General features: G+C 64.1%; 33 protein-coding genes, 1 tRNA gene, 2 rRNA genes, 1 pseudogene and 1 riboswitch (2 of these 38 cut by a window edge). Of the genes and pseudogenes, 10 read left to right on the forward strand and 27 right to left on the reverse strand.

All coding sequences use genetic code 11. The features are described from left to right. From C2U37_RS03830 to C2U37_RS03840, 3 genes are all read left to right on the forward strand, one after another. Window positions 1–83, forward strand: partial view of a peptide ABC transporter substrate-binding protein gene (locus C2U37_RS03830; RefSeq protein ID WP_104451850.1) — the 3' end only. It extends 1522 nt beyond the left edge of the window; only the last 83 of its 1605 coding nucleotides appear in the window; its start codon lies beyond the left edge, outside the window; it ends in the stop codon at window positions 81–83. Between the two features lie 110 nt (window positions 84–193). Then, complete coding sequence (locus C2U37_RS03835) at window positions 194–493, forward strand: hypothetical protein (RefSeq protein ID WP_010672856.1); 300 nt, start codon at window positions 194–196, stop codon at window positions 491–493. A 152-nt stretch (window positions 494–645) separates the two neighbouring features. Next, complete coding sequence (locus C2U37_RS03840; protein WP_104451851.1) at window positions 646–2205, forward strand: methyl-accepting chemotaxis protein; 1560 nt, start codon at window positions 646–648, stop codon at window positions 2203–2205. A 96-nt stretch (window positions 2206–2301) separates the two neighbouring features. Here the strand turns inward: C2U37_RS03840 and C2U37_RS03845 are convergent, their stop codons facing one another. Together C2U37_RS03845 and tpx are read right to left on the reverse strand one after the other, a co-directional pair. Beyond that, window positions 2302–3522, reverse strand: a complete 1221-nt coding sequence (locus C2U37_RS03845; RefSeq protein ID WP_104451852.1) for a DEAD/DEAH box helicase — start codon at window positions 3520–3522, stop codon at window positions 2302–2304. Window positions 3523–3668: 146 nt separating this feature from the next. Continuing rightward, window positions 3669–4169, reverse strand: a complete 501-nt coding sequence (tpx, locus tag C2U37_RS03850) for a thiol peroxidase (RefSeq protein ID WP_010672853.1) — start codon at window positions 4167–4169, stop codon at window positions 3669–3671. A 254-nt stretch (window positions 4170–4423) separates the two neighbouring features. On the opposite strand from tpx, the gene C2U37_RS03855 reads away from it, so the two are divergent. Next, window positions 4424–6841 carry a zinc/cadmium/mercury/lead-transporting ATPase gene (locus C2U37_RS03855; RefSeq protein WP_104451853.1) on the forward strand — a complete coding sequence of 806 codons (2418 nt, stop codon included), beginning with the start codon at window positions 4424–4426 and terminating at the stop codon, window positions 6839–6841. 193 nt (window positions 6842–7034) lie between these two features. Here C2U37_RS03855 and pulA read toward each other — a convergent pair whose 3' ends face one another. Next, the gene (gene pulA, locus C2U37_RS03860) at window positions 7035–11087 is read right to left on the reverse strand and encodes a pullulanase-type alpha-1,6-glucosidase (RefSeq protein ID WP_104451854.1); all 4053 of its coding nucleotides are present in this window, start codon (window positions 11085–11087) and stop codon (window positions 7035–7037) included. Window positions 11088–11348: 261 nt separating this feature from the next. Between pulA and C2U37_RS03865 the strand changes: the two genes are divergently transcribed. Beyond that, window positions 11349–11750: a hypothetical protein gene (locus C2U37_RS03865; RefSeq protein ID WP_041211001.1), complete on the forward strand. Its 402-nt coding sequence runs from the start codon at window positions 11349–11351 to the stop codon at window positions 11748–11750. A 15-nt stretch (window positions 11751–11765) separates the two neighbouring features. Here the strand turns inward: C2U37_RS03865 and dmeF are convergent, their stop codons facing one another. Then, window positions 11766–12707 carry a CDF family Co(II)/Ni(II) efflux transporter DmeF gene (gene dmeF, locus C2U37_RS03870; RefSeq protein ID WP_104451855.1) on the reverse strand — a complete coding sequence of 314 codons (942 nt, stop codon included), beginning with the start codon at window positions 12705–12707 and terminating at the stop codon, window positions 11766–11768. A 71-nt stretch (window positions 12708–12778) separates the two neighbouring features. On the opposite strand from dmeF, the gene C2U37_RS03875 reads away from it, so the two are divergent. Then, entirely contained in the window at window positions 12779–13054 is a 276-nt protein-coding gene (locus C2U37_RS03875; RefSeq protein ID WP_104451856.1) for a metal/formaldehyde-sensitive transcriptional repressor, read from the forward strand. 28 nt (window positions 13055–13082) lie between these two features. Here the strand turns inward: C2U37_RS03875 and bcsC are convergent, their stop codons facing one another. From bcsC to bcsG, 7 genes are read right to left on the reverse strand one after another with little or no spacing between them, the layout of a single operon-like run. Then, window positions 13083–16523 (reverse strand): cellulose synthase complex outer membrane protein BcsC, encoded by a 3441-nt coding sequence (gene bcsC / locus C2U37_RS03880; protein WP_104451857.1) that lies wholly within the window; start codon window positions 16521–16523, stop codon window positions 13083–13085. After that, window positions 16508–17617: a cellulose synthase complex periplasmic endoglucanase BcsZ gene (gene bcsZ / locus C2U37_RS03885; RefSeq protein WP_043155839.1), complete on the reverse strand. Its 1110-nt coding sequence runs from the start codon at window positions 17615–17617 to the stop codon at window positions 16508–16510. Before bcsZ ends, bcsC begins: the two co-directional genes overlap by 16 nt. A gap of 3 nt (window positions 17618–17620) precedes the next feature. Further along, window positions 17621–19846 carry a cellulose biosynthesis cyclic di-GMP-binding regulatory protein BcsB gene (gene bcsB / locus C2U37_RS03890; RefSeq protein WP_104451858.1) on the reverse strand — a complete coding sequence of 742 codons (2226 nt, stop codon included), beginning with the start codon at window positions 19844–19846 and terminating at the stop codon, window positions 17621–17623. After that, window positions 19843–22407: a UDP-forming cellulose synthase catalytic subunit gene (bcsA, locus tag C2U37_RS03895; protein WP_104451859.1), complete on the reverse strand. Its 2565-nt coding sequence runs from the start codon at window positions 22405–22407 to the stop codon at window positions 19843–19845. Before bcsA ends, bcsB begins: the two co-directional genes overlap by 4 nt. Next, on the reverse strand, window positions 22404–23066 hold the full coding sequence (gene bcsQ / locus C2U37_RS03900) for a cellulose biosynthesis protein BcsQ (RefSeq protein WP_104451860.1): 663 nt from the start codon (window positions 23064–23066) through the stop codon (window positions 22404–22406). The genes bcsA and bcsQ overlap by 4 nt, the downstream gene beginning before the upstream one ends. Then, the gene (bcsR, locus tag C2U37_RS03905) at window positions 23063–23287 is read right to left on the reverse strand and encodes a cellulose biosynthesis protein BcsR (protein ID WP_010672842.1); all 225 of its coding nucleotides are present in this window, start codon (window positions 23285–23287) and stop codon (window positions 23063–23065) included. The genes bcsQ and bcsR overlap by 4 nt, the downstream gene beginning before the upstream one ends. Before the next feature lie 14 nt (window positions 23288–23301). Next, complete coding sequence (bcsG, locus tag C2U37_RS03910; RefSeq protein ID WP_104451861.1) at window positions 23302–24912, reverse strand: cellulose biosynthesis protein BcsG; 1611 nt, start codon at window positions 24910–24912, stop codon at window positions 23302–23304. A 428-nt stretch (window positions 24913–25340) separates the two neighbouring features. On the opposite strand from bcsG, the gene C2U37_RS03915 reads away from it, so the two are divergent. Together C2U37_RS03915 and C2U37_RS03920 are read left to right on the forward strand one after the other, a co-directional pair. Continuing rightward, the gene (locus C2U37_RS03915) at window positions 25341–26537 is read left to right on the forward strand and encodes an amino acid aminotransferase (protein WP_104451862.1); all 1197 of its coding nucleotides are present in this window, start codon (window positions 25341–25343) and stop codon (window positions 26535–26537) included. Between the two features lie 58 nt (window positions 26538–26595). After that, window positions 26596–27528: a LysR family transcriptional regulator gene (locus tag C2U37_RS03920; RefSeq protein WP_104451863.1), complete on the forward strand. Its 933-nt coding sequence runs from the start codon at window positions 26596–26598 to the stop codon at window positions 27526–27528. A 16-nt stretch (window positions 27529–27544) separates the two neighbouring features. Here C2U37_RS03920 and C2U37_RS03925 read toward each other — a convergent pair whose 3' ends face one another. From C2U37_RS03925 to C2U37_RS03955, 7 genes and pseudogenes are all read right to left on the reverse strand, one after another. Next, the gene (locus tag C2U37_RS03925; protein WP_010672837.1) at window positions 27545–27868 is read right to left on the reverse strand and encodes a DUF1820 family protein; all 324 of its coding nucleotides are present in this window, start codon (window positions 27866–27868) and stop codon (window positions 27545–27547) included. 117 nt (window positions 27869–27985) lie between these two features. After that, a pseudogene (locus C2U37_RS03930) lies at window positions 27986–28834 on the reverse strand (YjjW family glycine radical enzyme activase). Window positions 28835–28871: 37 nt separating this feature from the next. Further along, on the reverse strand, window positions 28872–30398 hold the full coding sequence (locus tag C2U37_RS03935) for a YjjI family glycine radical enzyme (RefSeq protein WP_104451864.1): 1527 nt from the start codon (window positions 30396–30398) through the stop codon (window positions 28872–28874). Window positions 30399–30520: 122 nt separating this feature from the next. Beyond that, entirely contained in the window at window positions 30521–30856 is a 336-nt protein-coding gene (locus tag C2U37_RS03940; RefSeq protein WP_049635961.1) for an AzlD domain-containing protein, read from the reverse strand. A 2-nt stretch (window positions 30857–30858) separates the two neighbouring features. Next, on the reverse strand, window positions 30859–31572 hold the full coding sequence (locus C2U37_RS03945; RefSeq protein WP_103244220.1) for an AzlC family ABC transporter permease: 714 nt from the start codon (window positions 31570–31572) through the stop codon (window positions 30859–30861). 121 nt (window positions 31573–31693) lie between these two features. Further along, entirely contained in the window at window positions 31694–32170 is a 477-nt protein-coding gene (locus C2U37_RS03950) for a L,D-transpeptidase family protein (protein ID WP_029313677.1), read from the reverse strand. Window positions 32171–32571: 401 nt separating this feature from the next. Next, a complete protein-coding gene (locus C2U37_RS03955) occupies window positions 32572–34422 on the reverse strand; it encodes a M3 family metallopeptidase (protein ID WP_104451865.1) in 1851 nt (616 codons plus the stop codon). Window positions 34423–34716: 294 nt separating this feature from the next. Here C2U37_RS03955 and C2U37_RS03960 point away from each other — a divergent pair, with 294 nt between their 5' ends. Further along, window positions 34717–36396, forward strand: a complete 1680-nt coding sequence (locus C2U37_RS03960; RefSeq protein ID WP_045523328.1) for a methyl-accepting chemotaxis protein — start codon at window positions 34717–34719, stop codon at window positions 36394–36396. Between the two features lie 229 nt (window positions 36397–36625). Beyond that, a riboswitch (cyclic di-GMP riboswitch) is annotated at window positions 36626–36711 on the forward strand. A 60-nt stretch (window positions 36712–36771) separates the two neighbouring features. After that, window positions 36772–38196: an N-acetylglucosamine-binding protein GbpA gene (gene gbpA, locus C2U37_RS03965; RefSeq protein ID WP_104451866.1), complete on the forward strand. Its 1425-nt coding sequence runs from the start codon at window positions 36772–36774 to the stop codon at window positions 38194–38196. Window positions 38197–38269: 73 nt separating this feature from the next. Here gbpA and cbl read toward each other — a convergent pair whose 3' ends face one another. From cbl to C2U37_RS04010, 9 genes are all read right to left on the reverse strand, one after another. Continuing rightward, window positions 38270–39217, reverse strand: coding sequence for an HTH-type transcriptional regulator Cbl (gene cbl, locus C2U37_RS03970; protein WP_010672828.1), 948 nt, complete (start codon window positions 39215–39217; stop codon window positions 38270–38272). Between the two features lie 116 nt (window positions 39218–39333). Next, entirely contained in the window at window positions 39334–40401 is a 1068-nt protein-coding gene (locus tag C2U37_RS03975; protein ID WP_104451867.1) for a sulfate/molybdate ABC transporter ATP-binding protein, read from the reverse strand. A gap of 31 nt (window positions 40402–40432) precedes the next feature. Further along, the gene (gene cysW, locus C2U37_RS03980; protein ID WP_041214502.1) at window positions 40433–41326 is read right to left on the reverse strand and encodes a sulfate ABC transporter permease subunit CysW; all 894 of its coding nucleotides are present in this window, start codon (window positions 41324–41326) and stop codon (window positions 40433–40435) included. Continuing rightward, window positions 41323–42162 carry a sulfate ABC transporter permease subunit CysT gene (gene cysT / locus C2U37_RS03985; protein ID WP_104451868.1) on the reverse strand — a complete coding sequence of 280 codons (840 nt, stop codon included), beginning with the start codon at window positions 42160–42162 and terminating at the stop codon, window positions 41323–41325. Before cysT ends, cysW begins: the two co-directional genes overlap by 4 nt. Window positions 42163–42431: 269 nt before the next feature. Next, on the reverse strand, window positions 42432–43007 hold the full coding sequence (locus tag C2U37_RS03990; RefSeq protein WP_104451869.1) for an RBBP9/YdeN family alpha/beta hydrolase: 576 nt from the start codon (window positions 43005–43007) through the stop codon (window positions 42432–42434). Window positions 43008–43046: 39 nt separating this feature from the next. Beyond that, the gene (locus C2U37_RS03995; protein ID WP_104451870.1) at window positions 43047–44048 is read right to left on the reverse strand and encodes a sulfate ABC transporter substrate-binding protein; all 1002 of its coding nucleotides are present in this window, start codon (window positions 44046–44048) and stop codon (window positions 43047–43049) included. A gap of 405 nt (window positions 44049–44453) precedes the next feature. Beyond that, window positions 44454–44530, reverse strand: a tRNA-Asp gene (locus C2U37_RS04000). 98 nt (window positions 44531–44628) lie between these two features. Beyond that, window positions 44629–44743 (reverse strand): 5S ribosomal RNA (gene rrf, locus C2U37_RS04005). Between the two features lie 124 nt (window positions 44744–44867). Further along, window positions 44868–45750 (reverse strand): 23S ribosomal RNA (locus tag C2U37_RS04010) (it continues 2006 nt past the right edge of the window).

Below are 45750 nucleotides of genomic sequence, written 5' to 3' on the forward strand. Positions count from 1 at the left end.
TCAAGCCCTGGCTCAAGGGGTATCCCATCAACAACCCGGAAGACGTGGCCTACAGCCGTCAGCTCTACCTCGTCAAACACTGAGTCCGGGGAGGGGTCGGGACATCTGACCCCTCCTGGCACTGTTCCTGTTCAAGTTCCCGGCATAAAATGCCGCCTCTTTTCATTCATCAACCCCGTGATCCGATCCTGCCATGCGTGCTCTGCTCCTGATTGCCCTGTTTGTTGCCCTTCCCGCCAAGGCCGCCGATGAAACCGAATGCCGCCAGGCCTTCCTCGAATGGATGTTGAGCCAGCAGAAGCAGTTCAGCGACCGCAAGGCCAGCAAGATGGAGCGGCGCAATGCCGAACGAGCCATCGATCAGGCCCGGGATGCCTTCGCCAAGCAGGAGAGTTTCTGCCAGGCCATGGCCTGGGTCGCCAGCGCAGAAGACAATGACCCCCGCTTCAAGCCGAGGACGGGGGAGATCCACGACTTCACTCCCCGCGGCTGAGCCCGCCATCTACGACTTTTTTCAGCCTTTCCCGTGTTGATTTATTGACCCAAGCCAAGGTGGTGTAACAGTCCGCATCTACAATGACGCCGTAACAATCACAAAAATAAAAAATAATTTTATCAGTTACTTGGCTCATTCAGGATGCGCACATGACCACAACCCGGCACGAAGGGGAGATCCGTTTCCCCGATCACATCTCACTGATCTCGACCACGGATCCCGCCAGTCACATCACTTATGCCAACCAGCACTTTTGCGATGTGGCGGGCTATAGCGCGACCGAAATGGAAGGGGAGCCCCACAATCTGGTCCGCCACCCCGACATGCCCAAGGCCGCGTTCGCCGACATGTGGCGCCGCCTGCAACAAGGCAAGAGCTGGATGGGGCTGGTAAAGAACCGCGCCAAGAGTGGTCAGTTCTACTGGGTCAACGCCTACGTCACGCCGATCCTCAACGATCAGCAGCAGATCATCGAATACCAGTCTGTCCGCACCCGTCCCCAGGATCACGACATCGCCTGGGCAGAGCAGCTCTATGCCCGGATCCGTGACGGCAAGGCACTGCCCTGGCTGACCCGGCTGACCCTGGAGCCGGGGCAGCTGTGTCTGCTGCTCTCTGGCACCGCCCTGCTCGGCATGGGGGCCAGTCTGGTCACCGGCCAGCCGGGTTGGGGAGTCATCACTCTGCTCTGCTTGCTGGCCCAGATGAGACATGGCTGGCATCTGCAACGGCGGCTAGCCAGGCTGCTGGCCATGGCGGGCGAGGAGCAGGGCAGCGCCCTTTGCCAGGTACTCTATGCCAGGCGTCAGGACAGCCTGGCCGCCCTTGAACTGCTGCTGCGCATGAAGAAGGCGGAGCTGCGCGCCGTGGTAGGTCGCAGCGCGGACACCAACCAGCAGATCCTGCAGGCGGCGGAGGATGACAGGGGGCATATCCAGACCATAGACACTCACCTGCAACAGCAGCGGGCCCAGAGCGAGCAACTGGCGGCGGCCATCACCCAGATGAGCCAGTCCATCCGCGATGTGGCTGACAATGCCCACCAGGCCAATGCGCTGGTGGGCGAGGTCCAGCAGGTGTCCGCCAGTGGCCAGCAGGCGCTGGCCACCACCCGGGATTCGGTCGACAGGCTTCATCAGGAGCTGGACGCCAGCCAGGGCGTGCTGGCGCGCCTGACCCAGGACAGCCAGAAGATCAACGGCATTCTGGAGGTGATCGGGCAGATTGCGGATCAGACCAACCTGCTCTCCCTCAATGCGGCCATCGAGGCGGCACGGGCCGGTGAACAGGGGCGCGGCTTTGCGGTGGTGGCCGACGAGATACGGGCCCTGGCCCAGAAGACCCGCAGCTCCACCGGCGAGATAAGCGACATGATAGGGGCGCTGCAACAGAGCACCCGGCAACTGTCCGATGGCATGGAGCAGGGGGCCCAGACATCAGTGCTCTGCCAGCAGCACATGGGGGCCACCGCCGAGGTGCTCGACCAGATCAACCGGATGCTGGCCCGGGTGACCCACACCAGCGACGAGATAGCCCAGGCGGTGAGCCAGCAGGCGGATGTCACCAGCACCCTGGATCAGGGGATCCACCAGATCCACCAACTGGCGAGCCACACCGCGGACAACAGCCGTCAGGCCCTCGATGGCATCACCCTGCTGGTGGAGCGGTTGCAAAACCTCTCCCGCCTGATCAACCAGTTCCACGACTGACCCCCTTGCCGTGTAGTTTGGCGCGCCCCCGGGCGCGCTGCCGATCTCTCCTCTCCTTCACGACGACAGGCTCCCGCCGGGGCCAAGAAGTCCGTCTCAGGATTTGCCCTTGAACTGCTTGATGCTGCGCTTGCCCTGGGTGCGACGGTTCGCCTGCTTGTCTCTTGGCGCCCGTTTGCTCTGCCCGCTGGCGGGTTTGTCGGTCACCGGGAAACCTGCCAGCGCCGCCAGGGGCAGGGGCCGACCGGTCAGGGCCCGGATCCCCTCGAGCGCCTCCCCATCCCCGTGGCAGGTAAGGGAGATGGCCAGACCGCTCTGCCCGGCACGGGCGGTACGACCGATACGATGCACGTAGACGGGCGCATGCTCCGGCAGATCCAGATTGATCACCACCGGCAATGCCTCCACGTGGATGCCGCGCGCCATCAGATCCGTGGCCACCAGCACCCGCACCCTGCCCTCCTTGAAATCCGCCAGCGCCTGCTCCCGCACGGCCTGATCCTTGTTTCCATGCAGGGCTGCCACCGTCATGCCAGTTCTGGCGAGTTTCTTAGCCACCCCGTCCGCGTCGTCCCTGGCACTGATGAAGACCAGCACCTGGGGCCACTCTCCAGCCTCCAGCAGGGCGATCAGCGCAGGCACCTTGCTGCTCCTGTTGACCAGATAGAGCCGCTCCTTGATGTCGCTCACCAGGCTGTTGAGCGGCTCGGCCTCGATACGCACCGGATCCTGCAGCAGGCCCGAGGCCAGGCTCTCCAGTTCGACCGGCAAGGTGGCGGAGAAGAGCATCTGCTGCCGCGCCTCCGGCATTGCCTTCATCAGCCACTGGATATCGGGCCAGAACCCCATCTCCAGCAGGCGATCCGCCTCATCCAGCACCAGCATGCGCAGGGCACCCAGTCCCAGCGTCTGCTGGGCCAGCAAGTCCCGCAACCGTCCGGGGGTCGCCACCAGCAGTTGGGGGCCGAGAGCCAGTTCCCGCTCCTGCCACTCCTGGGCCACCCCGCCACACAGGGTCAGAAGGCGCACCCCCAACCCGTCGGCAATCTCCTGCAGGGCGGCGCTCACCTGGCTTGCCAGCTCCCGGGTGGGGACCAGTACCAATCCCTGTACCCGGTCACTGGCTGCGTCCAGCTTCTGCAGCAGCGGCAGGCCGAATGCCAGGGTCTTGCCACTGCCGGTCCTGGCCAGGGCAAGCAGATCCCGTCCTGACAAGGCTGCAGGAATGGCTAGCTGCTGAATGGAGGTCGGTTTTTCCAGCGCGGCGGGCAGCAGGCGCAACAGGGCGGGGGCAAGGGCGAGTTCGTCAAACGTCATGGGGATCGCAGATACAGGCTGAACGAGGATGTGGAGGCGAAGTCTAGCCAAACCCACCCCATAAGTAAAAGGTTCGGAAGCGCAATAAAAACGGCCTGCCCCGTGTGAACGGGGCAGGCCGTCAGGCAATCAGCCTGTGGCGCGACTTACAGAACGGCCAGGGCGGCGGCGTAGTTCGGCTCGTCGGCGACTTCGGCCACCAGCTCGCTGTGCAGCACCTTGTCGTGCTCATCCAGTACCACGATGGCACGGGCAGCCAGACCCACCAGCGGGCCGGAGGAGAAGGCCACGCCGTAGTCCTGCAGGAAGGAGACACCGCGCAGGGTGGAGAGGTTCACCACCTTGTCCAGACCCTCGGCGCCGCAGAAACGGGCCTGGGCGAACGGCAGGTCGGCAGAGATGCACAGCACGACGGTGTTGTTCAGGGCGCTTGCCTGCTCGTTGAACTTGCGCACGGAAGTGGCGCAGGTCGGGGTGTCGACGCTCGGGAAGATGTTCAGGATCTTGCGCTTGCCGGCGAAGGTCGCCAGGGTCGCATCGGACAGATCGCCAGCAACCAGGGAGAAGGGCTTGGCCTGCTCACCGGCAACGGGGAAGTGGCCGGAGACGGAGACGGGGTTGCCTTGCAGGGTGACGGTATTGCTCATGTTAGGTCCTTGATGATTGATGTGGGATCCAGGGTCCCCAGTATAGGCCCGCCACGGGATGACAAACACCCGCTAATGAAAGGGATTTGGCATCCCTTTGCGTCCCCCCTACTCCAGGGGCAGATCAGCGGTCACTGTCATGGCCCCGGACAAAGAGAAGAAGAGGACTTGACCTTGGACTTTACACCAAGGTTTACACTCGGCTCAGTCATCCAGGATCCCGCAGGGGCGGGATCCCTCAAGAGGAACGCATCATGAGCAAATCCTGCTGCAGCCATCAACACGCCGCCGCCTCCATCAAGGCCGTCAGCAAGGCCGCCACCCCACAGGCCGGGCACAGCCACACCAGCCACTGCTGCGACAACGGGGCACAGGCCAGTGGTGTCGCCAACCCGACCCGCCACGATCATCAGGGGCAAAGTGGCGCAGACGGCCCGGGGGATGAAGAGCCCCCCAGAGGCGCTTGCGCCACCGACACAGCCCACGACCACGATCATCATGAGCAGGGGCACGCCCACACGGCCGCCGCGACCGAGCCGCCGCTGGCTACCCCCGAGCAGAACAGCCGCCGCCATAGCTGGCAGGTGCTGGGCATGGATTGTCCCAGCTGTGCACGCAAGATAGAGACCGCCGTCAGCCGGGTGGAGGGCGTACAACAGGCTCGGGTGCTGTTTGCCACCGAGAAGCTGGTGGTGGATCTGGCCCCCGGCCTCTCCCCCGATCCCGTCACCGCCGCCGTGCTGGCCGCCGGCTTCCAGCTCAAAGGAGGCGCTCAGAACACGGCTCGCAGCGAACCGGGCCGCAGCCCGCTGATACAGAGAGTCAGCAACCTGCTCGCCAAGTATTGGCAGCCCCTGTCGCTCGCCGGATTGATGGGGGTGGCGGCCCTGCTGCCGAGCCAGATCGGTCAGCCGCTCTTTACCCTGGCCACCCTCTGGGGGCTGTGGCCCGTCGCCCGCAAGGCGTGGGCACTGACCAGAAGCGGCTCTCCCTTCGCCATCGAGACCCTGATGACGGTCGCCGCCGTGGGGGCCCTGTTCCTCGGCGAAACCGCCGAAGCGGCCATGGTGCTGCTGCTGTTCATGCTGGGGGAACATCTGGAAGCCTACGCCGCTGGCCGCGCCCGCGCCGGGGTCACCGCCCTGATGGCGCTGGTGCCCGACAAGGCGCTGCGCATCCGCACCACTGCCGAGGGCGAGGTACGGGAAGAAGTCGCTGCCGACCAGCTGCGTCCCGGTGACATCATCGAAATCGCCCCGGGTGCCCGCCTGGCCGCCGATGCCCGCCTGCTCGACCCCCTCGGCGCCTTTGACGAGAGCGCCCTGACCGGCGAATCCATCCCGGTGGAGCGCCGCCGGGGTGACAAGGTGCCCGCCGGCAGTCTGGCGGCGGATCGGGTGCTGCGCCTCGAGGTGGTGTCCGAACCCGGCAACAACGCCATCGACCGCATCCTGCACCTCATCGAGGAGGCCGAGACCCAGCGCGCTCCCATCGAGCGCTTCATCGACCGCTTCAGCCGCTGGTATACCCCGGCCATGATGCTGGTCGCCCTGCTGGTGGTGCTGGTACCGCCGCTCGCCTTCGGCCAGAGCTGGGACGAGTGGGTCTATCGCGGGCTGGCGCTGCTGCTCATCGGTTGCCCCTGCGCCCTGGTCATCTCCACCCCGGCGGCGGTCACCTCGGCGCTGGCGGCAGCCACCCGCCAGGGGGCCCTCATCAAGGGGGGCGCCGCGCTGGAGCGGCTGGCACACATTGATACCCTGGCCTTTGACAAGACCGGCACCCTGACCCTGGGCAAGCCGCAGCTGACCGAACTGGTGAGCCTCAATGGCCAGCCTGAGGCCGACCTGCTGGCACTGGCGGCCGCCATCGAACAGGGCTCCCACCACCCGCTGGCCCGCGCCGTGGTGACGGCGGCCAGTGAACGGGGCCTCAACCTCGCCGCCGCCCAGGATCTGCGCGCCCTGCCCGGCATGGGGGTAGAGGGTCGCATCGACGGTACCCTCTGGCAGTTGCTGGCACCGAGCCGGGTCGCCACCCTGGATGCGGCGATGCAGGCCCGGGTCGCCACCCTGGAGCAGCAAGGCAAGACAGTGGTGGTGCTCGGTCAGCCTGACGTCGCCCCGGCCGCCCTGCTGGCCCTGCGCGACCAGATCCGGCCGGAGGCGGCTGCGGCGCTGCAAGAGCTCAACCAGCTCGGCCTGCAGAGCATCATGCTGACCGGGGACAACCCCCGCGCCGCCGAGGCGATCGCCACCGAGCTCGGCATGGGCTGGCGCGCCGGCCTGCTGCCGGAGGGCAAGGTCGATGAGATCGCCAAGCTCGGCCTCAACCAGAAAGTCGCGATGATCGGCGACGGCATCAACGACGCCCCGGCCATGAAGCGGGCCAGCATCGGCATCGCCATGGGAGGTGGCACCGACGTGGCGCTGGAGACCGCCGATGCGGCGCTGACCCACAACCAGCTCGGCGGGGTCGCCGCCATGATCCGGCTCTCCCGCGCGGCGCTGGCCAACATCCACCAGAACATCGCGCTGGCGCTGGGGCTCAAGGCCATCTTCCTGGTCACCAGCCTGCTCGGCATCACCGGCCTGTGGATTGCGGTGCTGGCCGACACCGGCGCCACCGCCCTGGTCACCGCCAACGCCCTGCGCCTGCTGCGAAAACGCTAGGCCGACCGTTAACGGTACAACCAACAGCCGCCCCAACGGGGCGGCTTTTTTATTGCCTCGCCCACAGCAAAGAAAAAGCGCGGCTGCCGGTCGGCAGTCGCGCTTTGCTTACTCTCTCGGTGTTATCCCGCCCTTGGCGAGGCGGAATTCAACCCGGGGCTGCCGAGCCAACCCCGGGCTCGATGGGAAAGACTTACTTGGCGCTGCACTCCTGGATGATGACGCTGCCCACCTCGCCGGAAGTCTGAGTCGGGTCAACCTTCACCAGGAAGCTCCACAGACCCTGTTCCAGTGTGATGCTGTTGTTGCCCATGCCACCGTCGCCGTGCTGGAGCGGGTAAACCTGCTCGGGCTCCAGTGCGATCAGGGTGCCACCGGCATCCTTCACGAAGAACTGCTTGCTCCAGTTGACATCGTCGTTGGCAAACTTGAAGTCAAAGCTGCCCGCGTAGTTGAAGGCGGCCTGGTAGATGGCGAGGTTGCCTTCCATCCCCTTGTAGCTCAGCTGGTAGGCCGGCTGGGCGTTCCAGTCGCTCAGACTGCCGCGCACATAGAGCGGGAAGCCGAGCGGATTGCCCGCGACGGTATCCAGCACCTTGCAGCTCTGCGCCGGTTCGGTGTAGCTGACACTCAGGGTGGGCTTGTCCTTGTTCATGGCGGTGAAGACAAACTTGTAGGTGCCAGCCTTCTCCACGTTGAACGGCAGATCCCCGCCATTGGCACAGAGCGTATTGACCTGGCCGGTCGCAAGCTGGTCGGTATCGCTGCACTTGCCGTAATTGACGGGGCCGCTCCACTCGTTGCCAGCGATCTTCACCTGGGTCGACCCCAGCTGATCCGCCGTCACCTCGGTGGTGAACTCATAGGTGAAGTTGCCACTGAAGTTCATCTTGTTGACCGGATCCCACTGATTCAGGAAACCGCGCACGAACACCTCGGTATCACCGAACGGAGGCAAGGTGCTCAGATCCGTCTTCTTGCTCACCGGCAGCCCCGCGCCCTGGGCACCGCTCTGCGGCTTGACGAACACCGCCGCCGACCAGGCACCAAGGGTCAGCTGACCGCTGTCATTGGCCGCCCCGCTGGCGATGCTGTCGGAGTCACGGTGGGCACCGCTCAGGACCATGCCGGTCAGATCGATGGGCTGATCCTTGCCGTCACGGAAATCGCCGATGCTCTGGGGCTGATTGGTGGCGTTGATCATCACCACCAGGCCGTCGATGGCCGGATCCAGATCCGCACCGGCGCCCACCCCGTCATCCACGCTCATCACGATGAGACCCGGGATCTGCTCAGGGCCGGTGTTGCGGAAGTCGACCCGCTTGATCACCTCGGCGCCGCTGCCAAGACGCAGCAGACGAGAGGATTGACGCAGTTCGGAGAGCTCCTGGTAGAAGTTCACCATCTGATGCATCTCGGCCGAACCCGGCTTGGCGTGCTGGCCGAGCACCTGCTCGATCAGCTCGTAGTTGGCCTCGTCCTTGTCCTTGCGCGGCAGCCCTTTGTCAAAATTATTGTCACTTAAGCCGTAGTCGACCCGGTTGTACCAGTCACCGGAGTCGTAGCTGTCCCGCTCCATGGACTTGGAACGCAGCAGCTCGACACCTGCGTGGGTGAAGGGAATGCCCTGACCCAGCATGGCGGTCGCCAGAGAAACCCCCTGCATCCGCACCAGGTCGGCCCCGGCGGGTGCCTTGTACACCAGGTTGTCGAACAGGGTCTGGTTGTCGTGCTTGTCGACATAGTTCTGGATTTCAGTCGGATCCTGGGCATAGCCCGCCGGTTGACCGTTGTAGTCGATGTCGGAGCCTTTCTTCGGAATGCCGTCCTTGTCGGTCAGCACGAACTCCTTGAGGTTGCCCGCCATGCCGAGGCGCACCAGATCGGACTGATGCAGGGCGGTGGCGAGATCGACGCCGTCCAGCTCGTTGGCATCCACCAGGGCGCCGTTGCCAAAGCCCTGGGTCTTGCGAATGGCTTCGCCGCCGTCGAACGGGCTGCCCCCGCGCACCGCGTCACGCAGCCGGTCGGAGAAGGAGCCGATGCCGGTACCGGCCAGATGCTTCTGGGTCGCCTGCACGAACCGCTTGTCATCCTGTACCTCGCCGAAGTTCCAACCCTCGCCGTAGAAGTACATGTCCGGATTGACCTTCTTCACCTCGGCCAGGGCCTGCACCATCTGATCTTTCGGGTGATGGCCCATGAGGTCGAAGCGGAAGGCATCGATCTTGTAGTCCCGTGCCCAGGTGACCAGGGAGTCATCCATCAGCTTGGCGAACATGGCGTGTTCCGGCGCCGTGTTGGAGCAGCAGGTGGAGTTTTCCACCGAACCGGTCTCCGGATTGAGGCGCTGGTAGTACCAGGGCACAATCTTGTCGAGCACGGATTTGGAACCGAGACCCGCTTCGTTGGTGTGGTTGTAGACCACGTCCATCACCACGTTCATGCCGATGTTCTGCTTGATGGCCTGCACCATCTCGCGGAACTCCTTGATCCGGGTCGTCCCCTCCGCATTGGTGGCGTAGGAGCCTTCCGGGGTGGTGTAGTGGTAGGGGTCATAGCCCCAGTTGAAGGAGTCCACCCCGCGCAGGTAGCCGTACAGCTCCTGCACCACGGGGTTCTCCTTGCTGTCGCTGGCTTGCAGATCACCGAGCACGGCTTCGATGGTCTCGCCGCCACCACAGTGGCTGGCAAACCTGGAGTTCTTGACCTCGGGATTGACCTCGCACAGCTTGCTGAAGTCATCGCCGATGTTGGCCACCTTGGCCGGGTCCTCGTTGACGGTAGCGATGTCGAACACCGGCAGCAGGTGCAGGTGGCTGACGCCGCTCTTGGCCAGGGATTTCAGGTGGGTGACGGGCACGCTGTCGCTGTCGGTCAGCCCGAGGAACTTGCCGCGGTGCTCCACCGGCGTCGACTCGTCGTTGCCGGTCAGATCCCGGACGTGGGCCTCATAGATGGTGATGTCGGCGGGGTTCTTCTGGCTGTGGGGCGCCTTCAGGCTGTCCCAGCCTTCCGGCTTGAGGGCCGGATCGTCGAGATCCACCACCTGGCTGAACTCGGAGTTCATCGCCAGGCTCAGGGAGTAGGGGTCGGTCACCTGATAGGATTCCAGCTTGCGGCTGACCGGGTGATAGACCTGGATATCGTAGCGGTAGTATTTGCCGACAAGATCGCTGCCCCCCTGCACGCTCCAGCTGCCGCTGCCCTCGTCCAGGGTCATGGCGCGCTCGCCAAGCGACTTGTGCTGCTCGTCGAACAGCGCCAGCTTGACCGACTTGGCGGTCGGCGCCCAGAGCCGGAAGGTGACATTGCCCCCCTCCACCACGGCGCCGTAGGCCAGCTTGGTGGCCGCTTCGCTGTAAAGGGCATCGAGGGCACCGGCACTCTGCACTAGGGTCGCCCCCTGCAGGATGCCGTCCGCATCGGTCCCGATGGCGACCAGCTCACCCTTGAGCAGGGGCTTGAGATCTTTCCCCGCAGGCAGGGCGAAGGCGGCGGCATCCTTGAGGTGCGGGTATTTGGCCTGCTGCTCTTCGGTCAGGCTGGTCGGGGTCAGCTTGAGGTAGGGAAAATCGAATACACCCTCGCTGTTTGCGGTGATGGTGCCTGACTCTGTGTAGTAGAGGCGCACATTGGGCTTGTCCTTGCCCCCTTGCCAAATCAGGGTGTTGTCGTCGATGAGATGGGCACTGGCCCCCGCCACGCCGAAGGCGGCGGTGAAGGCTTCCGCCCGGCTGCCGAAGATCTCGTTCTTGCCGGCGACGATGGCCACGGTGCGATCCGGGTGATCACTGAAGACCACCTTCATGTCGCTGCCGGTCAGGTTCGCGAGATCGCCGTTGCGGGCGATGAAGTTGATGCAGCCTTCCATCTTGGAGAGCGGCACGACCCAGGCCGGACCAAAACTGTCCGCCGCGGACGGCGTCTTGCTCTTGTCATCCCAACCGGTGTTGAGGCCGCCCTCCGAGGTCGAGTTGCAGGCGTCGTTGTTCCACAGGTGCAGGTTGTGGCTGGCGAACGGGCCGGTGACACCGCGCGCCGCGCTGGTCTGGGTATCCACCAGGGCGATGACCGCTTCGTCGGGGCCGGCCGTCAGCAGTTCGGCCGGGGGCTGGACGTTGGGAAGACGAGCGACGGGCTCATCCTGAGGGGCAGGAGCAGAAGAACTGTTGTCGTTACAGCCTGACAAAAGCGCGAGCAGTGAGGCTGTTACCAGCGCCACTTTGGTCTTTTTCATATCCATTTTTTTATAATTCCCGCTGTAGTTAGTCTCGATATCCGAGTACCCGGTCATTGCCGAGCGGTGTCATATTAATCAGCGGGAATTGCCGTAAATGTGAGCAGATGGGCAAAAAAAACCAATCCGCATCAACAAGATAACGTTTTCATAACGAAAACTCGATCGCGCTCACAGACCTGGCACCGCTTTCGGCCCATACCAGCGGAAAGAGGGGAGCGAGTGACGAAATCAATGTCCAATCAAATGGATAGAGGGGGCTGGGTGATGAAACGGATTGAGGAGCAGGCCAGGCGGCTGGACCAGGAGTATCAGGGCATTGCCCAGTTGTTCGATCAGTTCTGCCAGCAGGCCGGCGTACTCGCCGAACGCTATCACTTCTTCAACTGGCCGGATTATGAAGAGAGCCCGCCCCTCGCCCGCGCCTTCACCCTGCTGGGGGAACCACGGGAGCTGCGGCTGCGCTGTCAACCCGGCGAGGGGGGTTCCCTGAACGGCCTCCTCCAGGTGTGTGGCGAGGAAGGCAAGGTTCACGCCAGCCTGGGCTTTCATGCCGACGGCCACCTGCTGCTGGAGCCGGGCCGCCTGCTCGACGACCCGCCGGGACTGCTGCTGAGGCTGATGCTGGGCTCCCTCTGGCAGGATCAGGGGAGCGAGCCTCCCCGCTGACCCCCGCCAGGGGCGTCAGTCGGCAGACACTTCGATGGTCAGGTGCACCAGCTCCTCGTGGATGGCGAGGCGCTCGCGGATCGCCTGTGCCGGGACCGGGGTCGCCATCTGCAACGACATCGCGGCGGCATACTGCATCTGCCCCACCCGCCAGACGTGCAGATCGCGGATCTCGATGCCAGGCAGCTCGGCAATCACCTCGCGGATCTCGTCCACCAGGGGCGCATCCATCTCCGCATCCAGCAAGACGCGCCCGGTATCACGCAGCAGCCCCCTGGCCCACACCGCCACCAGCACGGCGCCGGCGATGCCCATCAGGGGATCCAGCCAGTCCGCCCCCCACAACATGCCTCCCACCAGCGCCAGAATCGCCAGCACCGAGGTGGCCGCGTCCGCCAGCACGTGGAGGTAGGCGGCGCGCAGGTTGAGATCCTGATGGCCGTGGTGGTGATCGTGCGAGTGGTCGTGATGACCGTGATGGTGGTCGTGACCATGGTGATGGCCGTGATCGTCCCTGAGCAGCCAGGCACAGGCCAGATTCACCAGCAGGCCCAGCAGGGCAATGCCGATCGCCTGCTGATAATGGATGGGGCTGGGGTCCAGCAACCTGGCCACCGACTCGAACAGCATCAACCCCGCCACCCCCACCAGCAGCAGGGCGCTGCTGAAGCCCCCCAGCACCTCTATCTTCCAGGTACCGAAGCTGAACCTGTTATCCCGCGCAAAGTGGCGGGCCGCGCGATAGGCCAGCACCGAGAGGCCGAGGGCCAGGGCATGGGAGCTCATGTGCCAGCCGTCGGCCAGCAGCGCCATGGAGTTGTAGAACCAGCCGCCACCGATCTCCGCCACCATCATGACGACGGTGAGCAGCACGGCCCAGCGGGTCTTCTGTTCGGCCAGGGGATTCCCTTCGTGGACGACGGGGTGGTGGCAGTGGGATGAGGCGAGGGATGGCATGGATTTCTCCTGAAAACGAGGATGCTATATACTATACCCCAGTATAGTTTTATTGATCGAGAGGATCCTGCATGTCACACACGGTTCACGACAAGAAGAAGCTGCTGGCACGGGTCAGGCGCATCAAGGGGCAGACCGGTGCCCTGGAGATCGCTCTGGAACAGGAAACAGACTGCGCCGCCATCCTGCAGCAGATCGCCGCCATCCGCGGCGCCGTCAACGGCCTGATGCTGGAGGTACTGGAGGGGCACATGCGCGAGCATCTTGGCGCCGAGGAGGCGACCCATGCCGAGCGGCTGGAGGATCTGGATCAGGTGGTGAGGGTACTGCGTTCCTATCTGAAATAAGGGCGCCCGGTGATGACGGGCGCCCCTGTCAGTCGAAGTCCGCGTAGGGAGTGAGAGGCCTTGGCGGCATATCGAGATCCCCTTGCCAGGGCTTGAAGGTGTAGCGCAGGAACAGGGTGACATGGCTGGGGGCATAGTCATCCGCCTGCTGGATGTCCACCCGGCCACCGATGCGCCAGTGCTCCGTCAGCCTGTGTTCCACCACGCCATTCAGGGTGTAGCCGAATCCACTGCTACTGCCCCCTTTCACAGGCGCATTCCTGTCTGGCAAACCGCTTGGCAACAGGCCTTCCAGCGGGTAGCGGCGACTGTCGTCGGTACGGGCGTAGGACCAGGATCCCGATCCCCCCAGCTCCCACGACCAGTCCGGGGTTCGCTGCCGGTAGCTCACCGGCACCGAGAGCGAGAAGTACCCCTGCGGGCTGTAATACCCCCCCTGCCCCAGGGTATAGCCCCCCAGATCCTGCTGGTAGTGCCACAGCATGGTGCTGATCCCCACGCTGGCACGGCGATGGGTCTCGTTGACGAACTTGTAATAGCCCCCTCCCATGAGTCGGGTGCGCCAGTTGTCGGGCACGTTCTTGCCGGTCAGCAGGTGCTGCTGGGCGCTGCCCCAGAACCCGACGGCCCCTCCCAGATCCCGGCTGAGATCGAGGCGGACCCCGTTCGCCCGCACCCCACCCCAGCTGATGCCCGTGCCCGGATCCACCGTTCCCCCATAGGAGAGCAGCGAGCTGCTGACGGGCCGACGCGAGAGGGTCATCCCCCACCCCAGTGTGTGCCAGTCACCGGTCAAGGTGGCGCCACCAACCCAGTCCACCACCTCGAAACCGAGGGGCGTGGTCCCCAGATCGAACGCCCAGGCCCCCCGCTGCCAGCCTGCCGCCAGGGTGGTCCCCCGGCTCTGCTGGTGCGCGTCCCCGCGACAGTCCCTGGCCGCACAGGTACCGAACTGCGCCCGGTAAGGGGAGTCCGGCAGATCTCCGGCATCCATGTCGACCAGTTCAAGGCGGCCGAAGGCGGTACCACCGGCCAGCGGCGTATCCAGTTGCGCCATCTGGGTCAGCGCCCGCAAATCCGAGTAGCCCCCGGTACCGCTGGAGCCCCAGTAATCGCTGTCGAGGGAGAAGGTGGTCTGGCTCTGCCGGTAATGCCTGTCGAGATCGCTGCGCAGGCCGGATGCCAGCCACCCCTCCCCATCCTGACTGCGGGCCAGCCGGGTCAGCTCGCCCCCCTCCAGATCCTCGCGGGGGGCCAGACCTGCGGCCACCAGCCCCTTGCGATCCCGCACCAGGGCCTCCTCCACATCATGCTCGGCAAAGCGCTGGCGGGCGGCATCGCGCCAGAACAGCGCCGCCTGCTGGGAGGCCGGTTGCATCGCCACCAGGGGTTCGTAGTCGGTGAAGATGGCGCGGGCTGTCTCGCCCTCTCCCAGCGCCTGATAGAGATTGGCTACCCGGCGGTAGTAGCTGGCACCCTCCGGGGGCAGCGGGCTGACCGGCCAGGCGGGCAGCCAGTGACGGGCCTTTGCCAGATCGCCCCTGGCCTGGGCCAGTTCGGCCATGCCAAGCCTGGCCTCGGGCTGTTGCGGCGTGCGGGCAAGCACCTCCTGATAGCGCTGCTCCGCCAGTGCATAGGCCCCCCGATCCGTGGCCCACTCCGCCAGCATCAGGCTTACCTCTTCATCCGGCTGCAACGGCTGAAGCAGGCGTTCGGCCCCCTCATCATCCCCGGCCTCGTGACGCGCCCACGCCCTGGCGAGCACCTCGCCGCGGGCGAGGCGCTGATCCAGCGCATCCATGTCCTGTGTCCAGCCGGACCTAGGGATGGCGGCCAGCACCCCTCTCGCCTCCACCATCTTGTCCTGCCCCGAGAGATAGAGGGCGGTGGCGTAGCGCAGGGTGGCATCCTGCGGGTGCGCCGCCAGCCGTTCTCGCAAGAGCCGCTCCCCGCTGCCAGCCTCCCCGAGGCGGGCCCGGGTATCGGCCACTCGATAGGCCAGCCACACCTCTTCCGGGGTCAGCGCAAGTGCCTGCTCGCGAAGGCGCAGCGCCGCCGCCACCTTGCCGGCCCGATCAAGCTGATCGGCCTCCTCCTGCAACAGCCCGGCCTTGAGCCGCCGCCCTTCGACCTGCATCCCGGGGGTGCCCTGCTGCTCCAGCAGGGCCAGGGCACGTGCCGGATCCTGCTCCTTGTAGAGATCGAACAGGCGGGCCAGGGCCCGCTCCCGCGCGCTCCCCATGGCGAGCGCCTTGCGATAGGCGGACTCCGCGTCGGCATCGCGATGACGGCCACGCTCGCTGTCTCCGAGCCCCAGCCAGGCTTCGGGTTCATGCCCATCCTGGGCGATGGCACGGCGATACAGGGTCGCCGCCTCATCCCACTGCTCCCGTTCCAGGGCGCTGCGCCCCTGGCTCACCAGCAGCCAGTAGCGGTTGGTGGCCAGCAGGCTGCGCCATTTGTCCTTGTCGGTCACCTCGGGGTGTGCCAGCACCCGTTCAAACTGGGCGATGGCCAGCGCTCGCTGATCGTTGCGGGAGTAGGCCTGCCCCAGGGCGCCCATGAGTTCAGGATCCCCCGGGTTGGCAGCCAGGGCACGCTGCAAGCGGGAGATGGAGGCACCACCTCCCGCCGTGCTTGCGAGCGCCGACTGGCGTGCGCGATAGGCAGGCGAGGCCCACTTCTCCTCCTGGGTAGCGAGCAGCTGTTCCGCCTTGGTGGTATCCCCTTCGCCAAAGAGCACCATGTACTCCTGCAAGGCAGCGATGCTCCCGGGCCCGATGGGCAGGGATTCGATGTCCGCGAGCCAGATCTCGGCGGCCTCGTCCCGCTGGTAGGGATCTCGCGCCATCTCGCGCAACAGGTTCTGCGCCCCCTGGCGCCGACCCTCCGCCAGATAGAGGCGAGCCAGCCCGCCCCGCACTCTGGGCTCACCCGGATATTGCCGGTTGAGTGCCTCCAGGGCCGCCAGCCCCTTTGCCTTCATGGCCGGGATCCGTGTCTGCAACAGGGCATAATCCACCGCCACGTCGAGATTGGGGGGCAAATCACCGGAGAACAGGGAGCGATAGAGACGCTCGGCCTCCTCCAGCCTGCCGGCGCTGGTCAGCAGCCTGGCTTGTTGCAGTTGCTGGCGCCTGGCCGGTTCGTTCAGGGCCAGGTTGGCCATGCCCTGACGATAGAGCGCAGAGTCGGGGTCTTGCTTGCCAAGGCGGGCCAGCAGTGCCCCGGCCTCCTTGACCTTGCCCTGGCGCAGGGCCTGACGGGCCTGGGCTGCCAGCAGCTCCGGATGATCGGGCTCCACCAGGGAGAGGGAATAGAGGCTGTTGCTGACGAGATCTTCCCGCCCACGGGCCTCGCCAATCCTGACCTGCTCCAGCAGCCAGGCCACCGGCTGTACCGTCCCTTGCGCCAGGGCTCCGCTCATCAGGCAGGCGAGCAGGCACCCCTGGGTCACTCTGCCTGACATGATTCGCTCCAATCCGGCTGCAGGGTACCGTCGGCGGCAAAGCGATAACGCCCCTGATCCCAGCCTGCGCCGAACAGGGTCAGCACGCTGCCGTAGTAGGCATCCGCATCCAGCCCGTGATCGGAGACCTGCTTGCGCAAGGTGACCTGCGCCGGCAAGCCCCGTGACAGGGGCAGGAGGGCGGCGGCAAAGCCGCTCGGCCCCTTGCCCTGAACCTGTCCACTTTGGCTGGAGACCCGCTCGGGCAGATGACCCGATTCGGTCAGCTGCGCCAGCATGGGGGCAAAATGGGCCACCAGGGAAGCCCTGGCGGGATCCTCCTCGCTCAGCATGCCGAGCCAGAGATAGACGCGGATGGCGTCATAGCCACCGGTGTCGCCCTTGTCCGCCGTCACCTGCCACCCCTTGTCGGCCTGCCAGTCCACCCAGTCCGGGGCAAAGCCACGGGGCGCACTCTCCTGCAGCAGCTTGGGCAAGAGGGCCCGCATCTCGCCCCAGGGCCCCTTGAAGGAGGCGAATCTGGCCAGCAGTTGTGGAGGCAGATAGCTGGGGTTGAGGGTCCAGCGTCCCTCCCCCTCATAGCCTTTCGCCCCGGGCAGCAACACGGGGCCGAGACCCGGCAGCGTGGCGACCTCTTCCCGGGCGATGCGGCGCAGCAACAGGGTGCCGAGGGCAGAGTAGCTGTGGTTGTCCCACAGGCGACCCGCCTCCAGCAGGCTGTAGGCTATCCAGAGATCCGAATCGGACGCGCTGTTCGCATCCAGCACGCCCCAGTTGCCGTCCTGCTGCCTGCCCCAGAGCCAGGATGGCAGGAAGCCGGTCAGATCCCCGCGGGCGAGCTGCCGCTCCGTCCAGTCGAGCAGGCGGGCAAAGGTCTCCCTGTCATCGTTGACCAGGGCGAAGAAGAGGGCATAGCTCTGGCCTTCCGAGGTGGTGATGCGGCGCCCGTCGGCAGGGTCGATGACCCTGCCTTCTTCGCTGATGTAGTGCTGGCGAAAGTGATCCCACTCCGGCCAGTGACAGACGGCCTGCGCCGGGAGGGAACAAAGGGCCCAGAGGAGCAGGGCACCACAGACATTTTTCATCTGAGTCATCTCTTAATCTTCCTTCAGACGGCGGCGACTGGCACTGGCAAGCAGCACCCGCAGGCCCCAGCCCAGTACCAGCATGCAGAGCAGGGTCAGCCCGGCAAGACGCACCGGATAACGGGCAAACAGTTGCCAGAGACGCTCCCACCACGGCAGGTAGCCCACCTCGTAGCGATCCCCCACCACCAGGCTCTTCACCCCGGATTCCCGGATGATGGCCACCGAGCCTGCCACCTGATCGCGCAGGGTCCGGGTCTGCAGGGCATCATTGAGCAATGTGACCCCCGCCGGTCCATCCGCCAGCAAGGCCACCAGGCTGCACTGATCATGGGTCGGCGATTGCAGCCCCAGGATGACGGCGATGGCCCGGTTGCCCGTCATGCCCACCCGGGCCTGGGGCTGGCGATCGGCCATGGTGTGCAGCAGATCCCCCTTGTGCTGGCGGGTTGGCTCGTTGACCCAGCTGCGCGTGGATTGCAGCAGGGCGTCGGGAGCCAGATCCCCTCGAAACTCCTCCGGCAGGGTGCCGATGAGCAGGGTATCCCGATCCGCGGTGCGCGCTCGCTCCCAGTCGTCCAGAACCTGCAGGGAGAGCGCCGGATACCCGGTCTCGGCCCCGATGGCACCGACGGCATCGAGCAAGGTGGTGATCTGCCCGGGATGGGGTCTGGCCGGCATGACAATCTGGGTGTCGGCGAGATCCGCCATCCGGCTGAACGGGAAGCCGGCATAGGCGAACGCCTTGAGGTCGGGCATCTCGATGAAGTGGCGATAGCCGGTGAAGTCGATGGTGGAGCCCTCGTCGATGCGCACCTGATGGGCTGGCGGCATCACCAGGTCGCAACGGCCATCCTCCGTTCCTCCCATGTATTGCTGGGCATACTCGAACGAGAAGCTCAGACTGTTGGTCTGGGTGGTCTTGAGCCCGGGCATGCGCAGCGCCATGGTGTCGCCGTCGTCGGCAAACCAGAGCGGCAGGGTCAGCAACCGCTCACTCTTGACCTCGCCGGGCTCGAGCGTGAACGACTTCATGAGCTGGCCGTTGACCCCCACATCCAGCCGGGAACCGTCGCGCAGGGTGGGCGAGGTGTGGTGATACTTCAGCTCCGTCCTGATGCCGTTCTCCCCCAGCAGATAGAGATCAGGCGGCAGGCGCAGCGTCAGGCTCATGGGCCACAGCGTGCGTCCCGTTGCCTGCAACTGACCCGGGTACTCCGTGAGCTCATCAAAACGCATCTTGCGATCCAGTCGCACCCAGTTCGGTGCATCGTAGGGTTGACGCGGCAAGAGCGGCTTCACCTCGTCCACCATGACGCTCTGGCCACGCAGCATGACATCGCCTCGCGCCAGCCCCTGCACCGCCGTCAGCAGATCCTGCTGATCCCGCCCCAGGATCAGCAGCAGCTTCACATAGGGGTTGTCGGGGGAGCTGATCATGTCGATGGTGGGCCCCTTCACCTCGGGATAGTCCACCAGGAAATCGGGGCGCGCGTCATTGGTGGCAAAGATCACGGCGTTGCGATCCGGCAACTGGTTGATGAGCACCGGGAAATGCTGGCCCCGCCACTGGGCCTTGGTGCCGAACCAGGAGGCCAGCACCGCCGCCGCCTGCTGCTGCTCCGGGGGCACTGAGCCCGTGAACACCATGGGCAGAGTCAGCTTGCCATTATCCCGCACATCGAGGAACGGCATGGGGAAGAAGGAGAGCTCGTTGCGCACCGGCAGGGTCTGCAACTGCAGGGTCAGCTTGCTGTCCCGGTTGACGTTGAGCCAGAGGGTATCGCTCGCCGGGTTCTCGCACACTTTCTGATAGTGGCCAACGAAGCTCACCTTGAGGCGGTTGAAATCCTTGGCATAGCGGGGATCCAGCTCGATGCTGGCATGGGTCATCGTCCCCATCTGATCCTGGTTGAGGGCCGTCACCCCCATCAGCTCGTCATTGAGATAGACCTTGACCTGGGAGATGAGCGGCAGCAGGGAGGGCGATGGCGTGAAGTTCAGGTCCAGGGTGGCCCGGGTCACCACCTCGTCCCGCCGCACGGTGAAGTCGGCCAGTCCGTCTGGCGCATTGCCGCGCAGGGAGAGGGTGCCTGGCGATGACGCCATCTGTTCGAAGCTCATTCCCTGGGTGCGCACCGGAGCGGGAACGGGCGGCAGGGGGCCGACGGCCTCAGCGGCAGTCGCACCCTGCGCCATCAGCAGGAGAGGAATAAGGTAGCGTTGTGGTTTCATCATCCTTTCACTGTCTGTGAGGTCGGAGTCCCGGCCCGGAAATCTGGGGAGACGCGACGGGGAACAAAGGAGAGGAGCCAGCGAGCCAGCTTCTCGAGGAGGATACAAACAAAGCCGATGGGTGAGGTACGGGCCAGACGCCAGTAAGCTCCCCAGCCGAGCAGGGTAATGTCGATCAGGCTGTGGAGGGGGCGATCCTTGCCCAGACGCTGCTGCCACAGGGACCAGGTATCGGCCCGGGCGAAGGTGCACTGGATGAACTCGACATGCTGTGCCTGCGCCATGGGCTCCAGCTCCAGTCCCAGCTTGCAGCCGAACACCCGCTGCACCTTGGCGGCGAACGCCTGCTCCCGCTGGTCATGGCGCAGCAGCAACCAGACCCTCTCCTTGTCGGCCAGGGGCAGGGGCGCCTCGAGCAGCACCCCGACCCCCCCGTTGGAGTAATCCCTGACGGTACAGGGGTAGAGGTGACCGTTCGCCAGCCTGATGGCCGCCGGCATCACCATCTCCACCCTGGGGTTGGCACGGACCTGCCGCGACTCGAAGGCCACCGCCAGGGCGCCGCCCAGTATGGTCATGTTGTAGAGGGTCCAGATCATGCTGAGGATCAGGGTCGGCACCTCGTCGGCAGGGCCGGTGCCGATGCGCCAGAGGCCGAACCCCAGCCCGCACAGATTGAGCAGGATCAGCAGCAGATAGGGGCGGGAGACCGACAGATCGAGGAACACCTCCTCCGTCATCCCCCCCTTGGCAGTCACGTTGAACGTCCCCTTGTGAGGTGCAAAGAGCGCCACCGTGGTCGGCCTGGCGATGTACCAGGCCAGCACCGTCTCATAGACCTCGCCCCAGAAGGAGTGGCGCACCTTGCCCTGCAACCGGGAGTTGGTCAGGGCGCTGTGGAAGATGTGCGGCAACATGTAGAGGGCGATGGCCGCCGCCGGGGCATAGATGATGTAGGCGTGCAGGATCAGGAAGGCGAGCGGCGCCGTCAGGAAGATGAGCCTCGGTATGCCCGAGAGAAAGTGCAGCATGGCATTGAAGTAGCACAGCCGCTGCCCCAGCTTGAGCCCCTTGCCGAAGAGGGGGTTGTCCAGACGCAGGATCTGCACCATGCCGCGCGCCCACCGGATGCGCTGACCGATGTGGGCAGAGAGGCTTTCGGTGGCCAGCCCCGCCGCCAGCGGGATCCGGATATAGGCCGAGGTGTAGCCGAGGCGGTGCAGCCGCAGGGAGGTGTGGGCATCCTCGGTGACCGTCTCCACCGCGATGCCGCCGATCTCGTCAAGGGCGGTGCGCTTGATGACGGCGCAGGATCCGCAGAAGAAGCTGGCATCCCACATGTCGTTGCCATCCTGCACCAGGCCGTAGAAGAGGGCCCCCTCGTTCGGCATCTTGCGAAACCGTTGCAGGTTGTGTTCGAACGGATCGGCGGAGAAGAAGTGGTGGGGGGTCTGGACCACGCCCAGACGGGGATCCCGGTAGAACCAGCCCACCGTCATCTGCAGGAAGGAGCGGGTCGGCAGGTGGTCACAGTCGAAGATGGCGACCAGATCCCCGGTGGCCATCTTGAGGGCGTGATTGATGTTGCCCGCCTTGGCGTGCTCATGGGTCGACCGGGCCACATAGCGGATCCCGGCCTCCTCGGCGAAGTCGCGAAACGCCGCCCGCCCCCCGTCGTCAAGCAGCCAGATGGTCAGCTTGTCGGCGGGCCAGTCGAGCCCCATGGCGGCGTAGACAGTCCCCTTCACGATGGCGAGATCCTCGTTGTAGGTGGGGATCATCAGATCCACGCTGGGCCACTGGGCCGGATCCGCCGGCAGTTGTGCCGGGGGGCGGTGCAGGGGCCATGCGGTCTGCCAGTAGCCGAGCAGCAGCACCAGCCAGGCATAGGTCTCGGCGGCCAGCAGCAGGCCGCAGGTCAGGCTGACGGGGTCGAACCAGTCGAGGGTCGAGGTGTAGCGCCACCAGATGTAGCGGCAGGAGATGGTGAGGGAGAGCACCATCATCATCAGCATGGGATAACGGCCCGGCACGGCCCGCAGGATGAAGGCCATGGCCGCCAGCAAGAGGACGAACACCAGTTGCGCCTGCAGGGTGAACGGCTGGGTGACGCAGAGCAGGGAGAGGCTCCCGGCCACCACGCAGAGCAGCACGCTCTTCCAGCGTGCCTCGCGGGGCGTGGCCCTGGCGGCGGCCAGCCCTTTCTCCTCCTGACGGTCCAGGAAGGCACCGAGAGTCTGGGTGCCCCGGTGCCAGAGCCGTTGCCAGGAGGCAGGCCAGCGCAGAGGGATGGGCTGTGGGCGACGCACTATCATCCAGAGGCTCTGCAACAGAACGCGCAGGGGATCCCCCACTCGGGGGTGCGTCAGCTGGGGATAGAGTCCCCGGGCATGGCCCAGCACCCATTGCCAGCCATGACGCTCGAGGGGGAAGAGAGCCCAGGCCAGCAGCCAGCCCAGTGTCAATGCGGCCGCCCCCGGGCGGGAAGCCCCCCGCTCACGCAGTGCGCGATAGCGCTGCGAGCACCAGAGGCCCGCAGCCGGCGTCAGCAGCCGCACTCTCATCGGGGGGCCTCCCCCTCTGCCAGACACCAGATCGCCAGGGCGGCCAGCTCGTGGGCAACCAGACTGGTGGGCGCATAGCGGCCGACCGGCAGCTTGGCGGCCATGGCCTCCGCCATGGCTTCGTCCCTGTGCAGATGAAGATTGAGCAGAGGGAGCCCCCCTGCCAGCCAGAGATCCAGCAACCCCTGCTGCAGGGCCCGCTGGCTGGAGAACTGGGTCACCAGCAGACGCTCATCGGCCGCCCAGGGGTGGCGGTGAAGCCGCACATGGCAGTTGGCATCCGCATTGACCACCAGCAAGCGCCTGCAGGGGATGACGGGGGCCATGCCCAGGGGCAGATCCAGCAGCACCAGATCATAACCATCGATCCCTGCCAGCCACTCGGCTGACGCCCCCTGCCCCCCGCCATGGGAGAGCAGATCCAGTCCCTCCTCCCGGCGGTGAAGCGCTCCTCGCCACTCCCGCGCCGGCTGGGTCAGCCGGCTCCAGCCTCCCAGATCGTCATGGGGCAGGCCAAGGTGGATGCCAAGCTGGTTGTCCGGGCAGAGATCCACCGCCAACACCCTTGCCCCCTGCTCATGGGCTGCCTGGGCCAGTCCGGCCACGATGGCGGTGGTCCCCACACCTCCCCGGATCCCCTGCAGGGCGATCACCTTCATGCAGACCTCCCCTCGCCAGTCCCCTCGGGCCCTTTCACTGCCACCTCCGCCAGCAGGGGGAAGCGTGCGCACAAGGCGGCGAGCCGCTCCCTGGCGGCAATATCCTGATAGGAGAGGCTGACACCAAAGGCCTGCTGGACCATGGCCACGTCATTGATTACCGTGCCCTCCACCGGGACGCCGAAGGGGGTCTGCATGTCTGATTGCCGTTCGCTGCGCATCGTCACTTCCGGTCTCATTGGGGATAGGGGACCCAGTCCCCCTGCCCCAGCTTGATGTGGTACTTGCCCTGATATTCGATCACCACCGAGCCCTGGTTCTCGGACACCGACGGGGTCTGCGGCAGGTCGCCCAGCAGGGCATCCCAATCGATGGTCTCGCTCCCGAACACATCCTTCCCCACCAGCCTGGAGACCAGTTCTGATACCGCCAGGAAGCTGCTGGGGGTGTCCACGTTGCGGGTCGCCTCGTGGGGCGCCTTGGTACCGAGCAGGGCAACCCCCACCGGCACCTGGGTGATGCTCGGACTGGGAATGTCCCGCAGCCCGGCCATCTGCATCTTGTCGCCGGTGAGAGCTGCGCCGTGCTCAGGCACCATCACCACGGCCACCTTGCGGCCGGATTGCTCCAGCGTCGTCATGAAGTCGTCCAGCTGATCCAGCAGGGTCTTGAGCCTCGCCTTGTAGGGCGCTATCTGGCGGCTCGCCACATAGCGGTTGCCATCGTGCAGGGCGATGAGGTTGAAGAAGGTGACGTTGCGTGCCGCCTGACTCTGTGTCCGCTCGTTCAGCCAACGGCCGAACAGGGCATCCCCGCGATAGATGGGCTCGCCATCGAAGGAGGCGAGGTCATGGGCCAACCCCTTCTTGTCCATGGGAGTCACATCCAGCCCGGCATACTGCTGCAGGCCGGTCAGGTAGTTGCCAAAATCCCCCGAGTGATCCATGGCCACCTGTTTGGCAAAGCCGAGCTGGGCCAGGTTCTCGAACAGCAGGCATTGCTTCGGCGCCGTCACATAGAGCCCCTGGTGGCTGGTCTGCCCGCAACTGGCCCGCAGCAGGCGAATGGAGCTCGGGCCGCTGTAGGAGGTGGCGGAGTTGAAGCGGTTGAAGCGAATGTCGAAGTGGGACCAGACCGGATGCCCGCTCAGGCCGCTCGCCTCCACGTCACGCCAGGCCAGGGAGCAGACATTGATGATGAGCACATCGAAGGGGGTCGCCTGGGCTGGCAGGCTCTCCGTGAAGTGCGCCAGTCTCTCCTGCTCCTCCCGATAGAAGTCATCGAGATAGGCGTTGAGGTTCTCGTTGGTCGGCGGGGCACTCTGGTCAAGCTGCTCCTCCATGGGCAGCACTGAAGAGCGGGTCTCCTCCCGGAACGTGTTCAGGGCATGCTCGCTCGCCCCCTTGCTGCTCGCGAAGGGATTGCTCACCTGGGGCGAGACCCAGAGCCAGAGCAGCGCCAGCAGGATCCAGGGGGTGAAGCGCAGCCACTGGGCGATGAACAGATAGAGTGTCAGCAGCACGAACCCCGCGCCGACCATCTCCCAATTGATGAAACGCCCGAGCAACTCCGCCCAGTAATCCAGGGTGAAGGAGAAGACCTGGCTGCCCTGGGCACGAATGCTCTCTATCCCCGGCAACCAGGTATCGTGATAGAAGATCCCCGCCCCCACCGGCAACGCCAGCCAGTGCCGCGCACGGCGCCACCCGGCCCTTTGCAGGGGAAAGATCAGGAAGGCGGCAAACACCAGGTTGATCAGGGGGTGGAAGTTGAGATATCCCCCCCAGAGCAGGGCGAACTTGGCAAGAAAATAGACATTCCAGCCACCCAGGCCATGCCAGTCCAGCCAGGGAGAATCGGCATCAGAAACGTGTCAGGTCATCCGCGATGAGTCACCTGTTATCGTGGGCCCCCCGAAGGGGCCGGGCACACTGCAATGGTTATCAAAAGAATAGCCTGACTATTATGCAACTATTAATTTGTCTCAGGTGGCGCTGAACCTGACTCCCCCGGATGGGTGTAAGGGGAATGAGAGGGGCCGTATGTATCCATATATTATCCAAACGATCCCGATAAGGCAGCCTTCTCTGACAAAATGGGGGGAACGTGCAGACGGGATGCAGGATCCTGGCAAGGGCCCCGCGCTTACCACTGCGACAGACTTTGTCAGCCCTGTCGCCATCTCGAACAACTTGAGGCCACCTCTGGATTGCGCCATCATATCGGCCCGGCTGATGGCCGGCCGAATTGGACAGTCAACTTCAAGGACCCCCCATGTTTGAACACGTCGATGCCTATGCTGGCGACCCCATACTGACGCTAGTCGAGACCTTCCATAAAGATACCCGCGAGCAGAAGGTGAACCTGGGGATTGGCCTCTATTACGACGAGCAGGGCCGCATTCCGCTGCTGCCGTCGGTGCAGCAGGCCGAAGCGCAGCGCGCCGCCACCCCGGCCCCGCGCCCCTACCAGCCGATGGAAGGCGCCGCCAACTACCGCACTGCGGTGCAGCACCTGCTGTTTGGCGCCGAGCACGAAGCGGTCAAGGCGGGTCGCATCGCCACCATCCAGACCATCGGCGGCTCCGGCGCCCTGAAGATCGGTGCCGATCTGCTCAAGCGCTACTTCCCGACCTCCGAGGTGTGGGTCAGCAATCCCACCTGGGACAACCACAAGGCGATGTTCGAGGGGGCCGGCATCAAGGTGCACGACTACCCCTATTACGATGCGGCCACCGGCAGCGTGCAGTTCGACGCCATGATCGACTGCCTGAGCAGCCTGCCTGCGAAAAGCATCGTGCTGCTGCACCCCTGCTGCCACAACCCGACCGGGGTGGATCTCTCCCGTGCCCAGTGGGACCAGGTGATCGCCTTGGTGGTCGAGAAGAACCTGATCCCCTTCATGGACATCGCCTATCAGGGCTTCGGTGACGGGCTGGAAGAGGATGCCTATGCCATCCGCGCCATGGTGGCCGCCGGTGTCAGCTTCTTCGTCAGCAACTCCTTCTCCAAGAACCTCTCCTTCTACGGCGAGCGCTGCGGCGGCCTGTCGGTCATCTGCCAGGATGCCGAAGAGGCGGGCCGGGTGTTGGGCCAGATGAAGGCCACCGTGCGCCGCAACTACTCCAGCCCCCCCACCCACGGCGGTCAGATCACTGCGGCGGTAATGAGCCAGCCCGAACTGCACGCCATGTGGGTCGGTGAGGTGACCGAGATGCGCACCCGCATCAAGGCCATGCGCCAGAAGCTGTTCGAGGTGCTGAGTGCCAAGGTGCCGGGCCGCGACTTCAGTTACTTCATCAACCAGCGCGGCATGTTCAGCTACACCGGCTTCACGCCGGAGCAGGTGGACAGACTGCGCGAAGAGTTCGCCGTCTACCTGGTGCGCTCCGGTCGCATGTGCGTGGCGGGCCTCAACAGCCGCAACGTCGACTACGTGGCCGACGCCATGGCCGCCGTGCTCAAGGGCTAAGCCCGCAAGCCCCGCTCAGGCGGGGCTTTTCATTTGTCCCCTTGCCCGTGGAGCCGTGATGGATCTCATTGCCCTCTCCCGCCTCGGCGGTCGCCACCTGGTGACCCTGCATCTGCTGCTCGACACCCGCAGTGCCACCCGCAGCGCCGAGCGCCTCTGCACCACCCCCTCCACTGTCAGCAAGACCCTCAACCAGTTGCGCGAACTGCTGGGGGATCAACTGCTCTACCGCCAGGGCAACCAGTTGCTGCTGACGCCGTTTGCCGAGCGCCTCGGCCCGACGCTGCGCCGCCTGCTGGGGGAGCTCAACGGCCTCACCAGCCAGGAAGGATTTGCCCCTGCCAACTGGCAGGGGGAGCTGAACCTGGCGATGCGGGAGAGCAGCATGATCTGGCCCATGGGGGCCGTACTGGGTCAGTTGATGCAGGAGGTGCCGGGGCTGATGCCCGTCGTGCGTAACAAGGACGAGCAGGGACTGGCTGCTCTGGCGGCGGGCAAGCTCGACTTCGTGATCCTGCCCCACGATCAGAGCCAGCCCGGGGTCAATCAGTCCGGCCTCGTCTGGGAAACCTTGCGGGAGGACGAGCTGGTCTGCCTGATGCGCGCGGATCATCCGGCGTTGATGCGCTCCTGGGATCTCGATGCCTACCTGAGCTGGCGCCACATCGCCATTCGCGATCAGGAGCTGGCCGATCCCTTCTTCGAGCAGAGTCTGGCCCAGCGCCAGGTACGGCGCAGACTGGGGGCCACCCTGCCGGATTTTGGCAGCGCCGCCGCCCTGCTGCGCCAGAGCGATCTCATTCTCACGGCCGTGAAGGGCTGGGCTACCCGGGCTTGTACCCAGGGGTTGGTGAGCCGCCCTGTCCCCTTCGATTACGGCGCCGTGACCCACAGCCTGGTGTGGTATGGCCCCCTGGGGGAAGATCCCGCCCTGCGCTGGTTCCGTCAGCGCATCCTGCAACTGGCCCGGGAGCTGGACGCCCCACAATGATGCCTGGCGGCAGGACTCAGGGCTTCTTGGTATAGATGGGGCCTGGGAAAGAGGTGACGTTGTTGCCCAGTTCGGTGATGCGGGCGGCCCCCTGCTTGCGCACCTGATCGACCCGCAGCACGTGGTGCATGGGAATAAGGGTGCGGGTGACGTCGGCAAATTCGCTCTTCAGCTTCTCGTGGCTGGGGTCGACGATGAGCGCCGTGTGGTTGTCCCACACGAAGTGGGCGATCTCGATGAAGCCGAACAGCTGGCCCTGATTCACCTCTCTTACATAGACTTCGTAACGCTCGCTGTGACAAATGAACTGCACTCGATAAAGGGCGTTGGATTCACTCATGGGTATCTGTTGGTGATGGACGGTTTGCCCATTCTAGCCGTCCCCTCGGACAGCCCCTATAGACAGAGTTCACAGTTGCGTCATATCGGGTCTCAGCATCCCGACGTGCTGCAGAGCTCAGATCGCAGGCAGCATCACCGACCCAAACCCCTTGGCCTTCAATGCGTTGGCCAGCACTGTCAGGTCAGCCGACCCGGCTTCTGGCCATGACAGCGCCTCCCCTCACACCCCGTGGTGGCGAAAGCCGTTGAGGCGGATGGGCACGGGCCCCAGCGACAGCAAAAAGGTCGTCAACGCCTCCTCCAGCGCGCCGGTGGCATCGAGAAAATCGCTCCGCCCCGGCACCAGCAACAGCCGCACCTCCGCCAGCTTGCCCGCCTGCGCCAGCAGTTGCAGCGATGCCAGCACCCGCTCGCGGCCCCACCCGGTCAGGGCCAGATGCACAGGCTCGCGCCACCCCTTGAGGTCTATCATGGCGCCGTCCAGCACCGGCAACAGCCGCTGCCAACCCGTTTCTCCCAGGGATCCGTTGCTGTCGAGCAGGCAGGTGAGACGGGCCAGATCCGGCGCAGCCTTGATGGCCGTGAACAGGGCGATCACGAACGGCAACTGGGTGGTCGCCTCCCCGCCGGAGACGGTGACGCCGGTGAGCAGCGGGCCATAGCGGCGCAGCAGGGCCAGCACCTCGGCCACCGACATCTGGCGCGTCTTGGGGCTGGCGTGGCGAGGGCAGACATCGAGGCAACGGTCGCAGTGGGTACAAAGCTCGGCTTGCCAGCTCACCCGCCCCTCCTGCATCGCCAGGGCTCTGCCCGGGCAACCGGGCACGCAGTCACCGCAGTGATCGCACAACCCCATGGTGTGGGGGTTGTGGCAGCCGGGGCAGCGGAAGTTGCAGCCCTGCAAAAACAGCACCAGCCGGTTGCCGGGGCCGTCCACGCAGGAGAAGGGCAACCAGCGGCTCACCATCGCCCTGAGCTCGGCCCCCTTCTGCATGCCGTTCTCAGTGCTCATTCAAGAGGGTCTCGATAGCCACCACCCGCGGTGCCCGCTGGCGGATCCCGGTCAGCTCGCTCGCCTCGGCGCCGAGGCTGGTGGTCTGCAGCCGCGACCCCTCCTCTGCGAAGCGTGCCACGTCGCGCTTGCGGATCATATAGCCGGTCACCCGCACCAGATCGCTGTCCGCCACGTTGGCACTGAATTCGCGCATGCCGAGGGCGAAGGCCCCCTTGCAGAGCTGCAGCAGCGCCTGAGGGTTCTGGCGTATGGTGGGATCCAGGGTCAGGATCTCGCTGATCCCGGAGTGATAAAAGTCGTGGTGGGGCGCCAGAGCCAGCAGGTGACTGGCGGGATCCGGCTCCTCGCCATAGGGGATCCGAACCCCCGGAGTCACGCCCCTGTCCACGCTGAGTCCCCCCTGGGAGTGGAGCAGGGCGCGGCCGCCCCAGGCATGGGTCTGGCCCCTCCTGGCCACCCATTCGGAGAGGCGAGCCGAGATGCGATAGCCAAGCTGGTTGGCCTCATCGTCATGGCCATAGCGCCACGGCAAGCCTCCCTTCTCCATCAGCAGGTTCACCGCCTCCGCCATGCCAAAGATGCCGAACATGGGGACGAAACGCGCCTCCTCTATCAGCCCCTCCTCCACCAGGAAGCTGTCGAAGAAACCCGACTCCCGGTGCAGGAAAGCGGCGCGCGCCTCGATGAGCCGCGAGGCCTGCTCGCAGTAGTGAGGCAGTGTGCGCGCCATGAAATCCTCAACCCCTGCGCTCTGCCCGGCCACGCCCTTGAGGGAGAGGCGCACCAGGGTATTGGCACCGCCCCCCAGGGGCAGAGCGTTGTAGCAACTGACGATGCCAAAGCCGCGTTCGTCGAAGGTGTCCCTGTGAAGCGGATAGTTGACAATGTGGGGCTTGCTGCAGGCCGAGATGTTCTCGACTCCTTGCAGCAACAGGCTGTCCGGGGTCTGCACCGGGTCGTGGAACAGGCTGAGATTCGGCGCCACCTGCTGGAGTTCCCTGTCGATGTGCAGGATCAGCCGGCAGATCCGGTTGTCATCGGGGCCGATGTTGACGTGCATGAAGGCATCCGGCAGCACTCGATCCAGGTAGATCCAGAAGGCCTTCAGCTTGCGATGGAGCGTTTCATCATCCAGCTCACCGACGAAGGGCAGCAGCAGGTGATCGAGGCGCCCCAGCCAGACCGGCATGCCGGTGACGGAGGGCACGTGATGGTAGAGGATGCGCAGGGCATCGAGGGCCTCGTCGAAGTCCAGGGGTGGCGCCAGCTCCAGCCAGGCCGAGCCCTGGCGCAGAAACCGCTCGTAATCCGGCAGCACATAGCGCGGTTTGTGGGGAGCGTGTCCCTCGAACATGTCGCACAGCACCCCTTGTGCCATGGCATCCTGCACGGCGGCAGGCAACTCGGGGTAAGGCAACGCGTTTTCGGCGGCGAGCGCCAGGGCGTGGCTCTTCTGGGCCGGTGACAGCAGGGGGTCGCGCACGATGCGCCGGCAGGTTTCGGTGAAGGACATGGTTCACTCCGTGGCGGGTGGAACCAAAATCCTCACACTTGAGAGGCCTTTTTTGAAGTGACATTCCCAACAGGGCGGATATCCCATCAAGACATCCGCCATGCAGGATCACGGCACATCGTTCACCAGGGCCAGAACAGGGCCACGCCCCCCAGCCAGCGCAGCAGGAAGAAGCCCCCCATGCCGACGACCACCACCACCAGGGTAGGCAGGCGCAGCAGGGTCAACACCGTCACCAGCAGGGTGGCGGCCAGGTAGTCCGGATCCCAGTCCAGCCCGCGGCCGGGCTCATAGCTGAAGACGATGGGCAGCCAGATGGCGGTCAGCACCGACTGGGCCGAGAAGCTGAGGAAAGCCCCCATTTCGGCCCCCGGCTGATAGCGGGTCAACCGCGAGAAGAAGGCAAAACGGTTGAAGAAAGTGATCAGAGCCAGCAGCCCTATCATCAGCCAGCCCATGATCACCTCCTCATCCGGTGCAGCACATAGCCCACCACCATGCCGGCCAGGGCCGAGACGATGATGTGGATCTCCGCCAGCAGCGGCTTGGTGACGAGCGCCGTCCCGCCGCTCACCAGGGTGGCCGCCACCATGGGCAGGTTCTTCATGGCGGGGAGCGTCATGGCGATAAAGGTGGCGGCGATGGCAAAATCCAGCCCCATCTTGTCCAGCCCGTCAATGTACTGGCCGGCGGCGATGCCGAGCAGGGTCGCCAGGTTCCAGAACAGATAGAAGACAAAGCCCGCGATGAGCGCATAGGCGGGATTGAAGGCGCCGCTGCGCTCCCTGTCTTTCAGCGCCACCGCAAACATCTCGTCGGTCAGGAAGAAGGCGAGACTGGCCCGCCAGCGCAGGGAGAGCGGCAGCACGTCGCGCCGGAAGGTGAAGCCATAGAGCAGATGCTGGGAGGTGATCACCATGGTGGAGCCCATGATGGGCAGCAGCGGCGTCCCCGCCCCGAACAAGGTGGTGGCCGAGAGCTGGGCCGCCCCCGCATAGACCAGCAGCGACATCAGCTGTGCCTGGAGCGGGCTCATACCCGCCTGAAGCGCCAGGGCGCCGCACAGTATCCCCCAGGGGATGACGGAAATGGAGAGCGGGAGCATATCCAGGGTGGCGCGCCACCAGAGTGCCCCCGTGCGCTCGGGCGCAGGGAGGCGGGTTTCCGACATCATGGGATCATCCTTGTCACAGCCAATGCGAACCGGGAAAACTAGCACGGCGCAGGAGACAGTGTCACGCCATGGTCTGCAACAAATGCAACGCCCGCATGAGAGCGGGCGTTGGCAGGCGGGATCAGGGCTCGATGATGATGGGAGTGCCTGGCTCGATGGCGTTCCAGATCTCGTCCATCTCGTGGTTCAGCACCGCGATGCAGCCATTGGTCCAGTTGGACGGCTGCACCCTGCGATCCCCCAGGCTGTTGCGCTGGCCGTGGATCATGATCATGCCGCCTGGGTTCACACCCAGCTCGTTGGCGCGCTTGATGTCGTCCAGATTCGGGTAGTTGATGTGAATGGCCTTGTAGAAGCCGGAGTTGCTCTTCTTGTAGTCCAGGGTATAGCGACCTTCCGGGGTACGCTGATCCCCCTCACGCTGCTTGTGTCCCTTGGGAGCCGGGCCCAGGGCAATCCAGTAGCGCTTCACTTCCTTGCCATCCTTCATCAGGGTCAGGCTGTAACTCGACTTCTTCACCACCACCATATCGGCGGACAGAGTGGCAAAACTCAACGCGGGCCACAGCCCCAGCAAACACAGCAATACGGCTCTCACTATCCATCCCTCTGCGAGCCTTCTGGGCTCTCTTGTTAGCAAATCATCTGAATGCCGCCACCCTCTGGTGGCGAGCGAGCGCCATGATATGGGATCGCCGTGAATACTCAATATATCGGGAGAAACATATCTGTGGCCAGCAGGGGGAAATGGCCGTCAACCCGCCATGCAGACACCCTGCCAAGGGTAGGGCGTCGCCTATTGCCCGCAACCGGGCGCCTCAGCGCTGATCGTCAAGGCCTAGAAGATGGCGCAGGGAGAAAAACCAGCGGGCAGCGCCGCCGCCAGTGACATTTGAGCCTGTCCACCAGCCAATCCCCGGCTGGCACCATGGGATCAGGCCATCTCAACCCACAAAAAAGAGCCCCTGATGGGGCTCTTTTGACGGTGCAACACCGGGCTCAGGCCTGGGTCACTGGTTCGGCGGTCTCGAGGCACCGGATCCAGGCCTCGAAGTCTGCCAGCATGCGCGCCTCGGACTCGCTGTTGTCGGCGATAAGCTCGGCCCCGTGCACCACCCGGATATGGGCGTCGAGGGGCGTCCCCTCCCCTGCCGGTGGGCGCTGCCGCGCCGCCGCCATGCACGTCTTTGCCTGTTGCCACGCCTCGGCGGCACTCCGGTTGCACGCCTCGGCCAGCGGCACCGCACTGAAACCCTCGCCGGTGAGGCTCTGCAGCGTCTCGTCATGGGTCATGCCGTTGCCCGGTCCCCAGTAGTGGGCGGCCAGATCCGGTCCGATGCGCGGGTTGTCGGTGAGGTAGCCGTCGCGCCTCAGGAAATAGGCGCGGGTCTGCTCCACCGCCATTAGTGCCAGCAGATAGCCGTGATAGGCGCAGGCCGACTCCTGGTTCAGAAGGTGTGGGATGGCCAGCAGCGGGCGCGGGCTATCCACCCCCAGGATCTGGCGCTCCCACTTGCGGGCCAGGGCCAGCACGGCTGCCGGGGTGCGCTCGCTATCTGCCATGGCGTAGAGATCCCGCTCGAAGTAGGCCACCAGCGCGATCTGGCGCTCGTTGAAGGCGCGAAATGGCTGGCGCGCTTCAATCATGGCCTGGATAAGCGCATCGGGGATGGGTTCTCCCGCCGCGTTTCTGGCGTAGCGCTTGAGCCAGTCCGCGTCGTCCAGCAGGCTGTCGCAGAACATGGACTGGGTCTCGGCATAGGCCATGGAGGTGGGCGGAAACTCCTGGGAGAAGCAGGGGGCGTTGCCGGTGACGTTGGCAAAGTGCGCCGCGTGGCCTCCCTCGTGGAACAGGGTGTTGAGCCCGCTCCAACCGCTGCCCACCTGGGCCGGATTGGCCAGGCTGGTGAAATTGACCACCGCCGGCACCCACTCCCCATCCTGCCAGAAGCTCGGCACCGGGCCGTGACAGAAGCCGTTCTCGTATTTTCCCTCCCGGGTCAGCAGATCCAGGGTGAGGGTGGCACTGCGGTACTGGATGCCGAGCCGGCGGAAGCTCTCGACCCAATCCTTCAGCGCCCGGGAGAAGGGCACGTAAGGGTCGAGCTGGCGGGTCACGTCACCACTCACGCTGTAGCGCAGGTTGTGGGGCAGCAGGGCTGCTTCCCCCTTGGCCGCTTTCAGCTCCGCCAGACTCTGGTGCAAGCGGGCATCGGTGCGGGCGATGAAGTCGTCAAGAATGGCAAACAGCTGCTCCGGGCTCATCTGCTCGTTCTTGTGCACCTTGTAGTCGAAGTAGTCGCGATAGCCCATGGCACGGGCGAAGCGGTTGCGCAGCGCGACGATGTCAAGATAGCCGTTGTCGACCACCCACTGCTCCAGGGTCTGGAACATGGCGAGCGCGCTCTGGCGCACCGCCTCGTCGCTGCTGGCGGCCAGCGCCGTGCTGGCGGCGGGCAGACTGCCAGGCACTTGGCGGCCCTGCTCGTCCAGCAAGGTGAGCTTCAACCCCTTGCGACGGGCGAAGAGATCCGCCTCGGCGGCCACCAGCTCGTCCATCAGGGCGGAGGCACCGGGATCTTCGATGACGTTGCACTCGAAGAAGGCGATCCAGCCCCCCAGACCACGCCTGAGATCCGCCTCTTCGGCCTGGGCATGCATCTCCCGCAACACCGGCAGGCGGGCAGGATCGGCACAGAACGCCTTGTAGGCCTGTTCGGCCGCGGTGAAGCCTGCCTGATCGTCGCTGGTGCCCATGTAGGTGGACCAGAACAGGTCCTCCTTGCGTCTGTGCACCTGCAGGTAATCGGCATTGAGCTGGTTGAGATACTTCCTGGCAATGGAACTCATAACTTCCCTCTTGTTATGGGGCGACCACGGGGCGCCCACTCCTTTTTGGTGAAATGCCAACCCATTCACACTTCTTGCAAATTGAGTAGACAAATTGTGCGCCGGGATGCGCGCCATCACGCTATCAAAAGCGAGGGTTTCTGTCTGCTGGCTATACTGGTTGTCAAACTGCTCAATTGGCTGTTTTCCACCGCAACCCATTGAAAGCTAATGATATGTTAAAAATAATAACAATCAGGTCCGGCCGGCAGTTCGGCCACAATCAGACCCGCATGGGAAAGTAAGGATAAGACTATGTTCAAGCTCGGTGATATTGCCGTGAGTCGCAAGCTGATGCTGCTGCTCTCACTGGCCCTGGTCGGCTTCATCGCACTGCTGCTCATCTCGGCCAGTGCCCTGCACCGCAATCTGATGAGTGAACGAGAAGCCAGGCTGCAGGCGGTGCTGGATCTGGCCATGAGCCGGATCCAGGCCCTGGCCGCCACCCTCCCCCCGGAGCAGGCCAAGGCACAGGCCAAGGCCATGCTCGACAGCATGCGCTTTGACGGGGACAACTACCTGTTCGTGCTGGATGAAGATCGTCGGGTGGTGGTGCATCCCGCCAAACCCGAGCTGGTCGGCCAGCAGATGGGCAACAACCCTGCCGAGTCCCACTGGCAGCACATGGTGGATCTCGGCAAGGGCGGCCACCAGGGCAGGCTGGAGTATCAGTGGGTCTCCCCGTCCGGCGAGGCGGCCCAGAAGATGTCGCTGGTGACGGGCTACCAGCCCTGGGGCTGGATCCTGGGCTCCGGTGTGTTGTTGCAGGACATTGAGGCCACCATGTGGTCGCAATATGAGTGGATGGGTGGCGCCACCTTGCTGGTGATCCTATTGATGGGGCTGCTGGGACTCGCCATCAGCCGCTCCATCGTCAATCCCCTGGCCGAGATCAACAAGGCCATGGCCCGGGTCGCGGCCGGCGATCTGGTGGTCAGCATCCCGGTGCTGGGCAGGGATGAGCTCGGCGCCGTCGCCAGCTCCACCAACCAGGGGCTGGATGCCATCCGCCGCGCCCTGCTGGAGGCGAGCCAGGGGGCCCGCAACGTGGCGGATGCCGCCCTGCGCATCGCCGCCTCCGCCGAACAGACCAACCAGGCGGTCAACAGTCAGCGGGATCAGCTCGCCCAGCTCGCCACCGCCATGAACGAGATGAGCGCCACCATCGCCGACGTGGCGGGTCACGCCGAAAACACGGCCCGTGACACCCAGGATGCCACCAGCGAGGCCGGGCTCGGCAACCAGGATGTCCATGCCAGCGTGCACGGCATCCAGGCGCTGGCCACCGAGGTGGATCAGGCCACCTCGCAGGTCAACCAGCTCAAGGAGGGAGTGATGCAGATAAGCGAGGTGACGGCGGTCATCAGCGCCATCTCGGAGCAGACCAACCTGCTGGCCCTCAACGCCGCCATCGAGGCGGCCCGGGCCGGCGAGCAGGGCCGTGGCTTCGCCGTGGTGGCCGACGAGGTGCGCCAGCTGGCCAGTCGCACCCGCCACTCCACCGAGGAGATCCAGAGTACCATCACCCAGTTGCAGCAACGGGCTGTCACCGCCGCCAACGCCATGGACGCCAGCCGCAAGCTGGCGGAGAGCAGCGTCAACCAGTCCGAGAAGGCGGGGCAGGATCTCTCCCTCATCGTCAATCACATCCAGCACGTGAGCGACATGGCGACCCAGATCGCCACGGCGGCGGAGCAGCAGAGCATGGTGGCGGAAGACATGAACCGCAACGTCAGCGGCATCAACGACTCGGCGCTCGAGATGTCCCAGGCGGCCTCCCAGTTGGCCCAGGAGAGCGAACTGCTGGCCGGTCTCTCCCGAAGCCTCGACGAGCGACTGGCGGTGTTCAAGCTGGACAACGCCCAAGCCCAGGACAGGATGATGCGACCGACCCAGGCGCCCTCTTCCCGAGCAGGCATGCAACCCCGCCACTGAGTGGCCCCGTGAGCCCCTGCCAGGCTTGCAGGGGCTCCTTTCCTGTCATGGCCACGGGAGCCTCTCCCGGGCCACCCTCTCGCACTGAACCAGCGCGCAGATCCCGAGGGAGCGATCTGCCGCTGATGCGCTGCTCCGATGAGATGGCACTGTCAATTTTTACACTTAATTTTTTAACAAAATATAGTCATGATGAGTGGTCGCCACAGGCGGCACCATGATCCTTTCTGTAGTCATTTGGCAAACTGGTTGAAAGGCCAGGACGCAAAGCCTCCGGTCTAAAGACAAGCTGTCCAGGATAGCGGGGTTGCAGCACCGTGTTTCGGGGAACTCCCCTGCCAACGTGACTGCCCACATCACCGAACAGAGGAATGTATGGCAGCAAATATCCGACTCACCCATCTCGCGGCGGCACTGGCGCTGCTGGCCAGTGGCGGCGTGCTCGCTCACGGCTACATCAGCCAGCCCGAAGGGCGCAACTACCTGTGCAAGACAGGGGGCAACAGCCAGTGTGGCGCCATCCAGTGGGAACCCCAGAGCCTGGAAGCCCCCTCCGGCTTCCCTGATGGCGGCCCCGCCGACGGCCAGATAGCCTCGGCCGGTCACCCCCAATTCGGCGAGCTCAACACCCAGACCCTCGATCGCTGGACCAAGCGTGAAGTGCAGGCCGGTCCCTTCGCCATCAGCTGGACCTTCACTGCCAACCACGTGACCCGCAACTGGCGCTACTACCTCACCAAGCAGGACTGGAACCCGAACCAGCCCCTCACCCGGGATGCGTTCGATCTCAATCCCTTCTGCGTCATCGACGGCAACATGGTGCAGCCCCCCAAACAGGTGACCCATCAGTGCACCCTGCCCCCGCGTACCGGTTATCAGGTCATTCTCGGGGTGTGGGAGATTGGGGATACCGCCAACAGCTTCTACAACCTGATCGACGCCCGGTTCAAGGATGGCACCCAGCCCCCGCTGACCTGGAGCCAGGGAGGGACCATCTATCCCTCCATCGACCTGGTGGCGGGTGACAAAGCCAGAACCCGGGTGTTCGATGCCAATGGCGAGCGCACCGATCTCCAGACCGAGCTGACCATCGCCAGCGCCGGACAGGGCCAGAAGAACAACTGGGCCCACGCCCTGGCGAGCAAGATCAACGCCGAGCAGAGCCAGATCCGTGCAGGCCAGCAAGGTACGGACGGCCAGTTCAACCCCGTCTATGGCCAGAACCCGGTCTACCTCAAGGCTGGCAGCAACCTGCAACGGGTCGAGATCCAGCTTGAGCAACAGCAGCCCCCGGTTGAGAACGGGATCAGCGTGAGCGGTTTGGCGAGCGACTACCCTCTCGACAACGGCAAGCTCACCCTGACTTTCACCGTCACGGCCCAGGGGGATCTCGCCATCACCAACACCCTCTATGACCACGGCGGTGTCGCCAGGGGACAGAGCAGTGCCGACATCAAGGACGGCAGCCAGAGTTTCTCCATGGCGCTGACCGGCTTGAGTGCAGGCCACCATCAGCTGGTGATCGAGGGCAAACCCAAGGCCGGTGGTGACGCGGTGCAGCAGACCCTGGACCTCATGTTCAAGGATCCGGCAAGCGGGGGCGATTACCAGTTCACCTTCCCGGACGGCCTCAAGTCCTACACCGCCGGAACCCGGGTGCTGCAGCCGAAGAACGGCAAGGTCTATCAGTACAAACCCTTCCCCTACAGCGGCTGGTGCAGCCAGTGGGCGAGCACGGCAACCCAGTATGAACCGGGCGTAGGTACCAATTGGCAGGATGCCTGGATCCAGGTGAACTGAGCCGCAGGCACGACATGACACCATCAACAAAACGGGGAGCCCATGGCTCCCCGTTTTTCATCCACCCCTCGGTTCAAATCTGGTAATCGAGCAGGGGCTCGTTGCTCATGGCGCGGGCCTGGATCTCCGCCAGCGCCAGCTCGGGGTTGCAGAGCTGGATGAACTGCCAGGCAAAGTTGTGCTGGAACTGCCCCTGCTTGAGGCCGATCCAGGCGGTGTGCGGCGCAAACAACCGACTGCCGTCCAGTTGCACCAGTCCCTTGTCCCGCTGGGAATCGAACGCCATGTCCGCCAGTATGCCCACCCCCATCTCCAGCTCGACATAGGTCTTGATGACGTCGGAGTCCTGGGCGGTCAGCAGGATCTGCGGCACTATGCCCGCCTCGGCAAAGGCATCATCCACCCGTGCCCGACCGGTGAGGCCGGCCTGATAGGTGACGATGGGCCAGTGGGCCAGAGCGGCCAGGGTCAGCTCCCGCTCGGCGGTGAGAGGGTGCTGCTCCGGCACGACGATATTGTGGTGCCAGCGGTAGTAGGGAAAGGCCACCACCCCTTCGCTCTTGTCGAGCTGCTCGCTGCTGATGCCGATGTCCACCTCGCCGGTCTGCACCAGCCGCACTATCTCCTCCGGGCTCCCCTGACGCAGCTCCAGCTGTACCAGAGGAAATTGCTCCCGAAACGCCTTCACTACCCTCGGCAGGGCATAACGGGCCTGGGTATGAGTGGTCGCGATGAGCAGCCGGCCCGAGTCGCGATTGGCAAAGGTGCTCGCCAGTTTGCGGATGTTGTCGGCATCCCCCAGGATACGCTCGGCGATCACCAGCAACTCCTTGCCCGGCTCGGTCATGCCGAGCAGACGCTTGCCATAGCGAATGAAGAGGGCAAGCCCCAGCTCCTCCTCCAACTCGCGAATGTGGCGGCTGACCCCGGACTGGGACGTAAAGAGGGCATTGGCCACGTCGGTCAGGTTGTAATCCCGCCGTGCCGCCTCCCGAATGATTCGCAATTGCTGAAAGTTCACCTCATCGCCTCCTGCGCTGAGTGGCGGTGGCTCGTGCCACCGTCCTCTTGTTATGGATTGCCGGGATCATAGCCCGGCAGCAAGCCTGAAAGAGGGCCACACCTCGCGGCTTGACCTCAGATCTGGTAGTCGGGATAGAGCTGTGCCTGCCTGGCCACCAGACGCACCCCCTGGCCGGGGGCAAAGGCCCGGGCGGCCTCCTTGCTCAGTTCGGCCTCGTAGTGGGCGCCTCCCGTCTCCCCATCGCCACGCAGTTCCACCCGGATGCGCGGCCCCATGGGCAGCAGGCGGGTAATGGTGGCGCGAATGCCACCGGGGGCATCCGAGGGCAGGATCTCCAGCTCGTGGGGGCGCACATAGGCAATGGCCGCACTCCCTTCTGCCAGATGGGAGGGGATGAGGCCACCCAGTTGCTGTTCACCGATGCCGAGCCCCTGCCCGGCCACCCTGCCACGAAACAGGTTCACGCTGCCAAGGAAGCTGTGCACGAAGGCACTGGCGGGCTGATCATACACTTCGGCAGGGGTGCCAATCTGCTCTACCTTGCCGGCGTTCATCAGCACCACCCGATCCGCCACCTCCAGGGCCTCTTCCTGATCATGGGTCACGAACAGACTGGTGACATGCAGCTCGTCGTGAAGCTCACGCAGCCAGCGGCGCAGCTCCTTGCGCACCTGGGCATCGAGGGCGCCGAAAGGCTCGTCCAGCAGCAGCACCTTGGGCTGCACCGCCAGGGCCCGGGCCAGGGCGACCCGCTGGCGCTGACCACCGGAGAGCTGGGTCGGGTAGCGTGCCGCGACGTGGCTGAGCTGCACCAGATCCAGCAGCTCCTTGACCCGGGTGCGGATGGCCGCCTCGTCCGGGCGTTCGCTGCGCGGCTTGACCCTCAGGCCAAAGGCCACGTTCTCGAATACCGTCATGTGGCGAAACAGGGCGTAGTGCTGGAACACGAAGCCAACGTTGCGCTCGCGCACATGGAGATCCGAGGCATCCTCGCCGCGGATGATGACGCTGCCACTGTCCGCCTGCTCCAGCCCGGCGATGATCCGCAGCAAGGTGGTCTTGCCGCAGCCAGAGGGGCCGAGCAGGGCGACCAGCTCACCGTCGTGAAAATCGAGGTTGATGTCGGCCAGCGCCGCGTACTGATTGAAATGCTTGTTGAGCCCTTGAACCTGAATGCTCATGAATGCCTCTCCTATAACCGTTAATTCGGGATCAATGGGACTGGGTCGGTTGGCCGCGCAGCCTGGCCAGCAGGGTCTCACCCAGCAGGGTGAAGATCCCGAACAGCGCCAGCAGGCTGGCCACCGCGAAGGCGGCACCGGTCTGGTACTCGTTGTAAAGGATCTCGATGTGCAGCGGCAGCGTGTTGGTCTGGCCGCGAATGTGGCCGGAAACCACGGAGACAGCGCCAAACTCCCCCACCGCCCGGGCGGTACAGAGCAGCAGGCCATACATCAGGCTCCAGCGAATGCCGGGCAGGGTCACCCGCCAGAACATCTGCAACCCGCTCGCCCCCAGCATGATGGCGGCCTCCTCTTCCTCCGGGCCCCGCGCCTCCATCTGGGGCAACAGCTCGCGCACCACGAAGGGCACAGTGATGAAGGTGGTCGCCAGGATGATCCCCGGGGTAGCGAAAATGATCTTGATGTCGTGCTCGCTGAGCCACTCGCCGAACCAGCCGCGACTGCCGAACAGCAGCACGAACATCAAGCCCGCGATGACCGGCGAAACCGAGAACGGCAGATCGATGAGGGTGATAAGCAGTTGCCGGCCAGGGAAGCGGAACCGGGCGATGGCCCAGGCGGCGGCCAGCCCGAACAGCAGGTTCAGGGGCACCGAGCAGAGCGTCACCAGGGCGGTCAGCCCCAGGGCGCTCAGGGCATCCGGCTCGCTGATGGCGTGCCAGAAGAAGGCCAGACCCGGGCTCAGCGCCTGGATGAAGACGGTGGCTAGCGGCAACAGCAGCAAGGCGGCAAACCAGCCCAGACCGACGGTGACCAGCAGCCATTTGACCCAGACCGGTTCATGGGTCACCGGGGGATGACGCGCCGGGGTGGCCGAAGCGGACTCCTGGGCCTGATCGAGATGTGCAGTAGAGGCGTTCATATACGGCTTCCTCCGATGCGAGCCCAGCTCCAGGCTTGCAACTTGTTGATGAGCAACAGCAGCACAAAGGAAATGAACAGCATGACGGACGCAATGGCCGATGCACCGGCGTAGTCATACTCCTCCAGGTGACTCATGATCATCAGGGGGGCAATCTCGGACACCATGGGGAGGTTGCCGGCAATGAAGATGACAGAGCCGTACTCCCCCACGCCGCGAGCAAATGCCAGGGCAAAGCCGGTGAGCAGCGCAGGTACCAGGGTCGGCCACAGTACCCGGATGAAGGTCTGCCAGCGGTTGGCACCCAGGCTCGCAGCCGCCTCCTCTTGCTCGCTCTCCGCTTCCCGCAACACCGGCTGCAGGGTACGCACCACAAAGGGCAGCCCGATAAAGGTCAGGGCAATGACCACTCCTATGGGGTTGTAGGCAAGCTCGATGCCCAGCGGAGCGACCCATTGGCCAATCCAGCCGTTGGGGGCAAAGATGGCGCACAGGGCGATGCCGGAGACGGCAGTCGGCATGGCAAAGGGCAGGTCGATCAGCGCATCCACCAGTCTGCGGCCGGGGAAGGTATAGCGCACCAGTACCCAGGCCAGTATCAGACCGAACAGACTGTTGAGCAGGGCGGCAATGAAGGCGGCACCAAAGCTCAGGCGAAAGGAGGCGAGCACCCGGGGGGAGCCGATCACCTGCCAGAACTCGGCGGCGCTCAGGTTGTTCACCGCAAACAGCACCAGTGCCGAGAGCGGCAGCAGCACCAGTATGCCCAGATAGAGCAGACTGAAGCCCAGCGTTGGCCCCAGGCCTGGCAGGACGGAATAAGAACTTAATCGCATAACACATCCGTTTGTTATAAATACTTTGGATGTGACGATTTTGCTCACGGCGGCCAGGGACAACAAACACCAATAATGCCTTTGCTAAGCACTTTTTTATCTAACAATGGTGGAACAAGGCTTTTAGAGCGATAAGCATAAAAAAAGGTCTTTTATATAAATAAAAGACCTAAAAGACGGAGCGGTAAAACCGGGAACATGCAAAGTCAGTCACGCTGGCCAAGTTGCCAGCCTGTCTGGAAATCGTGCCGAGACAATCCGAGGGGCCCTCATCGAAAACTGAGTGCAGCCTGCTTGCCCCACTCGGCAGGAGCAGGCTCCACCACCATTTCGGCACGGCGGTATAGGGTGCCGAGCAAAGCGAGCCCATGGTGCCACTCCCCATGGCCGGACTGGGCATTGATATGGCCCACCGCCCCCGCATCGAACAACGGCACCTGCCACTGCCGGCTCCAGAACTCTGCCCGCTCGAAACTCATCCAGGGGTCATTGCGGCTGGCGATCAACTGGGCAGAGACCTTGATGGACCCCGCCAACACCTCATCCGGGATACCGAAACGGGCAGGATCGGCAGGGGCAACGATGAAGATGGAGGAGACCTTGTCTGGTTGCAGTCTGGCGGCAGCGATGGCCGTCAGAGCGCCGAAGGAGTGGGCGACCAGGTGGACCCGGCTGCGCCGGCTCCTGAGCTTGCTCGCCAGCTTGGCGCTCCAGACCGTGAGATCCGGCTTGTCCCAAGGCAGACCCATCATTCTCTGCCACTGGGGAAATTGCTGGTGCCAGCGGCTCTGCCAATGATCCGGCCCACTGTTGTGCAGACCGGGAACCAGAAGGACCTTGTTCATCGTGGTACTCCTATCTGTTGTCACAGGGGCCTTCGTCTCTTAGCGGCCCGGTTGGTAAATCTGGTCAAACGATCCGCCCTGGGCGAAGTGCTTCTTCTGTGCCTTGTCCCAATCTCCTTCCAGATCCTTGACAGTGAAGAGCGTCAGGTTGGGGAACTGGGCCGCAGTCTCCTTCAGGATCGCCGGATTGCTCGGACGATAGTGGTATTTGGCGATGATGCGCTGCCCTTCGTCGGAGTAGAGATACTCGAGGTAAGCCTTGGAGACGGCCTCAGTACCATGCTTCTTGGCTACCTTGTCCACCACGGCTACCGGCGGCTCGGCCAGAATGGAGACCGAGGGCACCACCAGTTCAAACTTGTCGCTGGTGCCCCGCTGATTGAGCACCAGCAACGCTTCATTTTCCCAGGCCAGCAACACATCCCCGAGCCCGCGTTCGATGAAGCTGGTGGTGGCGCCACGTGCCCCGGAGTCCAGCACCTTCACATTCTTGAACAGATCGCTGACAAACTGTTTCGCGCCCTCTTCAGTGCCGCTTTTCTTCAGGGCATAGCCCCAGGCAGCCAGATAATTCCAGCGCGCACCGCCGGAGGTCTTGGGGTTGGGGGTGATGATGGCGACATCCTTGCGCACCAGGTCGCCCCAATCCTTGATCTGCTTGGGATTCCCCTTGCGCACCAGGAAGACGATGGTGGAGGTATAGGGAGAGGCATTGTTGGCCAAACGCCCTTCCCAGTCGCTGGCGGTGAGACCTGCCTTGGCCACCGCATCGACGTCATAGGCCAGCGCCAGGGAGACCACGTCAGCCTCCAGTCCGTCCACCACGGCACGAGCCTGTTTGCCTGAGCCACCGTGTGACTGGCTCACCACTACATCGTCGCCGGTTTTGGCCTTCCACTCCTTGGCAAAGGCACTGTTGTACTCCTGGAACAGCTCCCGCGTCGGGTCATAGGAGACATTCAGCAGCCGCACCTCGGCGGCTTGGACCTGACCGAGAGCCAGCAGGGAGAGAACGGTGAGAGCGGTCATTCGCAGTTTCATGGTGATACTCCATATCGTTGGGTTGAGTACAGCATGCCCGCTTATGCATATTCCATGAAGAAAGAAAAAGCGCTTTGCTTATCTCTTATCCGCATATGAGCTTCCGATGGTCCTCTGGCACTCTCGGCCAGAGCGTATTCGCGTGCTTGCGATGCTCATCTCCAGACACGAAAAAGCCCGGTCGATTGGCCGGGTTGGGAAAAGATGGAGGAACGAAGGCAAACCAGAGCGAAGGGTAAGCCCTGGGTAAAGGGACAATGCCAGACACGCAAGCACCACAGGGGGGAAGAGGCGGGTTGTCAGTAACAGGCGGCAGACCCGTCGGTTGCCTCTTGTTCCCTGAGTTCTTATCCAGACGCCAGAAAGCAAAAAGGCCTTCCCGATAGGGAAGGCCTTTCAATTTAGTGGCGGAGCGGACGGGACTCGAACCCGCGACCCCCGGCGTGACAGGCCGGTATTCTAACCGACTGAACTACCGCTCCGCATTCGGTTAGCTTTCGCTAAATCTTTTGCTGCTTGTTTGTGAGGTGTCATCCTCGCAGCCGGTTATGTGATTCTTCACATCACCATTTAATTGGGTGCCTGGCAGTGTCCTACTCTCGCATGGCGAATGCCACACTACCATCGGCGCTACAGCGTTTCACTTCTGAGTTCGGCATGGGGTCAGGTGGTTCCACTGCGCTATTGCCGCCAGGCAAAAATCTTCAATCTCGGAAAGCTGACGTGAGTAGTGATGTTGCACTTGGCTTGTCACTATCACTGAATTAGGTAAGTAGTCTCGCACTTGCTACAAGGCCAGAAACACTTCTTGGGTGTTGTATGGTTAAGCCTCACGGGTAATTAGTATGGGTTAGCTCAACGTATCGCTACGCTTACACACCCCACCTATCAACGTTGTGGTCTCCAACGGCCCTTTAGGACCCTCAAGGGGTCAGGGATGACTCATCTCAGGGCTCGCTTCCCGCTTAGATGCTTTCAGCGGTTATCGATTCCGAACTTAGCTACCGGGCAGTGCCACTGGCGTGACAACCCGAACACCAGAGGTTCGTTCACTCCGGTCCTCTCGTACTAGGAGCAACTCCCTTCAATCATCCAACGCCCACGGCAGATAGGGACCGAACTGTCTCACGACGTTCTGAACCCAGCTCGCGTACCACTTTAAATGGCGAACAGCCATACCCTTGGGACCGACTTCAGCCCCAGGATGTGATGAGCCGACATCGAGGTGCCAAACACCGCCGTCGATATGAACTCTTGGGCGGTATCAGCCTGTTATCCCCGGAGTACCTTTTATCCGTTGAGCGATGGCCCTTCCATTCAGAACCACCGGATCACTATGACCTACTTTCGTACCTGCTCGACCTGTCCGTCTCGCAGTTAAGCTGGCTTATGCCATTGCACTAACCTCCTGATGTCCGACCAGGATTAGCCAACCTTCGTGCTCCTCCGTTACTCTTTGGGAGGAGACCGCCCCAGTCAAACTACCCACCAGGCACTGTCCGCGAGCCCGATTCAGGGCCCTGCGTTAGAACATCAAACATACAAGGGTGGTATTTCAAGGACGGCTCCAGCGCAACTGGCGTCACGCCTTCAAAGCCTCCCACCTATCCTACACATGTAGGTTCAATGTTCAGTGCCAAGCTGTAGTAAAGGTTCACGGGGTCTTTCCGTCTAGCCGCGGGTACACCGCATCTTCACGGCG

Origin of the sequence: Aeromonas sp. ASNIH1, from assembly GCF_002934285.1 — a bacterium.
Lineage (GTDB): Bacteria > Pseudomonadota > Gammaproteobacteria > Enterobacterales > Aeromonadaceae > Aeromonas > Aeromonas caviae.

Excerpts from the sequence above, each read along its gene's own strand:
- cysW (WP_041214502.1), bottom strand. The coding sequence starts at position 41,326 with ATGAACGCCTCTACTGCACATCTCGATCAGGCCCAGGAGTCCGCTTCG.
- C2U37_RS03920 (WP_104451863.1), top strand. The coding sequence starts at position 26,596 with ATGGATCTCATTGCCCTCTCCCGCCTCGGCGGTCGCCACCTGGTGACC.
- C2U37_RS03845 (WP_104451852.1), bottom strand. The coding sequence starts at position 3,522 with ATGACGTTTGACGAACTCGCCCTTGCCCCCGCCCTGTTGCGCCTGCTG.
- C2U37_RS03955 (WP_104451865.1), bottom strand. The coding sequence starts at position 34,422 with ATGAGTTCCATTGCCAGGAAGTATCTCAACCAGCTCAATGCCGATTAC.
- bcsR (WP_010672842.1), bottom strand. The coding sequence starts at position 23,287 with ATGCGCAGCGAACGGCAATCAGACATGCAGACCCCCTTCGGCGTCCCG.
- C2U37_RS03960 (WP_045523328.1), top strand. The coding sequence starts at position 34,717 with ATGTTCAAGCTCGGTGATATTGCCGTGAGTCGCAAGCTGATGCTGCTG.
- C2U37_RS03945 (WP_103244220.1), bottom strand. The coding sequence starts at position 31,572 with ATGATGTCGGAAACCCGCCTCCCTGCGCCCGAGCGCACGGGGGCACTC.
- pulA (WP_104451854.1), bottom strand. The coding sequence starts at position 11,087 with ATGGATATGAAAAAGACCAAAGTGGCGCTGGTAACAGCCTCACTGCTC.
- C2U37_RS03835 (WP_010672856.1), top strand. The coding sequence starts at position 194 with ATGCGTGCTCTGCTCCTGATTGCCCTGTTTGTTGCCCTTCCCGCCAAG.
- C2U37_RS03940 (WP_049635961.1), bottom strand. The coding sequence starts at position 30,856 with ATGGGCTGGCTGATGATAGGGCTGCTGGCTCTGATCACTTTCTTCAAC.
- C2U37_RS03875 (WP_104451856.1), top strand. The coding sequence starts at position 12,779 with ATGTCACACACGGTTCACGACAAGAAGAAGCTGCTGGCACGGGTCAGG.
- bcsZ (WP_043155839.1), bottom strand. The coding sequence starts at position 17,617 with ATGACTCAGATGAAAAATGTCTGTGGTGCCCTGCTCCTCTGGGCCCTT.
- bcsQ (WP_104451860.1), bottom strand. The coding sequence starts at position 23,066 with ATGAAGGTGATCGCCCTGCAGGGGATCCGGGGAGGTGTGGGGACCACC.
- bcsC (WP_104451857.1), bottom strand. The coding sequence starts at position 16,523 with ATGTCAGGCAGAGTGACCCAGGGGTGCCTGCTCGCCTGCCTGATGAGC.
- bcsA (WP_104451859.1), bottom strand. The coding sequence starts at position 22,407 with ATGAGAGTGCGGCTGCTGACGCCGGCTGCGGGCCTCTGGTGCTCGCAG.
- C2U37_RS03925 (WP_010672837.1), bottom strand. The coding sequence starts at position 27,868 with ATGAGTGAATCCAACGCCCTTTATCGAGTGCAGTTCATTTGTCACAGC.
- bcsB (WP_104451858.1), bottom strand. The coding sequence starts at position 19,846 with ATGATGAAACCACAACGCTACCTTATTCCTCTCCTGCTGATGGCGCAG.
- dmeF (WP_104451855.1), bottom strand. The coding sequence starts at position 12,707 with ATGCCATCCCTCGCCTCATCCCACTGCCACCACCCCGTCGTCCACGAA.
- C2U37_RS03995 (WP_104451870.1), bottom strand. The coding sequence starts at position 44,048 with ATGAAACTGCGAATGACCGCTCTCACCGTTCTCTCCCTGCTGGCTCTC.
- tpx (WP_010672853.1), bottom strand. The coding sequence starts at position 4,169 with ATGAGCAATACCGTCACCCTGCAAGGCAACCCCGTCTCCGTCTCCGGC.
- C2U37_RS03855 (WP_104451853.1), top strand. The coding sequence starts at position 4,424 with ATGAGCAAATCCTGCTGCAGCCATCAACACGCCGCCGCCTCCATCAAG.
- C2U37_RS03840 (WP_104451851.1), top strand. The coding sequence starts at position 646 with ATGACCACAACCCGGCACGAAGGGGAGATCCGTTTCCCCGATCACATC.
- C2U37_RS03935 (WP_104451864.1), bottom strand. The coding sequence starts at position 30,398 with ATGTCCTTCACCGAAACCTGCCGGCGCATCGTGCGCGACCCCCTGCTG.
- C2U37_RS03865 (WP_041211001.1), top strand. The coding sequence starts at position 11,349 with ATGAAACGGATTGAGGAGCAGGCCAGGCGGCTGGACCAGGAGTATCAG.
- C2U37_RS03990 (WP_104451869.1), bottom strand. The coding sequence starts at position 43,007 with ATGAACAAGGTCCTTCTGGTTCCCGGTCTGCACAACAGTGGGCCGGAT.
- C2U37_RS03975 (WP_104451867.1), bottom strand. The coding sequence starts at position 40,401 with ATGAGCATTCAGGTTCAAGGGCTCAACAAGCATTTCAATCAGTACGCG.
- cysT (WP_104451868.1), bottom strand. The coding sequence starts at position 42,162 with ATGCGATTAAGTTCTTATTCCGTCCTGCCAGGCCTGGGGCCAACGCTG.
- gbpA (WP_104451866.1), top strand. The coding sequence starts at position 36,772 with ATGGCAGCAAATATCCGACTCACCCATCTCGCGGCGGCACTGGCGCTG.
- C2U37_RS03915 (WP_104451862.1), top strand. The coding sequence starts at position 25,341 with ATGTTTGAACACGTCGATGCCTATGCTGGCGACCCCATACTGACGCTA.